The organism is Roseovarius albus (genome assembly GCF_900172335.1).
Classification (GTDB): Bacteria; Pseudomonadota; Alphaproteobacteria; order Rhodobacterales; family Rhodobacteraceae; genus Roseovarius; species Roseovarius albus.
Genome location: NZ_FWFX01000002.1, coordinates 1 through 54,605 on the forward strand (window position 1 = coordinate 1; position 54,605 = coordinate 54,605).

Below are 54,605 nucleotides of genomic sequence, written 5' to 3' on the forward strand. Positions count from 1 at the left end.
AAACAACGCGAAAGGATCAAACTGAAGACGCTCGAAGCGCGGCGCTTGCATCACCGCAAACACGCCGCATAATCAAACCAACAAGATGAGCCAAACTCTCACTTAGTTTAGGCCCACATTGGTTCCAAAAACTCTGGTGACGGACACCCATCCTTGGAAGAGATCTTTCAGAACGGTGAATTCCACAGCGCCAAAATCTTCGAGTTTCCTGAGTTCGGTTTTAAGTCCTTCTTCCATATCCGCCTCATACGATGTCATTTGTGAATGGTAGGAGGCGTCGGACTCGAACCGACTCGTGCACTCTAATCTGGAGCTACAGGGTTATAAGTCCCGCCCGCATACCCATGCTGCCTCCCGTGATCGGGGGTTATCGGTTGGTCACCGATATTCGTTGGCAGAAGGGGGCGGGTAGGATGGGCATTGGACCGATTTGTTGGAAGTTTGCGCTGTAGAGTTATGCTCGAAGATCTGATTTCAATGTGAGTGAACGCTGTCAGGTTAAATCGGTTTGTTGCATTCGCGTGAAGATCTGAGGATCCTCTGAATTCGGGCTTGAATGCGCAGTTGATCGTGATGTGTCAGTTCCAAACCATTTGTGAGGTCTTGCTCAAACTTAGCAAAGTCTTCACCGACGATATCGTCAGAAAGGTCGTCGTTACCTTGCAGAGTGAGCGCTAAGTTGCGCTTTCGAGTCTTTAGCAAAAAGTCAGAAAAGCGGTCGTAGAGTTTGGCATATTTGCTGTCTCCATAGGTATTGGTCGGGTTGGCTGCGTTGGTCATTTTGAAATTATCCTAAAGAGTTCGGAATTCAAACACGTGCGCTGAGCGACGAGCTAGGCACTGTTAATCTTCAGCAATAAGCTGCTGCAGATATGTGAGGTATGAGCTGTCTCGAATCCATGTCCTTAGGATGACTAATTAGCGCGAGCAGTCAACAGGCCGCCTGAAGGCTGGAATTTCCGCGAGCAGGTCTCAGCTGTAAAACAAAGGAGTGATTTTACTTTAAAATCAATGCTTAAGAGCGGTCTTTAAGGCTGAATGTCAATCGGAGGCAGTTTTGGGAGGATTTGGCTCGAAAATGTCATTTTCAGCGCCTTCCCTAAGCTGTTTGAAATCAACAGCTTAGGGGGTTATGGGCGTTAATGACCCGGATTATGGGCGTAGAAATCGCCGTTATGGGCTAGTTATGCCCGTTGATACAAGCACAATCTCAGCGGGAATTTAGCCGCATTTGCTGTGGCCACAGCTCGCACAGGTCATGCAGCCTTCGACCATACGCATGTCGTATTGGCCGCAGGCGGGGCAGGCTGGGCCGCGGTTGTTGCCGAGGTTGACGACCTGCGCTTGTGGGTCGGATTTGAGGCCCAGACCTTCGCCCTCAAGGAACCCGGTGCGGATCAGATGCTGCTCCAGAATGCCACCGATGGCGGCCAGAATGGAGGGTACGTATTTGCCGCCCATCCAAGCGCCGCCGCGCGGGTCGAACACGGCCTTGAGCTCTTCAACAACAAAGCTGACATCGCCACCCCGGCGGAACACGGCCGAGATCATCCGCGTCAGGGCCACGGTCCAGGCGTAATGCTCCATGTTTTTGGAGTTAATGAACACCTCGAACGGGCGGCGTCGGCCATTGAGCAGGATATCGTTCACGGTCACATAGATCGCGTGGTTGCTGTCGGGCCACTTCAGTTTGTAAGTCGCACCGTCCAGCTCTTCAGGACGGCCCAGCGGGTCAGCCATATAGACAACATCACCGCCCTCTGATGGCATTGCGCCTTCGATCTGTGCGGGTTTTTCGCCCGGCGCAGATTCGGTGTTTTCTGAAACGCTCAGGACGGAACCTGTCACATCGTTGGGGCGGTAGGTCGTGCAGCCTTTGCAGCCGGAATCCCAGGCCTGCATGTAGACATCTTTGAAGGCTTCAAAGCTGATATCTTCAGGGCAGTTGATGGTTTTCGAAATCGAGCTGTCGACCCATTTCTGCGCGGCCGCCTGCATTTTGACATGCGCGCCGGGGGCCAAAGTCTGTGCGTTGACAAAATAGCTGGGCAGCTCCTTATCACCAAACTTTTCACGCCACAGTTTCACGGCGTAATCAACAACCTCTTCCTCGGTGCGGCTGCCGTCTTTTTGCAGAACCTTACGGGTGTAGGAATAGGCAAAGACCGGTTCGATACCGGAACTGACGTTGCCCGCATAGAGGCTGATCGTGCCGGTGGGTGCGATCGAGGTCAGCAAAGCGTTGCGAATGCCGTGTTTCTTGACCGCCGCGCGCACATCGTCGTCCATGCCCTGCATTGTGCCGCTGGCCAGATAGGCGTCTGCGTCAAACAACGGAAAGGCACCCTTTTCTTTGGCCAGTTCGGTCGAGGCCAGATAGGAGGCCCGTGCAATTGCTTTCAGCCACGCCTCACATTGGGCGGCGGCCTCGTCGGTGCCGTACTCCAGCCCGACCATCAACAACGCGTCAGCCAAGCCGGTGACGCCGAGGCCGATCCGGCGCTTGGCCTCGGCCTCGCGCGCTTGTGTCTCCAGCGGGAAGCGGCTGGCGTCGACCACGTTGTCCATCATCCGGATCGAAGTGGCGACCAACTCGGTCAGCTCTGCCTCATCCAGATGGGCGTCGGCCTCAAAAGGGTCTTTCACGAGCCGCGCCAGATTGATGCTGCCCAGCAGGCAAGCACCATAGGGGGGCAGGGGCTGTTCGCCGCAGGGGTTGGTTGCGGCAATGGTTTCGCAATAGGCCAGATTGTTTGCAGTATTGATGCGGTCGATGAAAATCACGCCGGGTTCGGCAAAATCATAGGTCGCCTGCATGATCTTATTCCACAGATCGCGGGCCTGCAGGGTGTGATAGACCTTGCCGTCAAATACCAGCTCCCACGATCCGTCTGCCTTGACCGCCTCCATAAAGGCATCGGTCACCAGCACCGACAGATTGAACATGCGCAGACGTGCGGCGTCAGATTTCGCCGAGATGAATTGCTCAATATCCGGGTGGTCGCAACGCATGGTTGCCATCATCGCGCCCCGGCGGCTGCCCGCCGACATGATGGTGCGGCACATCGCATCCCAGACGTCCATAAAACTGAGCGGTCCGCTGGCGTCCGCCGCCACGCCTTTGACTTCGGCCCCTTTGGGCCGGATGGTCGAGAAATCATAACCGATTCCCCCGCCTTGCTGCATCGTCAGCGCCGCCTCGCGCAGCCCGTCAAAAATGCCGCTCATGTTGTCGGGAATGGTGCCCATGACAAAGCAGTTGAACAGCGTAACTGCACGCTCCGTGCCAGCGCCCGCCGTGATCCGGCCAGCTGGCAGGAACTTGAAATCCTCCAAGGCACTGTAAAACTTGTCTTCCCAGACTTCAGGCTCTTTTTCCACCACGGACAGCGCGCGTGCGATCCGGCGCCAGCTGTCCTCAACGGTGCGATCCTCCGGCGTGCCATCTGCCGCCTTCAGGCGGTATTTCATGTCCCAAATGGACTCGGCAATCGGGGCGGAGAATCGGCTCATATCAGGCTCTCATTTAATATTTGTGGTAGTGCGACAGGCTCAAGACACTACCCCTTGCGGTGGAACCGGTCAAGGAAATGTGAGCGCTTTCTGGCGATTAATCTGACGTAAATCCAGACCGCACCGCCGCCAGATAAGCCTCGCGCAATTTCAGGGTCACAGGCCCCGCCGACCCATCTCCGATTTGCCGATCATCCACATGGCTCACGGGTTGCACATAAGAGGACGCCCCGGTGACAAAGGCCTCATCTGCTTCAAAAACCGACTCCAGCTGATAGCGGTCTTCCCTGATCTCCAGCCCCAATTCGTCGGCCACGCGCAACATGCTGGCGCGCGTCACGCCGGGTAAAAGTTCCCCCAGCAACGGGCGAGCGTAAAGCACCCCATCCTTGACCATAAAGAACGATACGGCTCCGCCTTCAGTGACATAGCCTTCAGGGTCGATCATCAGCGCTTCATCCGCCCCGGCATCGCGTGCCGCTACCTTGGCCAGCACTTGACCCAATAGGTTGGTGGTCTTGATGTCCCGCCGGGCCCAGCGGATGTCTGGCGCGGTGCCCAGCTTCAATGCCTCGGGCGCTTCATCTGCGCCACCGCCATGTTGCGGCTGGGTAAAGGCGAACATGTTGGGCTTCAGCCCTTCGGGATAGAGATAATCCCGGTCATGCACCCCACGTGTGATGTGCAGATAGATGAAGCCTTCTTGCACATCATTACGCGCAATCAGCTCGGCTAGCATCGTCTTCCACTCGGCCTCATCCATCGGCTCGTCCATCTTCAGCTCGGACAAAGACCGCTTCAGCCGCGCCATGTGATAAGCGAAGTCGACAACCTGCCCATCCAGCACGCCCAGCCCTTCGTAAACCGCATCGGCAAAAAGCAATCCGCGATCAAAGATCGGCACCTGCGCCTGATCTTCCGCCATGAACGCGCCATTCATCCAAATCGTTCTGCTCATCTCATGCCCTCTATGTCAGGAACGCGCCCGCGCGCGTCGTTGTCTGTTGTCCATCGGTCAGGGCCAGCGCTCCGTTTACCATCACATGGTTGATGCCGCGGCTTGGGCGCGTTGGATGATCAAAATCCGCCAGATCCGCCACCTGCTCGGGGTCAAACACAACCAGATCGGCGACATAGCCCTCGCGCACCACACCCCGGTCGTTCAGGCCAAACTGCGCCGCCGACAGGCCGGTCATCTTATGAATCGCCTGCGTCAGTTCCAGCAGTTTCAATTCCCGCACATAGCGTCCCAGAACACGCGGGAATGTCCCCCAAAGTCGTGGGTGTGGCTTGTCCACGCCCGGCAATCCGTCTGATCCGATCATCGCCGCCGGGTGCTGCATGATCCGCTGCAGGTCGCCCTCATCCATATCGAAATAGATCGCGCCTGCGGGCTGCAGCATCGAAGTCGCTTTTTCCCGGCTCACACCCCAATCGGCGGCAATATCATTCAGCATCCGCCCATCCTGTTCGGGGTGCGGGGTGGACCAGATCACCTTGATATCATCGGCCGAGGGCAGGAAGCGTTCGATCAATGACGTTGACGAAGCTACATAAGGATACACATCCAGTGCCACCTCATGATCCCGACGCGCCGCATCGATCAGCTTCAGCGTCTCAACGCTTTTGCCAAAGTTGGCCTTGCCCGCGCATTTGTGGTGCGAGATCACCACCCGCGCGCCGGACCTCTGGCCGGTTTCCAGCGTTTCACGCACGGATGCGATCACCGTGTCGCTCTCATCGCGCATATGGCTGGTGTAAACAGCGCGCTCATGCCCCTTCAGAACCCCCGCCAGCTGGACCATCTCTTCCATCGGCGCCGACAGCGCTGCGGGGTAATCCAACCCGCTCGACAGGCCAGCCGCCCCCTGTCGTAAGGCCAGTTCCAGCGCATCACGCATCGCTTCAATCTCAGACCCAGAGGCGGAACGCTCCAGATCCCCACCCATCACGCTGGCCCTGAGAGACGAATGCCCGGCCAACAGGCGCACATTCACTGCCGGGCGCGTATAAGTTACGGCCTTGGCATACCCCGCGACTGTATCAAACCGCCCTTCGGAAATCCCCGGAATCACATCAAAGGGTGCAGGTAAATCACCCTTAGCCGAAAATGGCGCGGCACTGATCCCGCAATTGCCAGCCACCACGCTCGTCACCCCTTGCGTCACCTTGAACGCCATGTCGGGCGTCGCCAACAGGGCCCAATCATCATGCGTGTGCACGTCAATGAAGCCTGGAGCCACCACCTGGCCCGTCACATCAATTACGGCGTCGGCTTTGATCGCGCTGCAGTCCCCGATATGCAAAATGCGCCCACTTTCGATCGCCACATCGGCGCGCCGGGTCGCTGCGCCGGTGCCATCAATCACCGTGCCACCCGTGAGTAAGACATCACATCGCTGCATGGCCTCTCCTCGCCTTCGGTCCAAATCACCCTAGCAACGAAATTTGCAATGTCATCATTGAACTTTCCCCCCCATGGAATAGTGTTAAGCAAAGTTAACAGAGAGCAGCCGTGTCCAACTCTAAACTCCATCTGATCAAACTCAGCGTCGGCTCGGAAAGCGTCGACAGCCTGATCGCTTGGCAGGCCGAAAAGCGCAAAGACTGGCCCGAGGGCTTACCGCGTCATGTCACGCGCATGTGGCCCCGGCGCGAGGAAGAGCTGCTGCAAGGCGGATCGATCTTTTGGGTGGTGCAGGGGCTGGTGCAATGCCGCCAGCGCATCTTGCGACTGGATGAGGTTATCGGCGATGACGGCATCCGCCGCTGCGCCATTGTGCTGGAGCCCGAAGTTATACGCACTACGACAGCCCCGAAACGCCCATTCCAGGGCTGGCGGTATCTTAAACCCGAGGATGCTCCGGTAGACCTGCCGAAGACACGGCAATCCGAAGACACCCTGCCGCCAGATCTTTCCGCAGCTCTGGCTGATATTGGCATCTTATAGTCTTCTGTTCGGGGTAGCGTGCAGACGCTCCATTTCAAGAGGTCACGGTTCACACTGCGGTGAAAACATAGCGTAAATCCTCAAATTCAGCGGAAATTAGCGCAGCGCAATTGCGCCAATAGGCCCGTTTTGGCCGACAAGGGTTTTGCGATCAAATCCACCCTCACGCGCACTTGATGCACCGCGATCAGCGTCCCACTTGTCTAGCACGAAAGGCAGGACGATATGCCCTGTTACCAACCCGGGCCAATGCAAAGGCCCGCTCCACATCCCTCCCTTGGTAACACGGGCATATCAGACTGATCGAAGCAGACGAAAAGGAAAACGAAATGCTTAAATCTCTTTCAATCGTAGCCGCCACCACGTTGGCCGCAGCACCAGCCTTTGCTGGATCAACTGACCAGGCGCCTGTGGACGCAAGCGTCACACAAGCGGCCCCCGTAAACTCATTCTCATCCCCGGACTGGACAGGCTTCTACGGCGGTCTGCAGTTGGGTTACGCCAATGTTGATGGCTCCGGCATCGGTGATGATGACGGCTTCATCGGTGGTCTGACCGCTGGTTACGACTATGACCTTGGCGATTGGGTCATCGGTGCTGGCATCGACTATGATTTCACCGACACAAGTGTAGGCAATACCTCCACAACACTGGAAGAGGTCTTCCGCCTCAAAGCACGCGGCGGGTATAAGATCGATCGCGGTCTGCTTTACGCCACAGCCGGTTACGCCAATGCCGACACCAACAACCTAGGCAGTGACGATGGTTACTTCCTTGGCGGTGGTTACGAATATTTGGTCTCCGAACAGTTCAGTGTCGGCGGCGAGCTTCTGTACCATGACTTCGACAACTACAACTCGTCAGGTGTCGACGTCGAAGCCACCACTCTGCAAGTGCGCGGCACCTTCCGTTTCTAAACCTGTAACATATGACAAAGACGGCATCGGGGTTTCTCGGTGCCGTTTTGCATTTTGAGGACGGTTCCACCCTATCCGAACGTTAGGGGGAGAGCGGTGTTAACTGTGTTTCTGGCGTTAGCATATGCCATACCGGGACAGTGAAGCTTTCAGAGTAGTCCAGATCCTCGGGGGTCTCATTGCCTGTCTGAAACTCATAGATTTCAAGCTGAGCTTCGGCCTCGCTATAATTGCGAAAGTCATGGTCGACTTTGACCAGACATCCGTTTTCCCAGAATTTGGCGGAGGAATAATAATCACCTACCTTCGCGGCAAATGCATCCGGCTCAGGTATTTCTTTCGGATTTCGAGTACCATAAACACCTTGTCGAACTTCCTTAAAATACTGCGCTGCGGACGTGTAATCCGGGCGTGCGGCCTGTTTGTTGGCCGCCCAGAAATTGTCGCACAGCGCCGTCAGGTTCTCTAGCGCGGGCGTTTCTGGCAGTTCAGCCCCCACCACCTCAATGTTCGCCATTACAGCGTCGCCAATGGTTGATATGTAATACATCGACTCTGGTCTGGTGGTCAGGATACGCTGATACAGAAAATTGTTCATCGCAATGACGCCGTGCTCTTCGTGCAGATTGATGGCAAAGATCTGTTCGGCCGATGTCAGGGCTGTCTCAAACGCATTGTTCACCAGCGCCGCTGGATAAGAGCCACCACTTTGCAGGTTCAACGATGGCGCATGAAATCCAAGGCGTGCTCCGGGTTCTATGGCACGCTGTTGAAATCGGATGTTTGCCGTTCCCGTATTGATCGATCCTCCCAGAAAAGCCAGCGCACAGGCGCTTTCGCAACGCTCCTCCGCCAGAACCCTCGTCTTGATGTTGCCGTCCCAGATCACATCAAAGATTTTTCTGCCTTCAATCAAAGACCCGCCGGGGCTGTTGAGGCAGAGCACGACCCCGTCATATGTGCTGCTCAGTGGCGCGACTTGGGTCGCATCGCCATCTTCAATCGGCCCTTCCAACCGGTAATCACAGACCGGATGGTCAACTGCAAAGACATTGGCGGAAAGCAGAGGGGTGGCTAGAAAAGTGAAGCAAAGGGCAAAGAGATATTTCAACGTGGGGCTCCAGAACGAACGTATGTCCCAAGCCTAGCGCACGAAAACTGATGTGCACAGGCCGTTCCTGCGGCTCTAGAGTTGACTACCCGCTGAAATTGCACCCCTATAGGTCGTGTTGGGAAGCAGCGCGAAAGTGGACAATGCGAAGAATTACGAGTTGCGTGCAAAGCCGGGGTGCCGCGCTTTTCGGCCTGTTTTTGATTTGCTTGAGCTTGCATCATACAGATAGTGCCACAGCCCAGACCCGATACAAATACGAACACCTTGTCCGGATTACTGCTGCGTTGGAGTTTGATGGCGAGTTGATTGAGATCGACAGCCTCTTTGATTGTCGTAGTAAATATGAAGGTCCGGCCTCGCGAGCGGTTCAACTGGGGTTTAATTTGACACCTTCATTGGTGGCCTATGAGACACGCGAGGGCGGCATGATCCTGTTGCGAATCCCGCCTACAATTTGCGGTCAGGATTCAGCCACTTGGGCTGGGTATGAGAAGTCCCCGAAGTTTCCAGAAGCTTGGACCCCGATCATAGATTGGTACGACAGCCGTGATCTGGATCAGGTCACGAAAGGCGAGACCTATTGGAGCGAAACAGCGCTGAAAAATCCGAATGGGCGCCTGAAGATTGTTGAAAGATTTAGTTTGACGATCCCGGAAACAACCGACGAATCGCTGAAAGAACACGAAGCACAATTGCTCAAGCACGGGCTCTGGCGTCATGATCCACCAATATTGCAGGTCGATGGTCCTCGAGCTCGAAGCTTGCCTTGGTATATACGAATACCTCGCTCGGAATGGTCACAGCCGCCTGCATACCTGCGAGCGCCAGACAGGCCGCCCGACCCAGAAGGATTGCGAGATTTTCTTGACGCTTTGCCTATGGATGAAGGCCTGATGTTTCTTGGTGAATTTTACGTAGACGGTACCTTTAGCGAAGCTGTGAGCTTTTCAATTGGCGGCCTATTAACAGGCCGCTCAGGCAGTGCCGACGATCTCTATTATCATGGAATTCCGCAAAAGAACGAATTTCGCTGGGGAATGTATGTAAATGAACGCTCGTGGAATGAAGCGCAAATAAAGAGAGAACGCTTACCATATTATGATGATTGGATTCCTCTGGATTTGGAGGAAGGGGTATATGTTTTGCGACCTGATACACCAGGAATGAAATACCGAAATAATCGTAAACCTGAGGACTTTGGGCTCCAAGAGCGCAAGCTGAATTTACTTGGAAAATCCTTTGTGAATGGCCCCTACAATTGGAAAAAGGCAAATTTGATTTTTGATCTTCAAACTCGCGATCTTTGGGTCAGGAGGTAACCTCTGACTGACTGGCAACAGCCACCAACCCATCAAACAACCGCTGCTGGCTCGGTTCTGTCTCTGCCGACATCTCAGGGTGCCATTGCACGCCGATCAGATAGGGATGGTCAGTGACTTCCAGCGCCTCGACAATCCCGTCGGCGGCCGTGGCCGCAACAGTCAATCCCTCGGCCACATCTTTGATGCCTTGGTGATGGCCGGAGTAGGGGGCAGGGGTCTGCGCCTGCATCACCCGGTAAAGGTTTGAGCTCTCATCCACCTGCACCTCTTGTTGTGTCCACAAACCATCCGTGCCCCGGTGAATATCCTGCCCAATCGCGCCTTTGATGTCCTCGTGCAATGTGCCGCCCAAAGCGACATTCATCATCTGCATGCCCCGACACACAAACAGGGCCGGCTTGCGACGTTGTTCAATCAACGCGCGTGTCAGATCTAACTCAGCCTGATCGCGCTTAGGCGAGGGTGGAAACAGGGAAGGGTGGTCAGGATCGCCATCATAGAGCGTCGGCGCAATATCGGTTCCCCCCGAGATGACAAACCCCTCTGCCAGGTCCAACCACTCCGTCACATCCGCTGCATCCGGCGGCAAAAGCACCGGCACACCCCCGGCGCGCCGTACCGCATCCACATAGAGCGCGGGCGAGGTGTAGTGCCGATCATAAAGCGCATCCTGTACGATCTGATCGTTTGGGGCGTGGGTGGTGATACCAATAATAGGGCGCATCGATGGTCTCTTGTTCAGCCTGGGCAGAGACAGACGAGGATCTTCGCGCAATGTCAAGATGGCCATGATTTGTGCGGGTTTCCATAAACGTGATCTTAATGTGATCTGATCACGCTCGGGTTGTTCTTGCTGGAATCACAATTCTGCAGTACGCTGAAGAGAGTGAGGATTCTCATATGGTTAAGCCGATTACGATACTATCAGTTGTGGCATCATTCTTCGCCACGCCGGCGCTCTCTCAGGATTGGACTGGATTCTATGCAGGCGGGGAGCTTGGCTTCGCTGATCTAGACGCAAGCCCCGGCCCCTCAGACAGCGGTTTTATCGGCGGATTTTTGACCGGATATGATTATGATCTGGGGGATTGGGTCGTGGGAGCCGGTCTGGATTATGATTTCTCCGACATCAGCCTTGGTACAACCGATGTGGACTCGATTTATCGGGTCAAGGCCCGAGGCGGCTACAAGGCGGGTGACGGCCTGATTTATGCAACGACTGGCTATGCGCACATTGATACCGACAATGCGGGCGATGATGGCGGGTATTTCATCGGGGGCGGGTATGAGCGTCTGCTCAGTGACCAATTCAGTGTGGGCGGTGAACTGCTGTATCACATGATTGAAAACTTCAACTCCGGAGCCGTCGATATCGATGGAACTTCGGTGCAGTTTCGCGGCTCATTCAGATTTTAAAGCAAAAATAGTATTCAATGCTAAAAAGACTCAACTGAGATCTTCTCAGGTTAATTTTTTCATACTTTTTCATACATTGCTTATTCGGATCAATGGGATAGCCATGATGAAAAGTATCTCGTTCTACCAAAGGTTACAGCTGCTTGGCTGTATCAAAGTTATCCACACCCGGCATCGGAAAGATAGCAACTGAAAACCCTAAAAATAGCATCAATAGCAAGGACAGCATGTTGCATTGTGGCGCAAATAATACTCGAGATTTCTAAGTTTTCTCAAATTTTCAGGAATCTTGTTAACTTCTTAAAGAGGGTATATCAAAGAGTTAACGCTTCTTAGGCTTGTAGTTTCAGCGCGAAACAGTGCTCTAGCTTGAATCGAACGCGTGATACGGACAATTTTTTTGGATATTGATTGGATACTAAAATGACCAGATTACTTTCTTTCTCCGCATTGGTTGCCGCATCCCTGACCGCCGCCCCAGCTGTCGCTGGCGATTGGACCGGCGGTTATGTTGGTGGACAATTCGGTTTCGGGACATTCGATAGCAATATCTCGTCTGATGATACCAGTTTCATCGGCGGCATCATCGCCGGGTATGATTATGACTTCGGTGAGTGGGTTGTCGGTGCCGGGATAGATTTAGATTTCACAGATGCAACTCTGCCCGATTCCGCAGGTGGTTCTCTGGAAACAAAAAGCCTTCTACGGCTCAAGGTTCGGGGTGGATATGATTTTGGCGATGGATTGCTTTACGCAACCGGCGGCTATGCTCACCTGTATGGCGATGTGAATTCGACGATTGGCAATAGTGGGTCAGCTGATGACGGCGGCTATTTCATAGGTGCAGGCTATGAGCATCTAGTTTCGGGGCAAGTCAGCGTTGCCGGGGAAATTCTTTACCACAGTTTTGATGACTATACGCGGAACGGAGTCGACGTCGATGCGACCACCTATCAGCTCCGCGTGGCATACCGCTTCTGATCTGCAAGGATCTTATTTGACAGGGGCCGTCTCGGTTGAGGCGGTCTCTTCATTTTTAAGCAGCATTAACAAGGCAACTACAGTCAAAACCACCCCGACCAGCACCAGCCCCCGTGGTGCGCCATGCCCCAACGCGATCTGCCAGCAGATCACCCAGCTTGGTGTCAGATAAGTATATGCCATCACCTTTGCACTGGGCAGGCGGAGCGAGGCATATTGCAACAACACAAAGGTCATCGCCGTGGCCGCAATGGCGGTGTAAATGATCGTGATCCAGACAATCACGGGCAGGTCGCCCCAATCGGTTGCGCGGATGTCTCCCCAGCCAGCCACCAGCAGCACAATCACCACGGCTGCGGTTGTGCCAAAGGAAAACACCACTGGGCGCTCCCCGCGGTTCAGCTTGCGCACCAGCGGGGTATAGAAAGCATGTGCCATGCAACCCCAGAAATAGATCATCTCACCACGCCCGATCTCAAAGTCGCGAAAGGCGCTCCAGTCGGCCCGAAAAATGACCCACAAGGCCCCGATTGCGCCCACAAACAGGCCCAATGCCATTCGTGACGTTGTGATCTGGCGCATCAACAGATAGCCAAATACCCCGGACATAATTGGCGTCAGGGTAAACACGGCCGAGGCGGACACTGGCGGCGCGGTTTTCAACCCCTCGAACATCAGCACAAAATACAACCCCATCGCCGCCCCCAAAAAGAGATAGCGCCATGGCGCATGAAAGGCGGTTCGCGGGATGCCCCCGGTGACCATGGCTGCCACGCCCACCAGCACGGCTGCGATGACAAACCGCACCGCATTCAGGGCTGTGGGGGATATCTCTCCGGCGGCCATCGACCCAAGGGCAAAGGAGCCGGCAACCAGCCCGGAAAACCCGAGCATCGCCAGATGCCCGCGCAGCGCAGGGGTCATGGTGTTTGCCAGGTTTTCGCCTGATCTTTGAGGAACGACAGGAATGCCTGCACTTTGGTTGTCCGGTGCAGATCCATATGGGTGACCAGCCACAGGGGCGATTCCCACTCGGGCCGTGGTGGACATACTTGAATCAGCCCTTCGGTTTCCTCGGCATGTTGGATCGGCGCAAATCCGATCCCTGCGCCATCTTTGATTGCCCGACGCTGGGCGTGAATGTCGTCGCTTCTAAAGACGATACAATGGCTTGGTACTGTTTCATGCAACCACTTCAAAAATGGGGCTCGCGTGTTTCTGTCATCCATGCTGATAAACCGGTGGTTGGCGTAATCCTCTTCGCTGTCCGGCATCCCATGGCGTTCAACATACATCTTGCTCGCATACATCGCGAACTGATGCGTCATGAAGGGCTGCACTACATTGTCAGGCTGATCGGGGATGTTGCCCGCCCGGATCGCCACATGTGCTTCACCGTATTCCAGCCGAAACAGACGGTTGCCTGTCAGATAGCGGACGATAATCTCGGGATGTAGCCGCTGGAACTCAGCCAAAACCGGCACAAACAGGTGTCCCTGACCATCTAATGATGTGACAATCAGCTCGCCGCTCACATCATTACCGCGACCTTTGATGCGCCCTGACAACTGGCTGAACTGATCATCCGTGGCCTGCGCAACCCGCAACAGGTCTTCGCCAGCTTCGGTGGGTGAATAGCCCCGTGCATGGCGTTGGAACAGCTTCACGCCCAGCCGTTCCTCCAGCGCATCAATGTGCCGAATAACCGTCGCATGATGCACGCCCAGAATTTCAGCCGCGCCGCTAACGGTGCCGATCCGCGCCACATTATACGCCGTGCGAATTTCGTCCCAATTGTCCACGCGTCACCTGTGCAGAAATTAACATACCTAATTACTGCTTCCCGATTGCGTTCAGAAATGCAAGATATTTCCCAACCCCCTGAACAGGGAAGAGGGATGGAATGAAAATCAAACATGATACTCCGGATCTTCTGATCGCCGGGGAAACCCCGTGGTTTATTGCCATCATGTTGTTGTTTTTTACACTGATTTTTGTCGGCATCGGTATGTTGGTGGTGTCCGAAGGAATCTGGGCTGGGTTGATCTTTGTCATTGTCGGCGGCGGCCTCGGTATTGGGGCCATGGGCGTCTTTGTCGAGCGGCTTCAGGTCATTCTGGACGCGCAGGCCAAAACCCTCACCATGCGCAGCCGCACGCTGTTTCAATACAAAGAAGATGTCATCCCGCTTGAGAACGTGATCCGCGCCGCAACCGAAAGCAGCCTCAGCGGTAGCCACTCAGATGATTTTGATAAACCACGTCAACGGGTCTCACGTCTGGTCTTTGTCCTGCACGATGGGGCAGGTACTGGTAGCACGGTGATCCAACCCATGACCTCGGTGATGTCCAGCGGCGGGGCGGCGGGCAATGTCACGCGTGAGATCAACGAATGGCTTAAAGCACATCGCGGTGTCGATGCACTGCTAGATCCCGAGCCCAGCTGAGGAGACAGCCCTGAAGATCGAACATAACACCCCGGATCTGCTGATCGTCGGCGAAAAGCCGTGGTTTGTTTGCATCGCCACCTTCATCTTCACCATGGCCTGGGCCGTGCCCGGTGTCCTGCTTTTGACCATGGGTGATTGGATCGGCGTCGTGATTGCGCTTCTGGGTGTAGGGATGGGCGTCGCGGCGATGGGAATCTTTGGTGAACGTCTTCAAATCATACTGGATGAACAAGCGGGAACGGCCACAATTCGGAACCGCACGATTTTCCGTCATAAAGAGGAGTTATTTCCCCTCAAAGATCTGCAAAAGGCCGATCGCGAAACCACACTGACCAGCAGCGCCTCAGATCCGACCGAACTGCGGTATGTGGTGGGTCGTCCAGCGTTGATTTTAGACGACGGATCAGGGCAGGGCGCAGGACAAGGGACGGTGCGCCACCTGATTACTGGTAACTATTCAAACAGTGGGAGTGCCGAGATTCTGGTCAAGGCGATCAATAATTGGCTGGAATTGAGAGAAAAACGTTAAACTTTCATTTCCCTGAACGCCTTGATCTCTATAAACATCTCGCATGTTCATTGCCACCGCCATTGTTTTGATCGCCGCCTGTGCCTTTGGCTTTCACCTCTGGTCAAAAAAACAGGCGCGGCGGCAACTACTAGATTCCGCCCTGACGGAACACGAGCGAACTATCATTCGCCAGCAGGTCCCCCTGATTCAACGCCTCCCGGCCAAGCACCAAGGCAAACTCGAAGGTAAGATCTGTCTCTTTCTCGATCAGGTCGAATTCTTTGGTTGCAACGGGCTTGAAGTCACCGAAGAAATGCAGCTCTCGATCGCGGCACAGGCCTGTTTGCTCGTGGTTAACAGCAGTACTTGGTACGACAATCTCAGTTCAATCCTGATTTATCCAAGCGCTTTTAAATCCAAGCAAAAAGCACGCAACGGTTTTGTTGTATCCGAGAAGGACATCGTTCGCACTGGCGAAAGCTGGTCGCGCGGTCCGGTGGTGCTGTCGTGGGCGCATAGTCAGCAGGGTGCATTGAACGATCACGACGGCCACAACGTGGTGCTGCACGAATTCGCCCACCAGATTGATGATCTTTCGGGCCGTACCAACGGCGTCCCCATCCTCAGCGAGGGGCAGACCTTCGCCGAATGGGAACGTGTTTTTCTCACGGCTTATGAAGCGCACTTACAGGCCGTCGAACGCGGTCAGAACACTGTCATCGACCCCTACGGTGCGGAGGGCCACGAAGAGTTCTTTGCCGTCTCAGTCGAAGTCTTCTTCGAAAGACCTGCGGTCCTTAAGGAAGATGCTCCCGAGGTTTACGAACAACTCGCGAAGTTGTTCAAGCTTGAGCCGATTACTTGGCACTAATTTCTGAAGATGGTTGTAGATTCTGGCGTGCAATCCCCTCACAATTAATCTAGCAGATTCCCTGTCGTGAATACTTTGGGCAGGTCCTTCTAAATGATGAAGCATAATAGAACGGCGATCGTAACGGGCGGTCTGTCGGGGATGGGCCTCGCCATTGCGCGTCGACTGTCGAAAGAGGGTACAAATGTGGTGATCGGTGCTCGCAGCGCGAGCGATCAGGCCCACGTCCGCGAAGTTCTTGGTGAGAAAAATGAGGGGCTGGCTGCAGCGACTCTGGATGTTTGTTCAAGCGAAAGCGTAAATGCTTTTGTCGCTGATGTGGTCGAGGCCCACGGCAGTGTTGATATCTTGATCAATGCAGCAGGTGTTTATGCAGAAGCCGCGATGATAGATCATCCCGATCAGGTTTGGGATGATCAGATCGATACAAATCTGAGCGGTACATTTCGCATGATCCGCGCTGTGATGCCTCATATGAAACGCAAAGCATGGGGGCGAATTGTCAATATCGCCTCGGTTGCGGCGCACAATGGGATGGCGAACAACGCCGCTTATTGCGCGTCCAAGGCAGGGCTTCTGGGGCTCGGGAAATGTGTCAGCCTGGAGGGCGCAGCATTTGGCATTACCTGCGTTTCAATTAGCCCAACTTGGGTAGAGACCGAGATGCTCAAGAGATTCATCAAGGCCGATATGGCGGCTTCGGGACAATCATTCGAAGACGTGCGCGCTGAGTATTCGAAGTCAAATCCGCAAAACCAGCTTGTTCAACCCACAGAAGTCGCAGAACTGGCCGCCTTTCTGGTGAGCGATGCTGCCCGCGCTTTGACGATGGAAGACTTCCAGGTCAACGCAGGGTCTCTTTGGTAAACAGTCGGCCCAAGCGAGTCTTTGCCGTGCCAACTTCTTGTGAAAAATTCACGAAATTCCGCCTATTTGATGGGGATGCCAGCGCGGCAATTGGCCGATTTTTCTTCGGGTGGAGATGTTGGGTTTTTTGGGCGAATTAGCGCTGGCGTATTACCGTTAAAATGGCAAGAGATCGCAGATTTAACGTGAGCAATAGGGGATGTGCTGACATCAGGAAACTGCACGTACATGTTGCGCCTCGAAGTCATCAACCGATGGCTTTTGAGCCTAAACAATGACCACAGGAGACCTGATATGAAAAAGGTTCTGATCACAACGACCGCTATTTTTGCACTGTCCGCGCCTGCATTTGCAGCGCTTTCAGATATCGACACAGATGGCGATGGAGTTGTGTCCTTTACAGAGCTTCAGGCGGTGTACCCAACGCTCACCGAAGAAAGCTTCAGTGCCATCGATGCAAATGAAGACGGAGTCATCGATGAGGCGGAAATGACCGCCGCGCAAGAGGCTGGCGTTATCCCTAAGGGCTGATTTTCTGCCAATAGGCCCGCGATAGATTAACCAATCTTTTTGGGCCGCAAGGCCGGAGCAAGCTTTCCTTGCTCTGGCCTTTGATGGCTTACAGTCAAAAGCTGCGCCGACAAAATCTTAGACAGGAACGTCAAAACTCCAACCACTTTACTTCAGCGCCCCACCTTTCCAAAGCTGCCAGCAAGTCATCTGGCGTTATTGCCACGGTCCGATCATTCACCAAAGGATGGACGTGGATTCGCATTGCATCGCGCAAGGCTGGATCCAGATAGATCTGCACGCCTGTTTGCGCACCCGTCACCATGGTTAGCGGGCTCACGGCTCCGGGTCGAACACCCAAATGCTCTAACAACCGGTCGGCTGACCCGAACGACACCTTGCCCGCGCCAATCGCTGCGCCAAGTTCTTTTAAATCAATTGCCCGATCCTGTTCTAGCACGATCAGATAATTGCGCTTCTTTTTGTCGCGTAGATACAGGTTCTTGATATCCACCCGACCTTCGCCAGCGGGAATCACAGCGCCCTGAACCGTTTTGGCATCCTCAACCGTGCGCAGCGGGATGTGCTCATAATACTCAAATGCGATGCCCCAATCGCGCAGCGTCTCCAGTAAAGCATCTGAACTGACGGGCAGAGTGTCCTGAAAGGTTGAAGAGGCATCCATGGCGTGATCCTTTAATATTTACGCTGCACATGCCTTGTTCCGTAGGCCCCTGCAAGTCCTCACGCTTGACTCTCACCCTTCGCGCGCGTAAACGCCCCACATATTCCGGAAGTCCGTCAAGCTTCCGGTCCCATGGCATATGCCGGGATCGCCCTCCGTCAGCGCGTTGCGCCCACGGGGGCAATCGTCTTTGGGCATGGTATTGGGTGGTCTTTGACCTTGGCAATTGGGCCGGTCCGATCCTATCTTCGGGCCAGATGGAAACGGTGATAAAGGAGCCGCCGAGATGTTTGAAAACTTATCCGAACGCCTCTCAGGTGTCTTTGACCGGCTGACCAAACAGGGTGCCCTGTCCGAGGACGATGTCAAAACCGCCCTGCGCGAGGTGCGCGTGGCCCTGCTTGAAGCCGACGTATCCCTGCCGGTTGCGCGTGAATTCATCAAGAAGGTGCAAGATCAGGCGACAGGCCAGGCCGTTACCAAATCCATCACCCCCGGCCAGCAAGTTGTCAAAATCGTGCACGACGCGCTGGTTGATACGCTGACAGGCGATGTTGATCCGGGTGAATTGAAAATTGACAATCCACCTGCGCCGATCCTGATGGTTGGTCTGCAGGGCTCGGGTAAAACCACCACCACCGCCAAGCTGGCCAAACGTCTGAAAGAGCGTGAGAACAAGCGCGTGCTGATGGCGTCCCTCGACGTCAACCGTCCCGCCGCGATGGAGCAGTTGGAAATTCTGGGCCGCCAGATTGGTGTCGATACTTTGCCGATTGTCAAAGGCGAAGATCCGGTTGCCATCGCCAAACGTGCCAAAACACAGGCGGCGCTGGGCGGTTATGATGTTTACATGCTCGACACTGCCGGTCGTCTGCACATCGATCAGGAACTGATCCAGCAGGCCGCCGATGTCCGCGATGTTGCCAACCCACGCGAAACCTTGCTGGTGGTCGATGGCCTGACCGGTCAGGACGCGGTGAATGTCGCGACCGAATTTGACGACAAGATCGGTGTTTCCGGTGTGGTCCTGACCCGGATGGACGGTGACGGTCGCGGTGGTGCAGCCCTGTCGATGCGCGCTGTCACTGGCAAGCCGATCCGCTTTGTCGGGCTTGGCGAAAAGATGGACGCAATCGAGACCTTCGAACCTGATCGGATCGCCGGCCGTATTTTGGGTATGGGTGACATCGTCAGCCTTGTAGAAAAAGCTCAGGAAACTATCGAGGCCGAACAGGCCGAAAAGATGATGAAACGCTTCCAGAAGGGTCAGTTCAATATGAACGACCTGAAGATGCAGCTTGAGCAGATGCAAAAGATGGGCGGCATGGAAGGCATGATGGGCATGATGCCCGGCATGGGTAAAATGGCCAAACAGGTGCAGGACGCCGGTTTCGACGACAAAATTATCGTTCGCCAGATCGCCTTGATTCAGTCGATGACTAAAAAAGAACGCGCCAATCCCAAACTGCTGCAGGCCAGTCGCAAGAAGCGGATTGCCAAAGGTTCAGGTCAAGAAGTTAGCGATCTGAACAAACTGCTCAAGATGCACCGCCAAATGGGCGACATGATGAAAAAGATGGGCAAGATGGGCAAAGGCGGCATGCTGAAACAGGCCATGAAGGGCATGTTCGGCAAAGGTGGACCTTCACCAGAAGAGATGGCCGCAGGCATGGACCCCAAAGCGCTGGAACAAGCGGCTAAGGCCATGGGTGGCAAAATGCCGGGCGGTCTACCGGGTGGTCTGCCCGGTCTGGGCGGCGGCGGATTGCCCCCCGGTTTGTCAGGATTCGGCAAAAAGAAATGACAACCGCAGCGCCACATAATCGGTGCCTCACACCCAATGCGCCTCGGCTTGAGACCGAGCGTCTGATCTTGCGCGGTCCAGAGCCAAAAGATGCGGAAAAGGTCATTGCCTTTTATGCCGACAAGGACCGGTCTTGGGGTTTTGGCGGGCCTATTTCCCGCGCCGATGCATGGCGTTGGTTTGCGCTTTCCGTGGGCCACTGGTCAATGCGCGGATATGGTTTTCTGACCATGGAACTTAAGGAAACCGGCGAAGCCTGTGGCATGACCGGCATCTGGGACCCGGATGGCTGGCCTGAACCAGAAATCGGTTGGCTCATGTTTGATGGTTTCGAAGGCAAAGGTCTCGCGATGGAGGGAGCCTTGCGGGCTCGCCAATGGGCCTTTGAGGATCTTGGATTTACCACGCTGACGTCAAACATTTTGCCCGGGAATGACCGCTCGGTCGCATTGGCCGAGCGAATGGGCGCGTGGTTCGAGAAAGCCTATGACAACCCACACATGGGTCATGATCATATGTACCGCCATCCGGGACCGGAGGCTGCGACATGATCATGCAGCACGCCCAAATCCGATTTACGTACACAACCCGCGTACAACCTGTACCAGTTGTACAAAGTTTTACCTGTGCAGGAGGCGCCAATGTCTGATGCAAGCACCCGTGCGGCGGAGCTGTTGAAAGAGCACCGCAAATCGATTGACCGGCTGGATGCCGTGCTGGTTTATACGCTGGCCGAGCGCTTCAAGCACACGAAGGCGGTGGGCCAGCTTAAGGCCGCGCATACCCTGCCACCCTCTGATCCGTTGCGCGAAAGCCAGCAGGTTGAGCGCCTTCAGCGCATGGCGCTGGATGCTGAACTTGACCCCGAATTTGCCAAGAAGTTCCTGAACTTCATCATTGGCGAAGTGATCCAACACCACAAGAAACATCAGGAATGAAGGGTGCGTAAGCCCCTCAAATAGCTAGGAAATAGGAGAAACATCATGGCTATGAAAATTCGTCTCGCCCGTGGCGGTTCCAAAAAACGCCCTTTCTATCGCATCGTTGCGGCTGACAGCCGTATGCCTCGCGATGGTCGCTTCATCGAGAAGCTGGGCACATACAATCCGCTGCTGCCAAAAGACAGCGAAGAGCGCGTGAAAATGAACATGGAGCGCGTTCAATACTGGTTGGGCCAAGGCGCACAGCCTACCGACCGTATCAGCCGCATGCTGGAAGCTGCGGGCGTTGCCGAGAAAAAAGAGCGCAACAACCCTAAAAAAGGTACCCCTGGCAAGAAAGCTCAGGAACGCGCAGAAGAGAAAGCCGCCAAAGCTGCAGAAGCAGCCGAAGCCGCTTCCGCGCCTGCTGAAGAAGCTGCTGCAGCAGAAGAATAAGACGGGTAACGGACTGGAATGTCATCATTTTCTTCAGACTTCCAGAACGACCTGCTCGATCTGATGCGGTGGCGGCGCGACGTGCGCCACTTCCGCAGTGATCCGGTGGACGAGGCAGTGCTGCAAGCCTGCCTCGACACCTTTTTATTGGCACCTTCCGTTGGCCTGTCCGAGCCTTGGCGGATTGTGCGTGTGTCCAGTGAAGCCGCCAGATTGGCTGCGCTGACCAATTTTGAAGCCGCAAATGCCGAGGCCCTGAATGGGTACCACGGTGATAAAGCCAAACTTTACAGTAATTTAAAACTGTCCGGCATGCGGGATGCACCGGTGCAGCTGGCAATTTTCTGTGACGAAGCCACCGACAAAGGTGCGGGTCTGGGCGCGGCCACCATGCCTGAAATGCGACGCTATTCCGTGGTTGGTGCGATTACCCAGTTCTGGTTGGCAGCACGGGCGCAGGGGATTGGTGTCGGCTGGGTGTCTATATTGGACCCTGGACAATTATCGCGTGACTTGAAAGCACCTGATGACTGGTCGTTGGTGGCTTATCTTTGCGTGGGCTGGCCAGAGGACGAAAGCCTTACGCCCGAGTTGGAAGCAGCAGGCTGGGAAGAACGTCGCAATGGCCTGCCAATAGAGGAGCGTTAAGCCATGTTTCGCCTGATCAGGTTGGTTTTCTTGTGCTTTTTCGCATTCATCGCCGGCGTATTCTTCGAACGAAATGGCCAGAAAGAACAATGCGCATCGACCGGTGGGGACTGGAGCGATGGCTATTGCGTCGCGGGGGCGAGCTGATGGATGATCTGATCTGTGTCGGGGCCTTTGCCGGATCCTATGGTGTTCATGGCGATGTGCGGCTCAAGAGCTTCACAGCTGAGCCAGAAGATATTGCGACCTACGGCGCCCTCAGCACCGAAGATGGCGCACAACAGTTTGAAATCGAACTGACTCGACAGTTGAAAAACGCTTTTGCCGCAAAGGTTTCTGGGGTTTTGACCAAAGAACAAGCGGATGCTCTGCGGGGGACCAAGCTCTATGTTTCCCGTGATCGGCTGCCCTCCTTGCCGGATGATGAGTTTTATCACGCCGATCTTGTTGGGCTTGAGGTTTTTGACACCGGCGGCACGCTTTTAGGGCGGGTCAAGTCGGTAATGAACCACGGCGCCTCAGACCTGCTTGAGGTCCACGGGCCCGGCCTGAAGTCCACGGTTTTATTGCCGTTCACGCAAGAGGCGGTACCGACGGTCGACCTGAACTCTGGCCGGATTATCGCTGATCCACCCGAAGGGCTGTTTTCATGACGGACCGCCCCGCCAAGTCCCATGGTCGCAAGACCATTCGTCCGACTTTGAAACCGCGTGAGCTGATCAATCCGGTAGAAGAATTGCACGGGGCCTGGCAGGCGCGGATCATAACTTTGTTTCCGCAGGCATTTCCGGGCGTTCTGGGTGAGAGTCTGACTGGCAAAGCACTAAAGGACGGGTTGTGGAGCCTTTACCCGCTTGACTTGCGCCCTTTTGGCGAGGGCAAGCACCGCAACGTCGATGACACGCCGGCAGGCGGTGGTGCGGGCATGGTCTTGCGCCCCGATGTGATGGGCCGCGCGATTGATCAGGCGATGATCGGTACACCTTCAGATTGGCCGATCATTTACCTCAGCCCACGCGGCAAACGGTTTGATCAGGCCATGGCGCAGAATCTGGCGCAAAAACCGGGACTGACCATGATCTGCGGCCGGTTCGAGGGTATGGATGAACGGGTGATCGAACACTATGGTATCCAAGAGGTCAGCCTAGGTGATTTTGTACTGACCGGAGGAGAGATTGCAGCGCAGGCGATGATCGACGCCATCGTGCGTTTGCGTCCGGGTGTGCTCGGCAATCAGGAATCGATTGAAGAGGAAAGCTTTTCCTCAGGCTTGCTGGAGCACCCGCAATACACCCGCCCCGCTGAATGGAACGGGCGCGCAATCCCTGAGGTCTTGATGTCAGGCCATCACGGCAAGGTGGCGGATTGGCGCCGCGCCATGAGCGAAAAGATTACCCAAGATCGTCGTCCAGACCTTTGGGCTGCTCATCAGGCAAAAAACGGCAACAAAGATAGCTAAAAATCGCAGCCATTGCGGACCAACCGCAGTCATGCTTAAGTTCCGGCATAATTTTGTAACCAACAGGAGTATGGGCTGTGGCCGGAAAGTTTGAACTTTATACTGATAATGCTGGCGAATTCCGCTTCCGACTAAAAGCGGGTAATGGCGAAAACATTCTGGCCAGTGAAGGCTACAAACAAAAGGCCAGCGCGGAGAACGGTATTGAATCTGTGCGCAAGAATTCCGGTGAAGACGCGCGATACGAGCGCAAGGAAACTGCGGCGGGCAAACACATGTTCAATCTTAAAGCCACGAATGGTCAGGTCATCGGCACATCGCAAAGCTACGCCAGCGCCTCGGGCCGTGATAACGGAATTGATTCAGTCATGAGAAATGCGCCAGATGCGTCGCTGGATGATCAGACTTAAAACCATTTGCTGATTGTGAGCGCAAAAAAGGGCCCGAATTCTGGGCCCTTTATCATTGCGAAAGTTGATCAGCACTTGAACCTTGCGCGGTCAAATTTGAACGCTTCAGGTGCCTGGCATTTGCTCAGCACATAAGGCACTGACCCAGACGACAAATCAAACGGATCTCCTGCCAAGCTGGCGACATTGCTCTTTTGCGACAAAACAAGTGGTGAGCAGCTGTAAGACCCGCCGTGTTGTTTTGTGACAGGGTTGTAGCTGTTGCTAGGATGAGCAAAGCACACAGCGCGCGTTCCGCGGATGGTCTCCGTTTTCCAAAGCTCGTCAACCCCGCCCCGATTGCCCGGATACCAGAGCCATGCTTTGCCATTCGCACCGATATAGTTCACCTGAAAGCCATGCGCGTGATCAAACGACAGATACGTCGTGTTGGCACGCGGATAGCTCGGGAACTTGTTTTCGCGTGCATTGACTTCTGCCAGCGCATCGGATGGGCTGACGCTTGGGGAATGACTGGTCGAAGGATTGCAGGCTGCTAAAAAAAGCATGAGACCTGCAATCGAAAAATGTCGTGCAGTACACATCAACTGCAATCAGCGCCCATTGGCCAAACAGGAGGCGAAGTACCTTCGACCTCTTTCACTACGCTCAGGTTTGAATCGTCATTGAATCCGAGCGCCTGCAAAGCGCCAAGGCCCAGATTTCCCTTGCAGCCGGTTCCCTTTTTAACGACCGCGCGCAGATCATGCATTGTATAAACGAAGTTATTGTTTGAAGGGCCGACGTAGGCTTTTGATTTATCTTCACTCAACGCCACCCCATATGTATTACCCTTGTATTCGACCGACTGGCGATTTTCCCATGCATCCCGGAGTTCCGGGGAAACTGAAGACGAAGAACCACCACACGCCGCGAGCAGGGAGACGCTCGCAAGAGCCGTTAACATTGTTGTTTTCATTGTTTACCTCTGGATTGTATTGGGTGGGGAATAAAAATATTTGAGTTGAGCTGCAATGCAGGAAATGCCGTTGCCTGTGATTGATCTTGCCAGACGCAATTTTTCCTCATATACACCGCTCGTTCGCTACTCATCTGAGTCGTTGGACCTGTTTTCTATGGCGATGTGCCGTTCTTCCGGCGCGGAGTGCCCGAGGAAACAGACACTAAAGAAACATACGGCTGTACCTCCTGCGGGCGCTTTGGCGGACCCGATCGAAGACCGGAGCTCTGAGACGTGCACACCTTTGCGGACCAACCGCAAGCAAATGTAGGAGATGATCAGATGGACCTGATCGCACAGCTAGAGGCGGAGCAAATTGCCGCCCTCGGGAAAGACATTCCCGATTTCAAAGCCGGCGACACTGTTCGCGTAGGCTTTAAAGTGACCGAAGGTAGTCGGTCACGTGTTCAGAATTTCGAAGGCGTTTGCATCAGCCGTAAAGGCGGATCGGGTATTGCCGGCGCATTCACCGTTCGTAAGATTTCGTTCGGCGAAGGCGTAGAGCGTATGTTCCCGCTGCATTCGACCAACATCGATAGCATCACTGTCATTCGCCGCGGCCGTGTGCGTCGTGCGAAACTGTATTATCTGCGTGCACGTCGCGGTAAATCCGCACGTATCGCCGAAGATACAACATACAAACCCAAAACAGATAAATCTGCGTAAGGAGTGGCACGATGAAAAAAGACATCCACCCCGACTATCACATCATCGATGTCAAAATGACCGATGGTACGATCATTCAGATGCGTTCGACTTACGGTAACGAAGGCGACACACTTGCGCTGGACATCGACCCAACCGTACACCCAGCCTGGACTGGTGGTGGCACCCGTTTGATGGATGCTGGCGGTCGCGTTTCCAAGTTCAAAAACAAATACGCTGGTCTGGGCTTCTAAGCTTTTCGCCAAGCGAGTTTTTAGCGCCATCCCAATCGGGGTGGCGTTTTTCGTTGAATGGGAAGCACCTAAATTTCCACGGAATTGCCCAGTTCAATGGCTTTCCAAACACGTAGACACAAGATATTGTGCCGCGAAACTCACGAACCATAACGTGGAACAAAGGAACGGGTCATGGCGCATATCATCGTCGTCGGGAATGAAAAGGGCGGTGCGGGCAAGTCCACGGTGTCGATGCATGTGGCCACGGCATTGGCGCGGATGGGGCATAAGGTCAGCGCGCTCGATCTGGACCTGCGCCAGAAAACCTTTGGTCGCTATGCCAGCAACCGACAAAAGTTCCTTGAAAAGTCAGGCCTCGATCTGCCCAGCCCGCGATATCATGATCTGCCCGAGGTCGATCAGGCTGGATTGGAGCCTGGCGAAAACATTTTTGACCGCCGCCTGTCGGCAGCGATTGCTGCTTTGGAACCGGAGTCCGACTTTATCATTATTGACTGCCCGGGGTCGCACACACGGCTGAGCCAAGTTGCGCATTCTCTGTCCGATACGCTGGTCACGCCGTTGAACGACAGTTTCATCGACTTCGATCTGTTGGCACATATCGACACCGATGGCGTCAAGATCCTTGGCCCCTCAGTCTATTCCGAAATGGTGTGGAACGCGCGTCAATTGCGGGCGCAGGCAGGGCTGAAGCCAATCGACTGGATCGTAGTGCGCAACCGTTTAGGGGCGCAGCAAATGGTCAACAAAAAGAAGATGGGCGATGCGTTGGATAATCTGGCCAAGCGGATTGGGTTTCGTACGGCACCGGGGTTTAATGAGCGCGTCATCTTTCGTGAATTGTTCCCACGCGGCCTCACATTGTTGGACCTCAAAGACATCGGCGTTCAGGGATTGAACATCTCGAACGTCGCCGCGCGCCAGGAGTTACGCGATCTGACCCGCGCGCTTGACCTTCCGGGGGTCGAGGTCAGTTTTTAACCCGCTTTGTACTGCGTGGCCGGAGCATCACCACAAGATTGGAAACGATCAAGGCGCCAATCACGACTGTGCCGCCAGCAAGAGCCCATGTTCCGGGGTTTTCATTGAGGACCGCCCAGACCAATAGCGGGGCCAGCACAGATTCAAGCAAGATGAGCAGGGACACTTCAGCCGTGCTGATATAGCGCGGTCCAAGGGTTAAGAAACACGTGGCAATCGCGATAAAGGTTCCATGGGCCAAGATCAGCCCCCACTGCGTTTGTGCTGCTTCCATTGGAGATGTGAAAAACGCCAATATGAATGCCGCGCCAATGTAAGCAATTGGGATCGCCGGGATCATCGATATATCCTTCAGGCTTCGGACCGCAGTCAGTGCAGCGGCGTAGGCGGCGGACACGGACAGGGCCCACAGATCGCCTTTCCAAGATGCAATTTCTGATTCTGTCGAACCATAGGCGATGATGCCCATACCAAAGATGACGAAGATCATCGTAATCGTCATGCGCAGGCTGACGGATTGCTTCAAAAACACGCGTTCAAATATGGCTGCGAATATCGGCATGGTCGCGAAGATGAACACTACATTGGCCACGCTGGTGTTTTCGATTGCCAATACAAAACCCGCCGTGGTGAAACCAATCAAGGCAATATAGATAACTGCGGGCCAGCCCGCACGCAGAACTGGGCCAAACCCTTTGCCTTTTTGAAACAATAGCAAACCGATTAAAATGAGACCGCCGGAACTGAGGCCACGCCAGAAAGCCGTGACCATAGGCTCGGCTTGAATCAGGCGTACGAACAATGAATCCGGTACTACAAACAAAACGCCCAGCGTGGTGATGATCAGACCTTTGAGATGCTCATTCATGCCTCAAGCTGTTGCGTGATGTTTCGTTAAAGTAAAGACATTTTATCGAGGGGAAGGCGAATTTTCCCACCGGCGACTGATGCTTTCAATCCAAGAAGCCGGCTGCCGAGAGCGCGCGTTGCAATCTATCAAAGTCGATCGGTTCTTCCAGCGTTCCAGACGGAGGAGCCTCGTAGGTAAGTGGGTCAATCGGGATGACGTCTGCGTCACTGAACGATCTGATCTGGTTCAGGATGGCGTTGTAAACCTCTGGGCGATTGCGGCGTTGGATCAGGCCGACATGACAACCTGGTTGAAAGCAGAACGCACCCAGATGAAAGGCCGAGCCGTCCCCGCCAACAACCTGTTTCGCTGCAAGATAATGTTCGCATTGCTCTGAGACCGAATGCTGTTGTGGATGAAAGACAGAATATCCGGCTGCTTCCATCAACTGTACAATGCGCTCTTCCTGGTCCACTCTGGGTAAGCGCTTGCTCAGTTGGGAGCGCGAAACGTACAGTTTGTCGGGGCCACGTGGTGTGAATTGGGATTGGCATTTGCCTCTGACATAATTTCGAAACGTTGCCGTTCCCGTGGACCATTCGTTGTGCCCGAAACCTTGCGAAGGAACATAAAGCGTTTCCACCTCTGTCGTCTGAGTTACCAAATGAAAGGGTTTGCTCTGCCCAATCGCCGAGTAGAGCGCAGCATAAGTTCTCTTGAACGCTGGGCGCAGATTGTGCTTTGGATGATGCAAGAAAATTATACCGTCGATGTCGTCTTGGATGTCATCGAGCGCCCAAAGGCGCGGCAGTGATTCGAGTAGGAAATGGCCAAAATGCAGCCGCGCCAATCCCCCAAACAGGTAGCGGCCCTTCATCTTTTGGGACACGCAGTCCGGATAATCGGCAACACCCGAGAAGCGGCCTCCACCAAGGCGAGTTGAAGCGATTTGGCAGTGTGATTCGTCTACCTGAAATACCCCGTATCGGAGTGGTTCATCAGGCATGACAGGTGCAATGATTGCATTCGGGATCGTTTCAACGAGAGCGGTTGGCAACTCCGTTTGAGAGAGCACGTCGTGTTTAAGTGTCATTCGGGAATTCAGCTTCAAGAAACTTTTCGAAAGCATCGAGGTTGATGGCTTCGAACTGTCCGAATCCTTGCATCCAGATACTGGCGTCGCGCAGGGCGTCAGGCTCAAGTTTGCACCATTTTACTCGTCCTCGTTGCTCCTGGCTGACCAGACCAGCACGGGTCAGGATGCCGAGGTGTTTGGAGATCGCAGCCAATGACATCTCAAACGGATCAGCCACATCACTGACGGCCATATCGTCCTCTAACAGCATCGCAAGGATCGCCCGACGAGTCGGATCGGTTAAGGCTGCGAAAACTGTATCAAGGCGGTCTGACATGAGTGTCTGGTTATCGGCTGCAGGGATGGCTCGTCAACTGCGCATCTGTAAGTGCCGAAAAAGATCAACCGATTGGTTGAATATGAGATTTGGCGAAGAATAGACGGAAAGTGCCGATGTGGGCGGCGTGCATGGTTGTATTTAATTTATTATTTTGTAATAAATTCAATTGTTTAACCACATTTCGTTGTGCCTGTCTTGCGGCTTGACTCATTGCCTCCATCACCTTAGCACAGGGGCAGAATTTTTGAGGGGGCCGGTGTGACAGATCCTGAGCAGAGCGAGCGCATGTCGCAGCTTGAAAAACGGATCGAAGAGCTTAAAGCCAAAGACGCACCAAAGGCCCATCAGGAAGAACACTATAGTCAGGCGCAACATGCCTGGCGCATGGTGATCGAACTTGTTGCCGGTCTGTTGATCGGTTTTGGTATGGGGTACGGTCTGGATGTCCTGTTTGGGACGATGCCGATCTTCCTTGTGCTGTTTACATTCCTGGGCCTCGCGGCTGGCGTCAAAGTGATGATCGCCAGCGCCGCTGAGATCCAAAAGGGCAAAGAAGAATAAGCGACCGTAGCGTCGTGAGAGAGAAAAGCCGAGGCGATGCCTCGCGAAGGAGAGACGGAAGCGATGGGCAAGATTTTCTTTTGGATCATGGTCGCACTGGCAGTTGTATCAGGGTTCCTGTTCGCACCTGAGCACGCTGGTCTCGTTATTCATCCGATGGACCAGTTCGAAGTGAAGCCTTTGTTCGGCAAAGGTGAGATCGGAACCTTCACCATCACCAACGTGACCATGTGGATGGCCCTTTCGGTCGTTGCCACGATTGCCTTGCTGGTTCTGAGCACATCGAAACGTGCAACCATTCCATCACGCGCGCAGTCGATTGCCGAATTGGCTTATGGTTTTGTCTACAAAATGGTTGAAGACGTCGCCGGCAAAGATGCGATCAAATTCTTCCCATATATCATGACACTGTTCATGTTCATTGTGACTGCGAACTTCTTGGGTCTGATCCCGGCCAGCTTCACCACCACGTCACACATCGCTGTGACAGCAGTTCTGGCGATGTTGGTCTTCCTGACCGTGACGATCGTTGGTTTTGTCAAGAACGGCGCCGGTTTCCTAGGCCTGTTCTGGGTGTCCTCAGCCCCCTTGCCACTGCGCCCTATTCTGGCGATCATCGAGTTGATTTCCTACTTCGTGCGCCCTGTCAGCCACTCTATCCGTCTTGCGGGTAACGTCATGGCCGGCCACGCAGTTCTGAAAGTGTTCGCTGGCTTTGCTGCCGCGTCCGCTATCATCGCACCAGTTTCGATCTTCGCAATCACTGCAGTCTATGCACTCGAATTGCTCGTGGCCTTCATTCAGGCCTATGTTTTCACCATTCTGACCTGCGTCTATCTCAAAGACGCATTGCATCCGTCACACTAAGTACAGATCGGTCTGAACCCTCATCTGCAAATTCCATCGTAAGGAGAAATCAAATGGAAGGCGATATCGCACAAATGGGTCAATTCATCGGCGCAGGCCTGGCCGCAATCGGTTCCGGCGCAGCTGCTATCGGTGTGGGCCACGTTGCTGGCAACTTCCTGTCAGGCGCTCTGCGTAACCCATCCGCTGCTGGTGGCCAAACTGCCACTCTGTTCATCGGTATCGCGTTTGCCGAAGCTCTGGGGATCTTCTCGTTCCTCGTTGCGCTTCTGCTGATGTTCGCCGTTTAATCCTGACAGAACATCCTTACGCGCGGGTGGCCTGACCACAGGTCACCCGTAGTAATTGAGGTTCCTGGAGGACGATATGGCAAACACAACGCATTCTGCCGAAGAAGTCACCCGTAAAGCTGACGAAGCGCATGGGGCAGCCGAAGCTGCTGGTATGCCACAGCTGGACTTTGGGACCTTCGGTAACCAAATCTTCTGGCTTGCGGTCACTCTGATCGTCATCTTCTTTATTCTGAAGAAGATCGCCCTGCCGCGTATCGCTGCCATTCTGGCACAGCGCCAAGGCACGATCACAAATGATCTGGCAGCTGCAGAAGATCTGAAGGCTCAGGCGCAGGACGCCGAGGAAGCCTACAAAAAAGCACTGGCTGATGCCCGTGCTGAAGCTCAGGAAATTGTCGCCGCCACCAAGGCAGAGATCAAAGCCGAGCTAGATGAAGCCACTGCCAAGGCGGACGCTGAAATTTCAGCCAAAGCGGCAGAGGGTGAAAAAGCCATTGCCGAAATTCGTGCAAACGCGGTTGAAAGCATCAACGCGGTTGCCAAGGACACGGCCAAAGCTCTGGTTGGATCCATGGGGATCGACGCCGATGCGCGCACGATTACCGCGGCTGTAACTGCACGGACGAAAGGGTAAAGAGATGCTACGTATGACCGCGACTTTTCTTGCTCTGACTGCCGCCAGCCCGGCTCTGGCCGCTTCTGGTCCGTTCTTCTCGCTGGGAAACACCAACTTTGTTGTTCTCCTGGCGTTCCTGCTGTTCATCGCCGTTCTGCTGAAATTCAATGTGCCTTCATTGATTGGCTCTTTGCTGGACAAACGTGCCGAAGGTATCAAGTCCGAGCTGGATGAGGCCCGCGCCTTGCATGACGAGGCCAAAAGCCTGCTGGCCAGCTATGAGCGCAAGCAAAAAGAAGTACAGGACCAGGCCGACCGGATCGTTGCCCAAGCCCGTTCTGAGGCTGCTGAAGCGGCAGAACAAGCCAAAGAGGATCTGAAAGCATCGATCGCCCGCCGCCTTCAGGCCGCGGAAGATCAAATTGCTTCGGCTGAAGCCAACGCTGTGAAAGAGGTGCGTGACCGCGCCATCTCGATCGCTGTGTCTGCCACCAAAGATGTGGTTGCGAAAAAGCTGACGGCCGCAGACGGTAACAAGCTGATCGACGCCGCCATTGGTGAAGTTGACGCTAAGCTACACTAAGATCAGATCTGATTTTGATTCATAAAACCCGGGCCAAGTGTCCGGGTTTTATGTGTTCATTGGCATCAGCACGTTTCTATAACCTAGGATCAGTTCGATTTGGCATACGCATCGGCATAAGGTACGAACTTAGGTAATTTGCGGAAGAACTGATCAGTATCAGCTAGAGCGTAAAATGCGTCATCCAACTCGCCAAAGTCTATTCGGTCATCCGGAGGGCCAACGATTGATTCTCGTGCTCGCTTGTCAAACGGGAATGGTTCACCCAATTCAGCCATGGCACTTTCGACAATACTGGCAACCTCCCTCATTCCGATTGCCAAGAAACCATCTCTAGCTTCAGACGCTGAAACACCAGTGGAATTATAGAAGTATTGCCAGAACCCACCATTGTAAACTTCGAGATGGAGCCAATGAATGCAGAACAGATGAACCGCTTTTTGCGGGATACCTGAAATACTCTTCAACCAAACATCGCGCCCATCGTAAAAGTTAAATTGATCATAATACGGCAGGTAAACGGAGGGGTATTCGCGGGGCGCGTTAAATATATGCAGCATAAATTTACTCTCGTGAAACTTTAAATGAGCAGTAACAAGCGAATGAGACGATTGTTTGTTAGATCAGCGCTGATTGAAGTTTAAGGCTACGTCAATTTGATATTGTCTATTTTATACCTCAACTGCGCCCAACCCAGTCGCTCCCATCTGAGCTTCGATCTGATTGATCAAAGTGTCCCGTGTTGCCTGCGCAATCTCCTCGGGCAGCCCGCCTAATTCCTTGGTTCTTGCTACCACAGTGATTTTCCGCGACAGGCCCGCGACGGGCAGGGGGCGGATGTTCATCGGCATTTGCTCGACAAAGCCATCAATCAAAAGGGTCGGCGTCAGAAAGGTGAAACCCAGCCCCTTCGCCACGCAGGCCGTGACCATGCTTGACCGATCCGCCTGAATCAGCCGTGGGACCGGTAGCTTCAACCGTCGCAAGTGCTGCTCAATCTGTCTGCCTACGCTGGTGGTATCCGCAAAACGAACCAGTGGAAGGCGAGTTAAAATCTCCTCCAGGCTATCCGTTGGCCCGTCATAAGAGGCTGGCAGGACCAGCAGAAAGGACTCGCTCAGCACTGGATGCCGTTCCAACCCATCCATATCGTAAAACGGGTTCGAACTGATCACGATGTCGGCTTTCTTGGACCGCAGTAGCCCCTCGTGATCACCACTTTGCCCTGCGCGCAGCGAGATATCCTGCACGCCAAATTGATCCTTCGCCAAACTCACCAGTGGCACCGTGATCGTCGTCGCAATCGATGCCAACATCCCGATCCGCAACACGCTGATCGGATGCGGCCCCTGATGCCGCAGGTCGGTGGCTAAATCGGCAACCGAGTTCAGGATACGCGTGGCATGGCGATACATCAGCGCCCCGGCCTGCGTGGTCTTGATCGGGCGGGTGGAGCGGTCAATCAACTGTGTATCATAGGCCCGTTCCAGATTGGCGAGATGCTGCGAGGCGGCCGGTTGTGTCATCCCCAGCAGGCGCGCAGCGGCAGTCATTTGCCCGGTTTCGACAACGGCGACAAAGACCTCCATCGCCTTGATCAGATTGGTGTCAGTCGAGATGCGCGTGGACATGGCGTAGCCCCTTCAAAATTCGACAGTATTAGAAATCCTTATGATGTGCGAAGTCAATTGATCGAAGCTCCCGTCTTCCGCAATATGACCGCCGGGAGGAGCCTCAGGTCATGGCGGAGACAACAGCGAGAAAACGGCGACGTGGTGCGCGGGCACCGGTGCAACAATCTGCGCCACCCTTTGTGACCCGCAACATCGGCCCGCTGAATATCCTTAGCGAGGAGGGCCTGTGCCTGATCGAAGAAAACGCCGACCGGATCCTGCAGGATACCGGCATGGAGTTTCATGACGATCCCGAGATCCTTCAGATCTTCCGCGACGCGGGCTGCGACGTGCAGGACACCCGCGTGCGGTTCGAGTCGGGCTTTTGCCGCAAGACCATTCAGGCCACCGCGCCAAAGGAATTCATGCAGCACGCGCGCAATCCGGAAAAATCGGTCAAGATGGGGGGCAATGCCACCGTGCTGTGCCCGTCCTGGGGGCCGCCTTTCGTGCATGATCTGGATAAGGGACGACGCTACGCCACCTACGACGATTTCGAGACGCTGGTGAAGCTGCACCAAACTATCCCTTGGCTGCACCATTCCGGCGGTGTGGTGTGCGAACCTGTCGATTTGCCCGCGAACAAACGCCATCTGGATATGCTCTATGCACACATCCGCTATTCCGACCGCCCTTTCATGGGTGCCTTCATCGGGGCTGAACGGGCAGGGCACGCCATCGACATGGCCCGGATCGTGTTTGGGGAAGAGTACGTCGCCAACAACCCGGTGCTCTATTGCGTCTCAAACACCAATGCGCCGCTGGTGATGGACAGCCACATGTCGGGTGCGTTGAAAACTTATGCCCGCGCAGGCCAACCTGTGGCCACCGCCCCTTGGGTATTGGCCGGTGCGATGAGCCCCTGCACCGTGGCGGGCACCATGGCGCAAGTATTGGCCGAGGCTTTGGCCTGTTTGACGTTGGCGCAACTGGTGAACCCCGGCGCACCGGTGCTGATGGGCAGTTTTGCCTCGACCATGTCAATGCAATCTGGCGCGCCAACCTTTGGTACTCCCGAGGCTGGGCAGATGGTGCTGGCCGCCGGGCAACTGGCGCGTCGCCTGGGTGTGCCGCTTCATACGGTGGGCACACTGTCTGCCTCCAAGATCCCCGATGCGCAAAGCCAGCAAGAGGCCACCTGGGGCTTGATGATGTCGATGTTTGCCGGGGCCAACTTGATCAACCACGCCACTGGCTGGCTGGAGGGCGGGCTGGTCACTGGCTTCGAGAAAACCATGATCGATGCCGACCTCTGTGGCAAACTTGGACGGTTCTTTGAAGGCATCGACCTGAGCGAAAACGCACAGGCGATGGATGCGATCGCCCAGACCGGTCCGGGTCAGCACTTTCTGGGTTCAGACCACACACAGGCGAATTTCATGACCGCCTTGTTTCGCCCGGAAACCCCCGACAACAATTCGTTCGAGCAATGGCAGGCCGCAGGCTCGCTCGATACTGCGCAGCGCGCCAATGCCCTGTGGAAGTCTCATCTTGAGGCTTACGAGGACCCGGGCCTTGATCCGGCCATCGATAAGGCGCTGCAAGATTATATCACCCGCCGCAAGGCCGAGGCACCGGATCAGGAGTATTTTTGATGGGGCGTACAGTGATCATCGGCGGTGGCGCCATCGGACTGAGCCTTGCCTACCATCTGGCCAGACGCGGGGCCAATGATGTGGTGTTGCTGGAACGCAATCAGCTGACCAGTGGAACCAGCTGGCATGCAGCGGGGATTGTCGGACCCCTGCGCGCCACGCCGAACATGACCCAACTGGCGATGTACGCAGTGGAGCTTTTCCCCAAGCTGGAAGCCGAGACCGGCATGAGCACCGGCTACAAACGTACGGGTGGTTGCTGGCTTGCCCGTCGCCCCGAACGGATGGATGAACTCAAGCGCATCGCCTCTCTGGGGCGCCACTTTGGCCTCAATCCTGAAATCGTTGCGCCAGAAGTGGTCGCTGAAGCCGTACCCGGCTTAAATATATCTGAACACGCGGGCGCCATGGCTATCGCCGAGGATGCCAATGTGAACCCGGTCGATCTGTGTATGGCCTATGCCCGCGCGGCCAAGAATGGCGGTGTCGAGATCCGAGAAAACGTGGCTGTCGAGCGGATCCTGACAGAGGGCAACCGTGTCACTGGCGTCGCTCTGGCCGATGGCAGTGTGATTGAGGCCGACCAGGTGGCGATCTGCGCGGGGGCCTGGTCCAAACCCTTTGCAGAGACAGCGGGTTTGGCGTTGCCCTTGCAGGCGGTTGAGCACATGTATGTAGTGACCGAACCGATGCCGGATCTGCCTGATCCGTTCCCGGTGCTGCGGGACATGGACACGGGAATTTACATCAAGGGCGATGCTGGCAAAATAGTCATCGGTGGGTTTGAGCCCGACGCCAAATGCTGGGATGCCTTCGGCCCCGAAGGCAACCGTCCGTTTCTAGAAATGCCCGAGGATTGGGATCAGTTCATGCCGTTCATGGAGGCGGCTCTGGATCTCATGCCAGCGCTGGCCGAGGTCGGCATTCAGCATTTCATGAACGGTCCCGAAAGCTTTACTAACGACACCCGCCCCCTGGTGGGTGAGGCCCCGTCGGTGGACGGCTTGTTTGTCGCCGCCGGGATGAATTCGGTTGGCATCATGTCCTCAGCCGGGATTGGCCGCGCCTTGGCCGATTGGATGGTTGACGGCTCCCCGCCGATGGATTTGTGGGAGGTCGATATCGCCCGCGCTGATCCCGCTGCGGCGGAGCAGGGCCATATGGAAGCACGGATGGAAGAGGCCGTGTCCGACCTGATGGGAATGCACTGGCCCTACAAACAACCTAACGCGGGGCGGGGCCTGCGGAAATCCGCGTTGCACGATCAATGGGCGGCGAAGGGTGCCGTGTTTGGCCTGACCGGCGGGTGGGAACGCGGGCTTTGGTATGCGCTGAATGAAGAAGAAAAGGCGCTGCCCTATTCCGTCGGCGACCAAACCTGGTGGCCCATAGTGGCGCGCGAGGCGGCGGTGATGGAAACCGGAGTGGCGTTGCTGGATTTGTCACCCTTTGGCAAATTTGACGTCACTGGTCCTGACGCGCTGACCTTTCTGGAGCAACTTTGCACCGCCAAGATTGACCGGCCGAACGGGCGGGCCATCTATACGTTGGCCCTGAATGTGACCGGCGGCATTGAGCTCGACGCCACCGTCACACGGTTCTGCACGCAATCCTTCCGTATCACCTCCGGCGCGGCAACCCGCTGGCGCGACATGGCTTTATTGCGGCGGCGGTCCAAATATTTTGATGTGGCAATTGCGGATGTCACCGAAAAGGAGGCGGTGATAGGCGTCATGGGTGCAGGATCGCGCGCGTTGCTGAACGGTCTGTCATCTGACGACTGGAAGGCGTTTCCCTTCTCAACTTGCCGCGAAGTCGAGGTTGCCTCCGTCAAGTGTCGTGCCACCCGGATGAGCTTTGTCGGGGAATTGGGCTGGGAGCTGTCAGTTCCAGTGGCAAAGGCGGTCGCGGTGTTTGACGCGCTCACTAACGCAGGCGCAAAGCCATTGGGTCATTACGCGCTAGATGGCTGCCGGCTGGAGAAGGGGTTCAAACACTGGGGTCATGACTTGGGTCCCGAGGTTACGCCGCTCGAGGCTGGGCTGGGCTTTGCCATCAACTGGGATAAAGATTTTACCGGCAAACCAGCCCTGCAAGGGGAACGCGACGGAGGCATTGCGCGTCGCTTGTGCTTGTTCGATGTTTCAGGCGACCCGCTTATGCTGCACGATGAACTGATCATTGAGGAGGGCCAAGTCGTTGGCCTCACCACCTCTGGCGGGCGAGGTGCGCGCACCGGCAAAACGCTTGCTTTTGGTCTGATCGGCGTCGGAGCAAATGAATCACTGGCCGACACATGTGCGCGCAATTTTGAGATAGAAGTGGCCGGAAAACGCTATCCGGCGCAGGCGCTGTTGCAGCCGCCATTTGATCCGAAATCAGAAAGGATGCGTGGATGATCACGGCGCAGGTTGTCATCATTGGGGGTGGGGCGATGGGCACCTCGCTGCTCTACCATCTGGTCAAGGCGGGATGGACTGATGTGGTGCTGGTCGAGAAAAACGATCTGACCCACGGCTCTACCTGGCACGCGGCGGGGCTCTGCACACATTTCGCCCATAACCCGACAATTCAGGAACTGCGCGCCACGTCAGTGCGGCTCTATCGTGACATTCTGCCCGAAGAAACCGGCCATAGCTGTGGTTTCCACCGCTCGGGCGCGATGCGGATCACTCGCAACCCAGACCGTATGGATGAGTTCGCCCATGTCGCTGGCCTTTCGGAGTTCACCGGCTACCCGCTGGAGGTGCTGACTCCGGAGCGCATTGCCGAACTGCACCCTCTGACCGAACTCGACGGTCTGCTCGGTGGGATCTATGAGCCGGATGACGGTCATGTCGATCCGACGTTGGCAACAAACGCCATGGCACAGGTTGCCGTAAGGGGCGGCGGGACGATCAAACGTTACAATCCGGTCAATGCGATCCGCCGTGAAGGGAATGATTGGATCGTCGAAACCGCTAAAGAAACCTATTGCACCACCCACATTGTGAACGCCGCAGGCACATGGGGTTGGGAAATTGGTCATATGATGGGCCTCAATATCCCTTCGGTCCCAGTGTTGCACCAATATCTGGTCACCGACACCGTGCCCGAGGTAGCAGATCGCATCGCAGCGGGTCAGCCTGAACTGCCGATGATCCGCGACCCTGAAGAAAGCTGGTATATCCGGCAGGAACGCGACGGGTTGATCCTTGGTCCCTATGAGAAAGACGCACAGGTTTGGTCCGTCGATGGCGTGCCGCCTGAGTTTGGGGCGGACCTGATGCCACCGGATCTGGACCGGGTTGAGCACATCGTCGAGGCCGCGATGAACCGCGTGCCTGCGGTTGGCAATGGCGGCGTGAAGTCGGTAATCAACGGACCCATTACCTTTACCCCCGATGCTAACCCGCTGATCGGCCCGGCGCACGGACTGGAGAATGCCTGGCTCTTGACCGGCTCCTCAATGGGCGTGATGGAGGGTGGCGGTTCTGGCTGGTTCCTCGCACATTGGATGACCCATGGTGCGCCACCGATGGACGCGCTTGCCGTCGATAGCCGCCGGTTTGGGAAATGGGCGGATCGTGATTACCGGGTTGAAAAGGCAATCGAATGTTTTGGCCTGCAATTTGGCGTGCACTACCCACACGAAGAACGCCCGGCTGGGCGTGGTCTGCGCTTATCGCCCTTGCACGACCTGATGATCGAGCGTGGCGCTGTGATGGGCGCGGCCTACGGCTGGGAGCGGCCCAATTGGTTTGCGGACACGCCCGATGCGGTCGCTGATGAAACCTTCCGGCGCGCCAATTGGTTTGCGCCGGTTGCCCGCGAATGCAAGGTGGTGACAGAGACGGCTGCGTTGGCTGACCTTTCCGTGTTTGCGAAATTCGAAGTCACCGGCCCGGATGCCCGCGCCTTTGTTGAGAGCCTTGGGGCCAATCGCGCCCCAAAGATCGGCCGTGTTGGCTTAACCCACGTTCTAACACCTGCGGGCGGGGTGAGTTCCGAGTTTACCGTGGCGATGCTGTCGGATGAACATGCCTATTTGACGTCGGCGGCTGCAGCCGAAGAACGCGATTGGGATTTGCTGCAGGCTCACGCCGCTGGCTATGATGTCCAGCTACATAATACTTGCGAAGAGCTTGCAGTGATTGGCCTGATGGGGCCGAAGTCACGCGAGATACTGCAATCCCTTTGTGATGACGCCCTTGGCCTGTGGTTGAGCGCGCAACAGATCACCGTCGCGGGCATTCCTGTCCGCGCATTGCGGGTGTCCTATGTGGGCGAATTGGGGTGGGAGCTGCATGTCGCCCGTGAGCATGCCGCCGAGCTGTTCCTCGCCCTCGAAGCGACCGGAAAACCCCGTGGCGCGGGGCTCTATGGGGCCTATGCTGCCAACGCGATGCGGCTGGAAAAGGGTTATCGCGGTTGGGGAAGTGACCTGACAACGGAGCGCACGCCCGATGAAAGCGGCGTGGGCTTCCTTGTTCGACCTGAAGGGCGCAGCTTCACCGGTTGCGACGCGCTGCTGGCCCGTCCCAACCCAGAGGCATGGGATATGGTTCTGCTCGATGTAGAGCCGGGCGAGGTTGATCCTTTCTATGCCCATCCGGTGTATCAAGGCGACTGCGTGGTCGGCGTGGTTACTTCGGGGGCCTATGGCCACCGTACAGGCAAAGTGCTGGCACTGGCCTATCTGCGCGACGCAACGGCGCGTGACAATTTAAACATTGAAATTCTGGGCAAACGGCGGGCGGCAGAGATCCTGTCCGCGCCACCGTTTGATCCGCAAAATGAACGACTGAAATCCTGACGTGAGGGACAAGACATGACACTGATGACTGATTGGTCAATTGACGCAACCGCCAAGCGGCGGGATACCTACTATGCTGCAAGTCAACGCAAGTTCGTCCCCTTTGCCGAGCCGATGGTCTTCAAGCGTGGCTCGATGCAATACCTGTGGGACGCCGAAGATCGCAAATATATCGACCTGCTGGGCATGAACGTCTGCATCTCGGTTGGGCACTCGCATCCCAAGGTGGTTGCCGCCGCGATGGAGCAGGCCCAGACCCTGACCCACTGCACCACGATGTTCTACCACCCCACACCTGCGCATCTGGCCGAGGAACTGGCCGCTACCATGCCAGCAGGCCCGGAGTGGGTGGTGCACTTCACCAACTCGGGATCCGAGGCGGTGGATCTGGCGATGACCATGGCCCGCACCTATACCGGCAATCCCGATCTGTTGGCCTTGCGCACGGCTTACCATGGCCCCACTGCGGCGGCACAATCGGCGACGGGCATCAGCGGCTGGCGCCATCCCGGCATGCCGGGCAATGTGGCCTTTGTGGCCGAGCCAAACCAGTATCGCGGTATCTTTGGCGGAAACGCCGGGGCGGAACCGTATCTGGACGAGATTGAGCGCACCATCGCCAGCGCCACCACCGGCCAGATTGCGGGTATGCTGATCGAATCCGTTCAAGGCTACGGCGGTATCATCGAAATGCCCAAGGGCTATATGTCCGGTGCGGCCGAACGTGTGCGCGCAGCGGGGGGGCTGTACATTGCTGACGAAGTCCAATCCGGCTTTGGTCGCACAGGGGATCATATGTGGGGCTTTGAGGCGGATGGCGTCATCCCAGACATCGTGGTTATGGCCAAGGGCATCGGCAACGGCTTCCCGCTGGGCGCGGTGGTTGCGCGCAAAGAGGTGGCTGCCCCGATGGCCGAAAAGTTCATGTTCCACACCTATGGCGCCAACCCAACCAGCTGTGCTGCTGGCCGTGCCGTTTTGCAGGTCATTCGCGATGACAAAGTCCGCGAAAACGCGCAAGCGGTAGGTGGGGCGTTGCTGGAACGCCTCAAGGGCCTCAAGGAAAAGCACGGCGTCATCGGCGATGTGCGCGGCCGTGGCCTGATGCTAGCAATTGAGATGGTCAAAGACCGCAAAACCAAAGAGCCTGACCGCGAGACAACCTCTGCTGTTTTCGAACAATGTCGCACGCAGGGGTTGATTTTATCGAAATCAGGCCCATATCAATCATGCCTGCGAATGGTTCCGCCGATGTGTTTGTCGATGGAAGACGTTGATCAGGTAGCGGATGGGCTGGACAGGGCCTTTTCAGATCTTTGACGCCACAAAGCGCAGCATAGATTTATTCCGTTTTTCCAAAATCTGACACAAGCATGACTTGTACATGACATCTTTGGATGGGTATGGAGCATGTGTGAATGTTTAATGGTTGTGCCCGGCATATCCTGCATGGTTGTGCCGGGGCCAAGGGGGATATGTATGGATCTATTGTTGGAACCGGGGTTGAAACCTTTCGTGTTTTTCGGCGTTCTGGTGATCGGTTTTCTATTGCTCGAAGTACTGTTGATGTCCATCGGCGTCGATACACAGATTAGCGGTGATTCGGATGCAGATTTCGATCTGGACGTGGACTTTGACGCGGATCTGGATGCCGATTTTGATGTCGACACAGATACAGAGTTGGGAACCGACATCGACTTCAATATCGATCCAGACATTGATGCCGAAGCGGGCGTCAAACCCCGGCTTGAAACAAGCGGTGGCTTCTTTGATCTGATCGGGTTGCGCAAGCTACCCCTGACCGTCTGGTTGGCGCTGTTCTCCGCTTTCTTCGCAGGCATCGGCCTGTCTGGCCAAACTCTGATGTCGGTCCTGACGGGCACGGTCCTGCCAGCCATACTGGCGGCATTGATTGTATTGCCTGTGGCGCTGTTCTTTACCCGATACTGTGCCGAGGCCGTGGCCAACTGGGTGCCGCGCGTTGAAACGACCGCGATTTCCGAGCGCAGCTATGGTCGCCGCAAAGGTGTGATCACCGTTGGCTCCGCCCGTCGTGACCAACCCGCGCAGGTCCGGTTCACCGATGCGCATGGCAACCTGCACTATGTCATGGCAGAACCCCTGTCAGATGACGACACTTTGCCCGAAGGGACAGAGGTGCTGATCCTGCGCCGCCGTCAAGGCGATCTGAAACTTGTCCGCATTTCATAACAAATATTGAAAGGAAAAACTGAATGGAAGCTTTGATAACTGGCATATTGTTCCCCGTCATTTTGGTGTTGATCGCCTTCTTGATCCTCGGGTTCGTGATGACCCGGATGTACCGCCGCTCAACCCGCGAGGTCAGCCTCGTCCGCACTGGAGCCGGGGGCCGCAAGGTGATCATGGACGGCGGCGTGTTCGTCGTGCCTGTGCTGCATGAGATTACCTTTATCAACATGAAAACCACCCGGCTCGAAGTTCGTCGCGATGGCGTGTCCGCCCTGATCACCAAAGATCGGATGCGTGTTGATGTGGGTGTCGAGTTTTATGTGACAGTTCAGGGCTCCTCTGAGGGGATCGCCCGTGCCGCGCAAACTCTGGGGGACCGCACTTTTAACACCGACGCCCTGCGCGAAATGGTCGAAGGTAAGCTGGTCGACGCTTTGCGCTCCGTTGCGGCACAGATGTCGCTGGATGAGTTGCATGAAAACCGCTCTGACTTTGTTCAACAGGTGCAACAGACCGTTGCCGAAGATCTGACCAAAAACGGTCTGGAGCTTGAATCCGTTTCGCTGACCGCTTTGGATCAGACACCTATGGATACCTTGGATGAAGACAACGTCTTTAACGCGACAGGGATGAAGAACCAGGTCGAGCGGATTGCCGAAAGCAAAAAACGCCGTGCCGAGATTGATGCCGAGACCAAGGTTGCGGTTCTGCGTTCCGTGCAGGAAGGTGAAATCAAAGCCTATGAGATCGAGCGCCAGCAGGAAGAAGCGCGTGTTGCGCAGGCGATTGAACTGGAAACCCTGAGATCACGTGAAGCCATCGACCGCGCCAAGAAAACCCAAGAGGCGGAGCGCGAGGCAGAACAAGCCCGGATCGCGCGCGAAAAAGCAGTAGAAGCGGCACAAATTGAGCGCACCAAAGAGTTGGAGATCGCCGAGCAAAACCGCCAGATTGCGATTCAGCAAAAATCTGAGGAAGAAAGCCGAGCTAAAGCTGCTGCAGATACTGCGCGGGCTGAGGCGGTGAAGGCTGAAGAGCAGGTCAAGACCGAACGCGACGTGGCCGAAGCCGAGCGTCAGAAGCGCGTGATCATTTTGGCCGCCGAGCAGGAAGCCGAGGAAAAAGCCACTGGCATTCGCGTGACCGCCGCGGCGGAGAAAGAAGCCGCCGTGGACCGCGCGGAAGCCTTGCGCGAGATGGCACAGGCGGAAGCGGACGAGAAGGCGATCGCCATTCGAGTCGCTGCGGCTGCGTCCAAGGAAGAAGCGGTTGATCGGGCGTTTGCGTTGCGTGAAATGGCGCAGGCACAAGCCGAGGAGATTACCATTCGGGCGGAGGCGTTGAAGAAAGAGAAACTGGCCGACGCTGAGGGTAAACGTGAGCAGATCGCGGCAGAGAACACGCTGTCGGAGCAGGTCATTCAGTACCGTCTGGATACCGAGAAATACGCTGTCCTGCCTGAGATCGTGCGCGAAATGGTCAAGCCGGCTGAAAAGATCAACGGTATTACCATTCACAAGGTCGATGGTCTGGGTGCAGGCGGCGGATCAAACGGCGGAAGCGGTAGCAATGGTGAAACAGGTCTGGTCAATCAAGCGTTTGATGAACTGCGCGCCATGGCCTTTCAAATGCCCGCACTGAAATCCATCGGAGAATCTGTTGGTGTCAATTTAGACAATGGAATCGACGGCGTATTGGGTGATCACTTTGCACCTTCGAATAAGGCCAAGAGTGCCGATATCAAGCCTAACGGCAAGCCTGCTGAATAAAGCTATCTAAAAAAGAAAGGGGGCCGTTGATCGGCCCCTCATTCGTTCCTGCCACGGTGTCCGCGTCAGAAAGTCAGATGGCATTTCCTATTCTAACTAAGGAATTTAGCGCATCTACCCTCACTCCGCCCTGAATGGAATTCAGATTTCAGCGCGGAAAATTCTCTGTCTTTAGGTATAAGCGAATCATCACGAATCGGTCAATAGTAAGCGATTCGAATTGTCTTTTATGTTCTAAGTTTTGGATCAAGGCAGGGTGGTTTGTGAATGATGCGTCATTTAGTGAACTTTACCTGTGTGCACTTTTGAAATGGAGGACGCGCTCCTTCGACATTCGAACTTAACATTTTCAATACCCAAAAGGCGATGCCTCCGACTATCCTTCAGAAGGTACACTACATTTTCTGAAATTACTCATCCCGGAGAATTTGCAGATTTTTTTCAAGGCATTACTCGTATTCTTTAGCGCTGCAAGAGTCATATAGTCGATCGTGGATCACGCCAGGTTGTTAGGATTGTGTTGGTATACATCGTTTGAATCAGTGGGTGCCTTGCAATACTGTTTCTGACTTTTTCGATATCTTCGACGGCTTTGGCTTCAACAAGTACCAACATATCGGTCTCCGATGATGAAACGCTCCAAGCACCCAGTATATTTTCGTGCTTTTGGATATCAGCAAACAATTGTTTGCAGTTGGGCGTGACTAAACGAATATTGAACACCGCGCAGAATGGCTGAGGGGTAAACTCCGTCTCTTCTGATAATTCGACCGTAAATCGTTTTATGATTTTTCGATCAACGAGGCGATCAATGGTCTCTTTGACCTTCTTTCGAGAGCTGCCGAGTTCTTGTGCGAGATCGGAGATAGAAGCTCTGCTATTTTCGCGTAGAAGGTGAGTTAATTTAGTCTGAAAGCTGTCCATTGTTCGCATACTTTCGGTGAATGGAATTAGATTCAAGCTCAAATTGCAACCTATTGTAGCAAAAGTCACCTATCCGGGTTCATTTTGGTAGTTCATATCTCAGGCGAGTGCCGAACCACTCAAGGTTAATCATCGAAAACTCGTCGAAAGTTGAGACATGAAAGGCAAGTTATGATTACGAAACTCATCTATAATCAGGCTGAGATACGTCAAATTTTTGAAGCAAATAGCTGGCAAAGAAAGGTTTTTAACGAACAAGCGACAAGTTTTAGATCTCGATCCCGTCTTTTCCCCTGTACCTTTGGTGTCGCAGGTTTCGAGTCGGATCAATTGAGGTATGCATTCTCTGAAAGCATGAATCCGGAAGAGGTTGCTAATGCACTTTTACAGTATCTGAAAGACGCTAAATCGTTTGGCAAGAATACCTCATTGCTCGTCTTCTCCCGACCAGGTCCAGTTCAAAGTATTGAACATTACAGATCAAGGTTTTGGTCAACCTTGGATGGTATTCACAAGTGTGACAAAACTGATTGGCCGCAAGATATACCTCATGAGATTAATACGCCAGAATGGGAGTGGTGTTTCGGTGGGGAGCAGATTTTCGTGGTCTGCAACACCCCCGCACATGTAAACTGGCAATCCCGACGCTCTTCAAGCTTTATGCTTACTTTTCAGCCGCGCTGGGTGTTCAACGGAATATTGGACACAAAGGAATCCGCCAAAAAAGCGACATCAAAAATTCGCAATCGAATCCTGAACTATGACCTGATCACACCTTCTAAAGATCTGGGCTTATATGGCGATCCCGATAATCGTGAATTCGCTCAGTATTTTCTGGATGACCATAACGGAGAAGCGGTCTGCCCATTTCATAGTTTCTTGAAAAATAACCAAAAAGAGGAGGAAGTGGCGTGATGCCCTCGACAGGAAATTCAGTTGTTATTCATTCAGCATTAGCAAATGTGGCAGATTTTAAGGCTCTTGTAGAGCGTTGCATGCCCGACCAAGGATGCGTCGAAGTTCAGAATGATCAATCAGGCAAGGAACACTCATGGCATCAGCACGATAGCGACGAGACTATTGTCGTTTTGGATGGGCAACTGCTGTTTTATTGGGAAGGTGGAGAAGTTGTGTGTGGATCAGGCGACGTGATCGAGCTTCCTAGGGGAGTTCGACACGGATCAAAGGCGAGCTTTGGAGATGTTCGGTATTTGATTTCTTTTGCAAAAGTGGACTTAACAAGATGACGGCTCTGAAAAAAACGCTTGGCCCTCTGCAGGGGGCAGGATTGATGCTCAACATCGTGATTGGCGCCGGTTTGCTGAGTTTACCAGGATTGGCGTATCAACAGGTTGGCCAAAATGCGATCTGGGTTTGGGCAATGTGCGCGCTGGTCTCACTTCCATTGTTGTCTGTGTTTATCATTATGGGGGCCCGGTTTCCTGATGCAGGGGGTGTTTCTTCGTTCGCGCAGCGTGCCTTCGGTAAATACGCCTATATTGCAAGTTCGTTTATCTTTTTAGGGGCGGTATCATTTGGCTTGCCAGCCATCGCTTTAACTGGTGGTCATTACTTATCGGTGATCATACCTTTTGATCCGGCGGTATTGGCTATTGCACTGCTCCTGGTCGCGACTGGGACACAACTCGCATCACCTGAAACGGCATCTAAGATCTCGGCCTTAGTTGCTTCGGCGATTCTTTTTTCATTGCTATTGATTATTTGTGTGGGTCTCTGGGGCATTTCACCAGAAATGCGAGAGGTGCGTACATTGAATGCCCCTACCATTGGGTTTGCACAGCTGAGCGTCCCTTTCATGATGATATTCTTTGCATTCACTGGATGGGAGGTGGCAGCAGGCACCTCTGAAGAGTTCAGAAAACCAAAGAGGGATTTTCCGCTTGCAATGGGGTTGTCGTTCATCGCAGCGCTGGTCCTATATTTCTGCATGGCGATGATTGTCCACTTTACGCCGATTGAAGATAATTACGAGGCAGCGTTTTCCTACATTATGGAAGCTCATCTTGGAGCGTGGGGTGGTATCCTAATGTCTTCTCTCGCGGTGGGGATTATAATTGCAAATTTGATGGGTGCTATCTGGGCTGTTTCGCGGATGATTCTATCGCTTTCGCGGGAACGTGTTGTTCCGTTGGATTTTTCAGCGGACGAGAATGGCCGTCCGCTGAAGGCTGTGTTTCTTGTACTTGCTGTGTTGCTATCCGTCTTATCGTTGGATTTGTTGAATATCTTGTCCATCGAGAAGATGCTGTCATTGGCTGGCCAGAATTTCATCATCCTGTTTGCAGTGGCTGCGGCTAGTCTAATAACGCTGACATCCAGCCTTCTTGAAAAGATTATCGGAGTCGTGGCCGTTTGTACGATTGCAATGCTACTTATTCAGCAGGATACGGACCTTCTTTACCCTGCGTTGCTGTCATTGGTCGCTGGGTTCGTTTGGATCACTCAAGGCAAACAGAGAAAGCCTGTCTAGCGAGAATCCACGTTCAAAAAACGGATCGAAACAGGCGATATTCTTCCTGACGTGGTCATCCTCACCACGTACTAAACTCGGCGGAAACGCCGGGTCTTTTTGACAATTCCGGTTTTTGGCACCTAGTACTAGTTGTACGTTTTTTGGCTCAAAACGTACAAAACTCAAAGACCGTGTCAAATCAGCCAGATGTCACAAAGCGGCGTTCCATTGCTCTGTATCAACGAACCAGCGTTCTTCAAACACTTTGTCACCATCAAACTTGAACAAGACGGACAGTTGGCTGCCGTCTGGAACCTTTTCGGATTTCCATTCGACGATTGAAACGACCTCAGCACCGTCCCCGATCTGACGAATTGAACTGATCTCAAATCCGGCAGGAAAGGCGGCCCCCAGATTGTCTAATGCTGAGCGAAAGGCGGGCTTGCCATTCAAGACATCATTCTGCCCCGGCATGATGAAGACCATGTCCTCAACATAATCGGCCAGCAACGCGTCCCAGTCGCCACGTCCGACTGCTTCCCAACCCCGTGCCACGATGTCAGCTGTGCTGACTGTCTCTACGATGGTCATTATCATATCCCCCTATGTTCAGTCGCGACTATAGCATAAAAACAGAAACCGTTCTGGGATGCTTGGTTTAGGTTAAAGTGAACCTACACTTGACTTACTCCTCCATCCCCCCGATATGGGGCTGAGCGCAGCGTGCCCATGGATGATCAGGGGGCATGGCGACATTTTTCCACACTAACATTGCGCAGTGGTACTGATCTGGATGCGTCCCTTGCGATGTTTTCTGCCAGAGCGCCCCGACGATACGGTCTGAGGATCCCTCGGGGCCGTGCAATGCAATTCCGGCGCGCAGCTGGTGAACAGGAACCTGTTGAATGAACTTTGAAGAACTGGGGTTGAAGCCCCGCCTTGTGGCGCAATTGGCTGAACAAGGCATCACTGAACCGACCCCGATCCAATATAAGGCAATTCCTTATGCGCTGGATGGACGTGACATCATGGGGTTGGCGCAGACCGGCACCGGCAAGACGGCGGCCTTTGCCCTGCCGTTGATTGACGCGATTACCAAGATGGGCACCAAGCCTGCGCCGAAATCGTCACACGGGTTGATTTTGGCGCCGACGCGCGAGCTGGCCAAGCAGATTCAGGACAATATTTTCCTGATGACCAAGGGCACCCATATCAAGACCAAGCTGATTGTTGGCGGCGTGTCGTTGAACCGTCAGGTCGAGGTGATGCGCAAAGGTGCTGATCTGGTTGTGGCCACGCCGGGGCGTTTGATTGACCTGATTGACCGCAAGGCGGTGGATCTGAGCCAGACGCGCTATCTGGTATTGGATGAGGCAGATCAAATGCTGGATCTGGGCTTTATCCATGCCCTGCGCCGGATCGCGCCACTGCTGCGCAAAGAGCGCCAGACCATGCTGTTTTCTGCAACTATGCCCAAGCAGATGGCAGAGCTGTCGAGCAGCTATCTCACCAGCCCTGTCAGGGTTGAGGTGGCGCGGCCGGGTCTGCCTGCTGATAAAATCCGCCAGTCGGTGCATTTTGTGGCGCAAAAAGAAAAGTATGGCCTGCTGCGTGAATTGCTGGCGGACAAAGTCGGCGAACGCGCCATCATCTTCTCGCGCACCAAACATGGTGCTGAGCGGATGATGAAGAACCTTGTGCGCGATGGGTTCAAGGCCGGTTCGATCCACGGCAACAAAAGCCAGGGTCAGCGGGACCGCGCGATCAAAGCCTTCAAAGAGGGCGAGATTACCATCTTGGTCGCTACGGATGTGGCTGCACGGGGCCTTGACATCAACGATGTAAAATACGTCTTCAACTACGATCTTCCGAATGTTTCAGAAAGCTATGTGCACCGGATTGGCCGGACGGCCCGCGCCGGGGCCGAAGGGGAGGCGATTGCCTTTTGCGCGCCCGAGGAAGTGTCGGAACTTAAAGGTATTCAGAAGATCCTGAAGAAAGATATTCCGGTGGCCAGTGGCACGGTTTGGGCCGAGCTGAAAGAGGCAGGTAAGAAACCGGGCGGTGGCCGCGGTGGCCCCGGTCGCAATCGCCGCCGTGGCGGCGGAGGCGGAAATGGTGGTGGCCGTGGAAACGGTGGTGGCCATGGTGGCGGCGGTGGAAATAGTGGTGGACGGCGCAGGCGCGCCGCCTGATCCCTGCGAACGCTAGTTGATAATATGATGAAGGCGGGTGTCTAAGGCATCCGCTTTCTTTTGTTGTTTTTTACTCGGTATCTTTCCATGATGTTCCTGTGAAACTTGCGCCCCACGTGGTTTTTGGGTGCGGGTGTTTCGTGTGAGGGGTATTTAGAGATGCAATTGCTCAGGCGGGTGACCGCCTTTTCGATTATTCTATTTTCCCGGCTGGTGACGGCTGTGCGGGGGTTCTGGCCCGAAGGGGAGCCCCGCAAGGGGCAGGCGATCTATTTTGCCAACCACACAAGCAATGGTGATTTTGTCCTGCTCTGGACGGTGCTGCCAACAAAAATGCGTCAGAAAACGCGCCCAGTGGCGGGGTCCGATTACTGGCTCACCAGCAAGCTTAAGCAGTTCATCGGCCAAGACGTGTTTAATGCGGTGTTGATTGATCGGAATCCTGAGACGCGCACGCAGGACCCAGTGGCACAGATGGCGGAGGCGGTGGAGGAGGGATCGAGCCTGATCCTGTTTCCCGAAGGAACGCGCAATGTCACCGAAGAACGTTTGCTGCCGTTCAAGCCTGGATTGTTTCACTTGGCCAAGCAGTGCCCAGATGTGCCTATGGTGCCGGTCTGGATACAGAACCTCAATCGGGTGCTGCCCAAGGGGGAGCTGGTGCCGGTACCATTTATCTGCACAGTTCATTTTGGCGAGGGTCTGACCTTGCGGCCAGAGGAAGACAAAGAGGCTTTTTTGATACGTGCGCGGCAGGCGGTGCTGGATCTTGATCCTGAGCAGGAGGGCGCAGCATGAACGATCATCATACGTCATTGATGGCCCTGTTTTGGGGGGCACTTGCGGTTTTGCTGCTGGCCTCTGGTATTGCCTTTTTTCTGACGCGCAAGGCCGGGCCTGAAGGGCCTTCGGACAGCATTCAGAACCTCAATGCCCGAATACAGGCCTGGTGGGTGATGGTCTTGCTGTTGGCCTTTGCCTTTTGGTGGGGGCGCGGTGGTGTGGTTTGGCTGTTTGGCATCTGTTCCTTTGCAGCACTTCGTGAATTTGTCACCCTGACCAATGCGCGGCGGGCCGATAGCTGGACCTTGGCGGTGCTGTTTTATCTGGTCTTGCCGCTGCAGTATTATCTGGTTTGGCTGGATTGGGTCGGGCTTTATGCTGTGTTTATCCCAGTCTATATGTTCCTGCTGTTGCCGGTGCTGTCAGCCCTGCGTGGCGATACGGATAATTTCTTGATCCGGGTGGCTGAGGTGCAGTGGGCGGCGATGATTGCGATTTACTGCGTGTCTTACATTCCGGCCCTGCTGAGCTTGAACATTCCGGGCTTTGAGGGGCAGAACATCCTGTTGGTGGCCTTTTTGCTGATCGTTGTGCAGGCCAGTGATGTGCTGCAATACACATGGGGCAAACTGATTGGCAAAACCAAGATTGCGCCGCGTTTGTCCCCATCAAAAACGGTCGAGGGCTTTGTGGGCGGGGCGGCGAGTGCTTCGCTTTTGGGGGCGCTGCTGTTTTGGGCCACACCGTTTTCGTTTTTGCAAGCCGGGGGCATGGCGGTGATCATCACCATTATGGGCTTCTTTGGTGGGCTGGTTTTGTCTGCGGTGAAACGCGACCGTGGCGTGAAGGACTGGGGGCATACGATTGCCGGGCATGGCGGATTTATGGACCGGTTGGACTCACTGATCTTTGCGGCACCAGTGTTTTTCCATCTGACCCGGTATTGGTGGTCTGTGTGATTGGCAGATTGACCGGGGCGGCATGGGTGCATGTGCTGGTGGGGTTTGTGTTGATGGGCAGCTGGGCTTTTTACGCCAATGCTGCGCATCCAATGCCCAAACCGTTGATTGCGGCGGTGCTGCAGGGGAGCCTATCTGGCACCATTACCTTTGGCCTAAAAACAGCGCTGGATTATCTGCGGGAACGGCTGAGCGCTGGGTTTGCAGCTTGGGTTCCGCCGTTGATCACCTGTAGCGTGTCCCTGTGTGTTTTGGTCGGGGTGCATACTATTGCGGGTACGCCGGAGGTCGTGAAAACCATTGCTGTGCCGTTCAGCGTGGCCAGTATCTATGCGGTGACGTATAATCTGATCATGTACAAGAAAGGCCAAAGCGATGACTGACCGCCGACCTATTGCCAGCCGGGGCAGCGGCTGGGCACGTGCGCTAACAAAATGGCTGGCGGCGCGTGATATCAGCTCGAACCAGATTTCCATCGCCAGCATGGGCGCGGCAGGGCTGGCCGGCTTGTGCTTTTACTTTGGAGCGTCGGCAGGCGGGTTTGGTGGAGCGCTGTTGTTGGTGGCGGCGGCGCTGTTTTGCCAGTTGCGCCTGATCTGCAATCTTATGGATGGGCTTGTCGCCGTTGAGGCGCAGAAAGGCACGCCGGACGGTGCGTTTTGGAACGAAGCGCCGGACCGGGTGTCAGACGTCTTGATCTTTATTGGGCTGGGATACGGCTTGGGACTGGTTGGCCTTGGCTGGGCTGCGGCCGTTATGACGGTTTCCACGGCCTATGTGCGGGAGCTTGGTCACAACATTACTGGCGAGAATGATTTCTGCGGGCCGATGGCTAAGCCGCACCGGATGGCACTGGTGACGGGGACGGCTGTGCTGGCCGCTGTTTTGCCAAACTGGGGCTTATTGCAACTGGCGCTTTGGGTGGTGGTGATTGGCGCTGCGGTAACGGTGGTGCGGCGCAGTTTGCGGATCTTGCAGCGATTGGGACAACGCTGAAGCGGTGCCCCAGTATTCTTAGGTATTCTTCTCAGCCGTTTTCGCGCAGGATGGCCCCGGCCAGATAGAGCGAGCCGCAAATCAGGATCCGCGCTTGCGGGTCTTCTTTGACAATCTGCGTAACAGCGTCTAGCGCCGTATCCGCCGTATCTGCCGTCATGCCGACGGCTTTTGCCGCAGCTGCGGTTTCATCTGCCGGAAGGGTGTTGGCCTCACCGGGGATGGAAATGGCCGTCAGCCTTTTCGCACGTGCGGCCAATGGGCTCAGGTAACCTGAGATATCCTTGGTATTCAGCATGCCGCAGACCAGATAGGTCGTACGTTGGGGCAGGGTGCCCAGATGCTGGCCTAGCGCCTGGCCTGCGGCGGCATTGTGACCGCCATCCAGCCAAAGCTCGGCCTCGGGGGCCGTGTCGATCAGCGGGCCGGTGGCCAGTTTTTGCATACGGGCAAGCCATTGCGCCTGAGAAACGGCAGCTTCATAGGCTTTGTCGCCCATCTCAAGATACCGCAGGGCAGCAAGCGCGGCCCCGGCGTTCTGGATCTGGTGCGCGCCGGGCAAATTGGGCAAGGGCAGGTCGCGTAGGCCGGTTTCGTCCTGATAAATCAGGCGCCCGCGTTCCTCATAGACATGCCACTGCTGACCGTGGGCAATGAGTGGTGCGCCAAGGCGGGCAGAGGTGGCTTCGATCACCTCCATCGCCTCATCTGGCTGCGGACCGACGATGCAGGGCACGCCGCGTTTAATGATCCCTGCTTTTTCGGTGGCGATCTTGGTCAGCGTGTCACCAAGGAATTGTTCGTGGTCGATGGAAATTGGGGTAATCACTGACAGCGCAGGCTGATCAATCACATTGGTCGCATCCAGACGGCCACCAAGGCCAACCTCGAGCAGGGTGTAATCTGCGGGTGTGCGCGCCATGGCCAGCAAAGCCGCACAGGTGGTGATCTCGAAATAAGTGATGTTGCCACCGTCATTGGCAGCATAACATTCATCAAGAACGGCGGTCAGGTCAGCCTCTGAAATCAGCTCACCGGCCAGACGGATGCGTTCATGAAAGCGCGCCAGATGTGGCGAGGTATAGGCGTGAACCTTCTTGCCTGCCGCTTCGAGCCCGGCGCGGATCATCGCCTGGGTCGAGCCTTTACCGTTGGTGCCCGCCAGGTGGATTACTGGCGGCAAATCGTCTTGCGGGTTTCCAAGCGCCTCAAGCAGGCGCCAGACGCGATCCAGTGTCAGATCAATGATCTTGGGGTGCAGCGCCATCATCCGATCAAGGATGACGTCCGATGTCTGTGCGGTCATTTTTCAGCGGTCTCTTCGCTGGGGGTCTCTTCGGCAGGGGCTTCAAGTGCAGCTTCGTCTTGTGGCGCAGGCAGATCACCGGCAACCGCCGGAGGCAGGCCCATCAGCATGCGGGTGATGGTGATCAGTTCGTTACGCATTTCTGTCCGCGAAGTGACGCGGTCCAGCATGCCATGATCCAGCAGGTATTCGGCACGCTGGAACCCTTCGGGCAGTTTTTCACGAATGGTTTGCTCAATCACGCGGGGGCCTGCAAAGCAGATTAGCGCATTGGGTTCGGCGATGTGCACATCGCCCAGCATGGCGTAGCTGGCGGTGACTCCCCCGGTGGTGGGGTGGGTCAGCACGACGATATAGGGCAGGTTGGCCTCTTTCAGCATCTGCAGGGCCACGGTGGTGCGTGGCATTTGCATCAGGGACAGGATGCCTTCCTGCATCCGGGCGCCACCGGCGGCGGAAAACAAGATCAGCGGGCGGTTCAGCTCAACCGCTTTTTCGGCGGCGGCAATGATGGCGTTGCCGACATACATGCCCATGGATCCACCCATGAATGAAAAGTCCTGTGCAGCGGCCACAATGGGTGTACGGCCAATGTCGCCGGTGGCGACAAGCATGGCTTCTTTTTCGCCAGTTTTCTTTTGCGCGGCTTTCATCCGATCCGGATATTTCTTCTGATCGCGGAATTGCAGGGGGTCCACTTTTGGGGCGGGCACGTCAATCTCGGCGAAGGTGCCACCATCGAAGAGGCCAGTGAAACGATCTCGCGGAGTGATGTTCATGTGGTGGCCGCAGTTGGTGCAGACGTTCAGATTGTCCTTGAGTTCGCGGTGGAACAGCATGGTGCCGCAGTCGTCACATTTAGTCCAGAGATTCTCGGGTACTTCGCGCCGGGAAAAGATCGAGTTGATCCGTGGGCGAACGTAGTTTGTGATCCAGTTCATGGGCTGCTGTCCCTAGGTAATGTTATCGGACTGAGATAATCGTCAATGATACGAATTGCAATCAACGTTGCAACGTGAGGCGTATGGCAAGCCATGCGCAGAAAATCCAGAGAA

The 54,605-nt window shown here is 55.1% G+C and carries 63 protein-coding genes (1 of these 63 running past the window's edge); 40 read left to right on the forward strand and 23 right to left on the reverse strand.

The window, feature by feature from the left end; genetic code table 11:
- Window positions 1-102 precede the first annotated feature (102 nt).
- From ROA7450_RS20915 to ROA7450_RS02690, 5 genes are all read right to left on the reverse strand, one after another.
- Window positions 103-258: a hypothetical protein gene (locus ROA7450_RS20915; RefSeq protein WP_159453982.1), complete on the reverse strand. Its 156-nt coding sequence runs from the start codon at window positions 256-258 to the stop codon at window positions 103-105.
- Between the two features lie 240 nt (window positions 259-498).
- Window positions 499-780: a hypothetical protein gene (locus tag ROA7450_RS02675; RefSeq protein WP_085804142.1), complete on the reverse strand. Its 282-nt coding sequence runs from the start codon at window positions 778-780 to the stop codon at window positions 499-501.
- Window positions 781-1,221: 441 nt separating this feature from the next.
- On the reverse strand, window positions 1,222-3,513 hold the full coding sequence (locus tag ROA7450_RS02680) for an adenosylcobalamin-dependent ribonucleoside-diphosphate reductase (protein ID WP_085804143.1): 2,292 nt from the start codon (window positions 3,511-3,513) through the stop codon (window positions 1,222-1,224).
- A 97-nt stretch (window positions 3,514-3,610) separates the two neighbouring features.
- Window positions 3,611-4,471 (reverse strand): D-amino acid aminotransferase, encoded by an 861-nt coding sequence (locus ROA7450_RS02685; protein WP_085804144.1) that lies wholly within the window; start codon window positions 4,469-4,471, stop codon window positions 3,611-3,613.
- A 10-nt stretch (window positions 4,472-4,481) separates the two neighbouring features.
- Entirely contained in the window at window positions 4,482-5,918 is a 1,437-nt protein-coding gene (locus ROA7450_RS02690) for an N-acyl-D-amino-acid deacylase family protein (protein ID WP_085804145.1), read from the reverse strand.
- Between the two features lie 110 nt (window positions 5,919-6,028).
- On the opposite strand from ROA7450_RS02690, the gene ROA7450_RS02695 reads away from it, so the two are divergent.
- A complete protein-coding gene (locus tag ROA7450_RS02695; protein WP_234999399.1) occupies window positions 6,029-6,463 on the forward strand; it encodes a DUF1489 family protein in 435 nt (144 codons plus the stop codon).
- Window positions 6,464-6,792: 329 nt separating this feature from the next.
- The gene (locus ROA7450_RS02700) at window positions 6,793-7,380 is read left to right on the forward strand and encodes an outer membrane protein (RefSeq protein ID WP_085804146.1); all 588 of its coding nucleotides are present in this window, start codon (window positions 6,793-6,795) and stop codon (window positions 7,378-7,380) included.
- Between the two features lie 82 nt (window positions 7,381-7,462).
- Here ROA7450_RS02700 and ROA7450_RS02705 read toward each other — a convergent pair whose 3' ends face one another.
- Entirely contained in the window at window positions 7,463-8,491 is a 1,029-nt protein-coding gene (locus ROA7450_RS02705) for a COG3904 family protein (protein ID WP_085804147.1), read from the reverse strand.
- Window positions 8,492-8,796: 305 nt separating this feature from the next.
- On the opposite strand from ROA7450_RS02705, the gene ROA7450_RS02710 reads away from it, so the two are divergent.
- Complete coding sequence (locus tag ROA7450_RS02710; protein ID WP_143534335.1) at window positions 8,797-9,813, forward strand: hypothetical protein; 1,017 nt, start codon at window positions 8,797-8,799, stop codon at window positions 9,811-9,813.
- Here the strand turns inward: ROA7450_RS02710 and ROA7450_RS02715 are convergent.
- The gene (locus ROA7450_RS02715; protein WP_085804149.1) at window positions 9,803-10,606 is read right to left on the reverse strand and encodes a gamma-glutamyl-gamma-aminobutyrate hydrolase family protein; all 804 of its coding nucleotides are present in this window, start codon (window positions 10,604-10,606) and stop codon (window positions 9,803-9,805) included. The two genes, ROA7450_RS02710 and ROA7450_RS02715, sit on opposite strands and share 11 nt — an antisense overlap.
- Before the next feature lie 110 nt (window positions 10,607-10,716).
- On the opposite strand from ROA7450_RS02715, the gene ROA7450_RS02720 reads away from it, so the two are divergent.
- Together ROA7450_RS02720 and ROA7450_RS02725 are read left to right on the forward strand one after the other, a co-directional pair.
- Complete coding sequence (locus ROA7450_RS02720; RefSeq protein WP_085804150.1) at window positions 10,717-11,232, forward strand: outer membrane protein; 516 nt, start codon at window positions 10,717-10,719, stop codon at window positions 11,230-11,232.
- Window positions 11,233-11,655: 423 nt separating this feature from the next.
- Complete coding sequence (locus tag ROA7450_RS02725) at window positions 11,656-12,213, forward strand: porin family protein (protein ID WP_085804151.1); 558 nt, start codon at window positions 11,656-11,658, stop codon at window positions 12,211-12,213.
- Between the two features lie 12 nt (window positions 12,214-12,225).
- Here the strand turns inward: ROA7450_RS02725 and ROA7450_RS02730 are convergent, their stop codons facing one another.
- Together ROA7450_RS02730 and ROA7450_RS02735 are read right to left on the reverse strand one after the other, a co-directional pair.
- Complete coding sequence (locus tag ROA7450_RS02730; protein WP_085804152.1) at window positions 12,226-13,137, reverse strand: DMT family transporter; 912 nt, start codon at window positions 13,135-13,137, stop codon at window positions 12,226-12,228.
- Window positions 13,134-14,015: a LysR family transcriptional regulator gene (locus tag ROA7450_RS02735; RefSeq protein WP_085804153.1), complete on the reverse strand. Its 882-nt coding sequence runs from the start codon at window positions 14,013-14,015 to the stop codon at window positions 13,134-13,136. The genes ROA7450_RS02730 and ROA7450_RS02735 overlap by 4 nt, the downstream gene beginning before the upstream one ends.
- A 101-nt stretch (window positions 14,016-14,116) precedes the next feature.
- On the opposite strand from ROA7450_RS02735, the gene ROA7450_RS02740 reads away from it, so the two are divergent.
- From ROA7450_RS02740 to ROA7450_RS02760, 5 genes are all read left to right on the forward strand, one after another.
- Complete coding sequence (locus tag ROA7450_RS02740; protein WP_085804154.1) at window positions 14,117-14,659, forward strand: hypothetical protein; 543 nt, start codon at window positions 14,117-14,119, stop codon at window positions 14,657-14,659.
- A 130-nt stretch (window positions 14,660-14,789) separates the two neighbouring features.
- Window positions 14,790-15,191 (forward strand): hypothetical protein, encoded by a 402-nt coding sequence (locus tag ROA7450_RS02745; protein ID WP_234999401.1) that lies wholly within the window; start codon window positions 14,790-14,792, stop codon window positions 15,189-15,191.
- 43 nt (window positions 15,192-15,234) lie between these two features.
- Window positions 15,235-16,044, forward strand: a complete 810-nt coding sequence (locus ROA7450_RS02750) for a M90 family metallopeptidase (protein WP_085804156.1) — start codon at window positions 15,235-15,237, stop codon at window positions 16,042-16,044.
- Between the two features lie 93 nt (window positions 16,045-16,137).
- The gene (locus tag ROA7450_RS02755) at window positions 16,138-16,911 is read left to right on the forward strand and encodes an SDR family NAD(P)-dependent oxidoreductase (RefSeq protein ID WP_143534336.1); all 774 of its coding nucleotides are present in this window, start codon (window positions 16,138-16,140) and stop codon (window positions 16,909-16,911) included.
- 294 nt (window positions 16,912-17,205) lie between these two features.
- Window positions 17,206-17,442: an EF-hand domain-containing protein gene (locus tag ROA7450_RS02760; RefSeq protein WP_085804157.1), complete on the forward strand. Its 237-nt coding sequence runs from the start codon at window positions 17,206-17,208 to the stop codon at window positions 17,440-17,442.
- A gap of 130 nt (window positions 17,443-17,572) precedes the next feature.
- Here ROA7450_RS02760 and ROA7450_RS02765 read toward each other — a convergent pair whose 3' ends face one another.
- Window positions 17,573-18,106: a prolyl-tRNA synthetase associated domain-containing protein gene (locus ROA7450_RS02765; RefSeq protein ID WP_085804158.1), complete on the reverse strand. Its 534-nt coding sequence runs from the start codon at window positions 18,104-18,106 to the stop codon at window positions 17,573-17,575.
- A 286-nt stretch (window positions 18,107-18,392) separates the two neighbouring features.
- Here ROA7450_RS02765 and ffh point away from each other — a divergent pair, with 286 nt between their 5' ends.
- The 8 genes from ffh (at window position 18,393) to ROA7450_RS02805 (ending at window position 23,803) form a co-directional block, all read left to right on the forward strand.
- Complete coding sequence (gene ffh, locus ROA7450_RS02770; protein WP_085804159.1) at window positions 18,393-19,910, forward strand: signal recognition particle protein; 1,518 nt, start codon at window positions 18,393-18,395, stop codon at window positions 19,908-19,910.
- A complete protein-coding gene (locus ROA7450_RS02775; RefSeq protein ID WP_085804160.1) occupies window positions 19,907-20,461 on the forward strand; it encodes a GNAT family N-acetyltransferase in 555 nt (184 codons plus the stop codon). Before ffh ends, ROA7450_RS02775 begins: the two co-directional genes overlap by 4 nt.
- Before the next feature lie 90 nt (window positions 20,462-20,551).
- Entirely contained in the window at window positions 20,552-20,848 is a 297-nt protein-coding gene (locus ROA7450_RS02780) for a chorismate mutase (RefSeq protein ID WP_085804161.1), read from the forward strand.
- A 45-nt stretch (window positions 20,849-20,893) separates the two neighbouring features.
- Window positions 20,894-21,286, forward strand: coding sequence for a 30S ribosomal protein S16 (gene rpsP / locus ROA7450_RS02785; protein WP_085804162.1), 393 nt, complete (start codon window positions 20,894-20,896; stop codon window positions 21,284-21,286).
- An 18-nt stretch (window positions 21,287-21,304) separates the two neighbouring features.
- The gene (gene bluB / locus ROA7450_RS02790) at window positions 21,305-21,934 is read left to right on the forward strand and encodes a 5,6-dimethylbenzimidazole synthase (protein WP_085804163.1); all 630 of its coding nucleotides are present in this window, start codon (window positions 21,305-21,307) and stop codon (window positions 21,932-21,934) included.
- Between the two features lie 146 nt (window positions 21,935-22,080).
- Window positions 22,081-22,587 carry a ribosome maturation factor RimM gene (rimM, locus tag ROA7450_RS02795; protein WP_085804164.1) on the forward strand — a complete coding sequence of 169 codons (507 nt, stop codon included), beginning with the start codon at window positions 22,081-22,083 and terminating at the stop codon, window positions 22,585-22,587.
- Window positions 22,584-23,393, forward strand: a complete 810-nt coding sequence (gene trmD / locus ROA7450_RS02800) for a tRNA (guanosine(37)-N1)-methyltransferase TrmD (RefSeq protein ID WP_085804165.1) — start codon at window positions 22,584-22,586, stop codon at window positions 23,391-23,393. The genes rimM and trmD overlap by 4 nt, the downstream gene beginning before the upstream one ends.
- A 77-nt stretch (window positions 23,394-23,470) precedes the next feature.
- On the forward strand, window positions 23,471-23,803 hold the full coding sequence (locus ROA7450_RS02805; RefSeq protein WP_085804166.1) for a YegP family protein: 333 nt from the start codon (window positions 23,471-23,473) through the stop codon (window positions 23,801-23,803).
- A 68-nt stretch (window positions 23,804-23,871) separates the two neighbouring features.
- Here ROA7450_RS02805 and ROA7450_RS02810 read toward each other — a convergent pair whose 3' ends face one another.
- Complete coding sequence (locus ROA7450_RS02810) at window positions 23,872-24,351, reverse strand: hypothetical protein (protein ID WP_234999402.1); 480 nt, start codon at window positions 24,349-24,351, stop codon at window positions 23,872-23,874.
- 35 nt (window positions 24,352-24,386) lie between these two features.
- Complete coding sequence (locus ROA7450_RS02815) at window positions 24,387-24,761, reverse strand: hypothetical protein (protein ID WP_143534337.1); 375 nt, start codon at window positions 24,759-24,761, stop codon at window positions 24,387-24,389.
- Window positions 24,762-25,085: 324 nt separating this feature from the next.
- Between ROA7450_RS02815 and rplS the strand changes: the two genes are divergently transcribed.
- The 3 genes from rplS (at window position 25,086) to ROA7450_RS02830 (ending at window position 26,686) form a co-directional block, all read left to right on the forward strand.
- Window positions 25,086-25,469, forward strand: a complete 384-nt coding sequence (gene rplS, locus ROA7450_RS02820) for a 50S ribosomal protein L19 (RefSeq protein ID WP_085804169.1) — start codon at window positions 25,086-25,088, stop codon at window positions 25,467-25,469.
- Window positions 25,470-25,480: 11 nt separating this feature from the next.
- Window positions 25,481-25,702 carry a 50S ribosomal protein L31 gene (rpmE, locus tag ROA7450_RS02825; RefSeq protein WP_085804170.1) on the forward strand — a complete coding sequence of 74 codons (222 nt, stop codon included), beginning with the start codon at window positions 25,481-25,483 and terminating at the stop codon, window positions 25,700-25,702.
- 174 nt (window positions 25,703-25,876) lie between these two features.
- Window positions 25,877-26,686: a division plane positioning ATPase MipZ gene (locus tag ROA7450_RS02830; RefSeq protein WP_085804171.1), complete on the forward strand. Its 810-nt coding sequence runs from the start codon at window positions 25,877-25,879 to the stop codon at window positions 26,684-26,686.
- On the opposite strand, the gene ROA7450_RS02835 is transcribed toward ROA7450_RS02830, so the two are convergent.
- The 4 genes from ROA7450_RS02835 to ROA7450_RS20920 form a co-directional block, all read right to left on the reverse strand.
- A complete protein-coding gene (locus ROA7450_RS02835) occupies window positions 26,676-27,554 on the reverse strand; it encodes a DMT family transporter (protein WP_085804172.1) in 879 nt (292 codons plus the stop codon). The two genes, ROA7450_RS02830 and ROA7450_RS02835, sit on opposite strands and share 11 nt — an antisense overlap.
- An 85-nt stretch (window positions 27,555-27,639) precedes the next feature.
- Complete coding sequence (locus ROA7450_RS02840) at window positions 27,640-28,629, reverse strand: glycosyltransferase family 61 protein (RefSeq protein ID WP_159453983.1); 990 nt, start codon at window positions 28,627-28,629, stop codon at window positions 27,640-27,642.
- On the reverse strand, window positions 28,619-28,948 hold the full coding sequence (locus ROA7450_RS02845) for an ArsR/SmtB family transcription factor (RefSeq protein WP_085804174.1): 330 nt from the start codon (window positions 28,946-28,948) through the stop codon (window positions 28,619-28,621). The genes ROA7450_RS02840 and ROA7450_RS02845 overlap by 11 nt, the downstream gene beginning before the upstream one ends.
- Before the next feature lie 64 nt (window positions 28,949-29,012).
- On the reverse strand, window positions 29,013-29,162 hold the full coding sequence (locus ROA7450_RS20920) for a hypothetical protein (RefSeq protein WP_159453984.1): 150 nt from the start codon (window positions 29,160-29,162) through the stop codon (window positions 29,013-29,015).
- A 47-nt stretch (window positions 29,163-29,209) separates the two neighbouring features.
- Here ROA7450_RS20920 and ROA7450_RS02850 point away from each other — a divergent pair, with 47 nt between their 5' ends.
- From ROA7450_RS02850 to ROA7450_RS02870, 5 genes are all read left to right on the forward strand, one after another.
- Complete coding sequence (locus ROA7450_RS02850) at window positions 29,210-29,512, forward strand: AtpZ/AtpI family protein (RefSeq protein WP_085804175.1); 303 nt, start codon at window positions 29,210-29,212, stop codon at window positions 29,510-29,512.
- 63 nt (window positions 29,513-29,575) lie between these two features.
- Window positions 29,576-30,379: a F0F1 ATP synthase subunit A gene (locus ROA7450_RS02855; RefSeq protein WP_085804616.1), complete on the forward strand. Its 804-nt coding sequence runs from the start codon at window positions 29,576-29,578 to the stop codon at window positions 30,377-30,379.
- 53 nt (window positions 30,380-30,432) lie between these two features.
- Complete coding sequence (locus tag ROA7450_RS02860) at window positions 30,433-30,669, forward strand: F0F1 ATP synthase subunit C (protein WP_085804176.1); 237 nt, start codon at window positions 30,433-30,435, stop codon at window positions 30,667-30,669.
- Between the two features lie 76 nt (window positions 30,670-30,745).
- On the forward strand, window positions 30,746-31,306 hold the full coding sequence (locus ROA7450_RS02865) for a F0F1 ATP synthase subunit B' (protein ID WP_085804177.1): 561 nt from the start codon (window positions 30,746-30,748) through the stop codon (window positions 31,304-31,306).
- A gap of 4 nt (window positions 31,307-31,310) precedes the next feature.
- Window positions 31,311-31,871, forward strand: a complete 561-nt coding sequence (locus ROA7450_RS02870; RefSeq protein WP_085804178.1) for a F0F1 ATP synthase subunit B — start codon at window positions 31,311-31,313, stop codon at window positions 31,869-31,871.
- Window positions 31,872-31,960: 89 nt separating this feature from the next.
- On the opposite strand, the gene ROA7450_RS02875 is transcribed toward ROA7450_RS02870, so the two are convergent.
- Together ROA7450_RS02875 and ROA7450_RS02880 are read right to left on the reverse strand one after the other, a co-directional pair.
- Window positions 31,961-32,431: a DMP19 family protein gene (locus ROA7450_RS02875; RefSeq protein WP_085804179.1), complete on the reverse strand. Its 471-nt coding sequence runs from the start codon at window positions 32,429-32,431 to the stop codon at window positions 31,961-31,963.
- Window positions 32,432-32,542: 111 nt separating this feature from the next.
- The gene (locus ROA7450_RS02880) at window positions 32,543-33,502 is read right to left on the reverse strand and encodes a LysR family transcriptional regulator (protein WP_085804180.1); all 960 of its coding nucleotides are present in this window, start codon (window positions 33,500-33,502) and stop codon (window positions 32,543-32,545) included.
- 110 nt (window positions 33,503-33,612) lie between these two features.
- Here ROA7450_RS02880 and ROA7450_RS02885 point away from each other — a divergent pair, with 110 nt between their 5' ends.
- The 6 genes from ROA7450_RS02885 (at window position 33,613) to ROA7450_RS02910 (ending at window position 43,914) form a co-directional block, all read left to right on the forward strand.
- The gene (locus tag ROA7450_RS02885; protein WP_085804181.1) at window positions 33,613-35,139 is read left to right on the forward strand and encodes a trimethylamine methyltransferase family protein; all 1,527 of its coding nucleotides are present in this window, start codon (window positions 33,613-33,615) and stop codon (window positions 35,137-35,139) included.
- A complete protein-coding gene (locus ROA7450_RS02890) occupies window positions 35,139-37,538 on the forward strand; it encodes a GcvT family protein (protein WP_085804182.1) in 2,400 nt (799 codons plus the stop codon). Before ROA7450_RS02885 ends, ROA7450_RS02890 begins: the two co-directional genes overlap by 1 nt.
- Entirely contained in the window at window positions 37,535-39,934 is a 2,400-nt protein-coding gene (locus ROA7450_RS02895; protein ID WP_085804183.1) for a GcvT family protein, read from the forward strand. The genes ROA7450_RS02890 and ROA7450_RS02895 overlap by 4 nt, the downstream gene beginning before the upstream one ends.
- Window positions 39,935-39,949: 15 nt before the next feature.
- Window positions 39,950-41,254 carry an aspartate aminotransferase family protein gene (locus ROA7450_RS02900; protein ID WP_085804184.1) on the forward strand — a complete coding sequence of 435 codons (1,305 nt, stop codon included), beginning with the start codon at window positions 39,950-39,952 and terminating at the stop codon, window positions 41,252-41,254.
- Window positions 41,255-41,413: 159 nt separating this feature from the next.
- Complete coding sequence (locus ROA7450_RS02905; RefSeq protein WP_159453985.1) at window positions 41,414-42,145, forward strand: OB-fold-containig protein; 732 nt, start codon at window positions 41,414-41,416, stop codon at window positions 42,143-42,145.
- Window positions 42,146-42,168: 23 nt separating this feature from the next.
- Window positions 42,169-43,914, forward strand: a complete 1,746-nt coding sequence (locus tag ROA7450_RS02910) for a flotillin family protein (protein WP_085804186.1) — start codon at window positions 42,169-42,171, stop codon at window positions 43,912-43,914.
- Window positions 43,915-44,391: 477 nt separating this feature from the next.
- Here the strand turns inward: ROA7450_RS02910 and ROA7450_RS02915 are convergent, their stop codons facing one another.
- The gene (locus ROA7450_RS02915) at window positions 44,392-44,838 is read right to left on the reverse strand and encodes an Lrp/AsnC family transcriptional regulator (RefSeq protein WP_159453986.1); all 447 of its coding nucleotides are present in this window, start codon (window positions 44,836-44,838) and stop codon (window positions 44,392-44,394) included.
- Window positions 44,839-45,009: 171 nt separating this feature from the next.
- On the opposite strand from ROA7450_RS02915, the gene ROA7450_RS02920 reads away from it, so the two are divergent.
- Genes ROA7450_RS02920 through ROA7450_RS02930 form a run of 3 tightly spaced genes read left to right on the forward strand, consistent with a single transcriptional unit; the run spans window position 45,010 to window position 47,329 of the window.
- A complete protein-coding gene (locus ROA7450_RS02920; RefSeq protein ID WP_085804188.1) occupies window positions 45,010-45,753 on the forward strand; it encodes a YqcI/YcgG family protein in 744 nt (247 codons plus the stop codon).
- Window positions 45,753-46,085 carry a cupin domain-containing protein gene (locus ROA7450_RS02925; RefSeq protein ID WP_234999404.1) on the forward strand — a complete coding sequence of 111 codons (333 nt, stop codon included), beginning with the start codon at window positions 45,753-45,755 and terminating at the stop codon, window positions 46,083-46,085. Before ROA7450_RS02920 ends, ROA7450_RS02925 begins: the two co-directional genes overlap by 1 nt.
- Window positions 46,082-47,329, forward strand: a complete 1,248-nt coding sequence (locus ROA7450_RS02930; RefSeq protein WP_085804190.1) for an APC family permease — start codon at window positions 46,082-46,084, stop codon at window positions 47,327-47,329. Before ROA7450_RS02925 ends, ROA7450_RS02930 begins: the two co-directional genes overlap by 4 nt.
- A gap of 192 nt (window positions 47,330-47,521) precedes the next feature.
- Here ROA7450_RS02930 and ROA7450_RS02935 read toward each other — a convergent pair whose 3' ends face one another.
- Window positions 47,522-47,902 (reverse strand): nuclear transport factor 2 family protein, encoded by a 381-nt coding sequence (locus ROA7450_RS02935; RefSeq protein WP_085804191.1) that lies wholly within the window; start codon window positions 47,900-47,902, stop codon window positions 47,522-47,524.
- 314 nt (window positions 47,903-48,216) lie between these two features.
- Here ROA7450_RS02935 and ROA7450_RS02940 point away from each other — a divergent pair, with 314 nt between their 5' ends.
- The 5 genes from ROA7450_RS02940 (at window position 48,217) to ROA7450_RS02960 (ending at window position 52,244) form a co-directional block, all read left to right on the forward strand.
- Window positions 48,217-49,506, forward strand: a complete 1,290-nt coding sequence (locus ROA7450_RS02940; RefSeq protein WP_085804192.1) for a DEAD/DEAH box helicase — start codon at window positions 48,217-48,219, stop codon at window positions 49,504-49,506.
- Between the two features lie 159 nt (window positions 49,507-49,665).
- Window positions 49,666-50,304 (forward strand): lysophospholipid acyltransferase family protein, encoded by a 639-nt coding sequence (locus tag ROA7450_RS02945; RefSeq protein WP_085804193.1) that lies wholly within the window; start codon window positions 49,666-49,668, stop codon window positions 50,302-50,304.
- Window positions 50,301-51,248 carry a phosphatidate cytidylyltransferase gene (locus ROA7450_RS02950; protein WP_085804194.1) on the forward strand — a complete coding sequence of 316 codons (948 nt, stop codon included), beginning with the start codon at window positions 50,301-50,303 and terminating at the stop codon, window positions 51,246-51,248. The genes ROA7450_RS02945 and ROA7450_RS02950 overlap by 4 nt, the downstream gene beginning before the upstream one ends.
- Entirely contained in the window at window positions 51,245-51,631 is a 387-nt protein-coding gene (locus ROA7450_RS02955) for a hypothetical protein (protein ID WP_085804617.1), read from the forward strand. Before ROA7450_RS02950 ends, ROA7450_RS02955 begins: the two co-directional genes overlap by 4 nt.
- Window positions 51,624-52,244: a CDP-alcohol phosphatidyltransferase family protein gene (locus ROA7450_RS02960; protein WP_085804195.1), complete on the forward strand. Its 621-nt coding sequence runs from the start codon at window positions 51,624-51,626 to the stop codon at window positions 52,242-52,244. The genes ROA7450_RS02955 and ROA7450_RS02960 overlap by 8 nt, the downstream gene beginning before the upstream one ends.
- A 31-nt stretch (window positions 52,245-52,275) precedes the next feature.
- Here ROA7450_RS02960 and ROA7450_RS02965 read toward each other — a convergent pair whose 3' ends face one another.
- The 3 genes from ROA7450_RS02965 to ROA7450_RS02975 form a co-directional block, all read right to left on the reverse strand.
- Window positions 52,276-53,550: a bifunctional folylpolyglutamate synthase/dihydrofolate synthase gene (locus tag ROA7450_RS02965; protein ID WP_085804196.1), complete on the reverse strand. Its 1,275-nt coding sequence runs from the start codon at window positions 53,548-53,550 to the stop codon at window positions 52,276-52,278.
- Entirely contained in the window at window positions 53,547-54,491 is a 945-nt protein-coding gene (accD, locus tag ROA7450_RS02970) for an acetyl-CoA carboxylase, carboxyltransferase subunit beta (RefSeq protein WP_085804197.1), read from the reverse strand. Before accD ends, ROA7450_RS02965 begins: the two co-directional genes overlap by 4 nt.
- 61 nt (window positions 54,492-54,552) lie before the next feature.
- Window positions 54,553-54,605 carry the end of a CPBP family intramembrane glutamic endopeptidase gene (locus tag ROA7450_RS02975; RefSeq protein WP_085804198.1) on the reverse strand. 829 nt of this gene lie beyond the right edge of the window, so only the last 53 of its 882 coding nucleotides appear in the window; its start codon lies off the right edge, out of view — the gene reads right to left on this strand; its stop codon occupies window positions 54,553-54,555.

Bases quoted from the DNA above. Each gene is read 5' to 3' on its own strand.
- ROA7450_RS20915 (WP_159453982.1), bottom strand. From the start codon at position 258: ATGACATCGTATGAGGCGGATATGGAAGAAGGACTTAAAACCGAACTC.
- ROA7450_RS02675 (WP_085804142.1), bottom strand. From the start codon at position 780: ATGACCAACGCAGCCAACCCGACCAATACCTATGGAGACAGCAAATAT.
- ROA7450_RS02680 (WP_085804143.1), bottom strand. From the start codon at position 3,513: ATGAGCCGATTCTCCGCCCCGATTGCCGAGTCCATTTGGGACATGAAA.
- ROA7450_RS02685 (WP_085804144.1), bottom strand. From the start codon at position 4,471: ATGAGCAGAACGATTTGGATGAATGGCGCGTTCATGGCGGAAGATCAG.
- ROA7450_RS02690 (WP_085804145.1), bottom strand. From the start codon at position 5,918: ATGCAGCGATGTGATGTCTTACTCACGGGTGGCACGGTGATTGATGGC.
- ROA7450_RS02700 (WP_085804146.1), top strand. From the start codon at position 6,793: ATGCTTAAATCTCTTTCAATCGTAGCCGCCACCACGTTGGCCGCAGCA.
- ROA7450_RS02715 (WP_085804149.1), bottom strand. From the start codon at position 10,606: ATGGCCATCTTGACATTGCGCGAAGATCCTCGTCTGTCTCTGCCCAGG.
- ROA7450_RS02720 (WP_085804150.1), top strand. From the start codon at position 10,717: ATGGTTAAGCCGATTACGATACTATCAGTTGTGGCATCATTCTTCGCC.
- ROA7450_RS02725 (WP_085804151.1), top strand. From the start codon at position 11,656: ATGACCAGATTACTTTCTTTCTCCGCATTGGTTGCCGCATCCCTGACC.
- ROA7450_RS02730 (WP_085804152.1), bottom strand. From the start codon at position 13,137: ATGACCCCTGCGCTGCGCGGGCATCTGGCGATGCTCGGGTTTTCCGGG.
- ROA7450_RS02740 (WP_085804154.1), top strand. From the start codon at position 14,117: ATGAAAATCAAACATGATACTCCGGATCTTCTGATCGCCGGGGAAACC.
- ROA7450_RS02745 (WP_234999401.1), top strand. From the start codon at position 14,790: ATGGGTGATTGGATCGGCGTCGTGATTGCGCTTCTGGGTGTAGGGATG.
- ROA7450_RS02750 (WP_085804156.1), top strand. From the start codon at position 15,235: ATGTTCATTGCCACCGCCATTGTTTTGATCGCCGCCTGTGCCTTTGGC.
- ROA7450_RS02755 (WP_143534336.1), top strand. From the start codon at position 16,138: ATGATGAAGCATAATAGAACGGCGATCGTAACGGGCGGTCTGTCGGGG.
- ROA7450_RS02760 (WP_085804157.1), top strand. From the start codon at position 17,206: ATGAAAAAGGTTCTGATCACAACGACCGCTATTTTTGCACTGTCCGCG.
- ROA7450_RS02765 (WP_085804158.1), bottom strand. From the start codon at position 18,106: ATGGATGCCTCTTCAACCTTTCAGGACACTCTGCCCGTCAGTTCAGAT.
- ffh (WP_085804159.1), top strand. From the start codon at position 18,393: ATGTTTGAAAACTTATCCGAACGCCTCTCAGGTGTCTTTGACCGGCTG.
- ROA7450_RS02775 (WP_085804160.1), top strand. From the start codon at position 19,907: ATGACAACCGCAGCGCCACATAATCGGTGCCTCACACCCAATGCGCCT.
- ROA7450_RS02780 (WP_085804161.1), top strand. From the start codon at position 20,552: ATGTCTGATGCAAGCACCCGTGCGGCGGAGCTGTTGAAAGAGCACCGC.
- rpsP (WP_085804162.1), top strand. From the start codon at position 20,894: ATGGCTATGAAAATTCGTCTCGCCCGTGGCGGTTCCAAAAAACGCCCT.
- bluB (WP_085804163.1), top strand. From the start codon at position 21,305: ATGTCATCATTTTCTTCAGACTTCCAGAACGACCTGCTCGATCTGATG.
- rimM (WP_085804164.1), top strand. From the start codon at position 22,081: ATGGATGATCTGATCTGTGTCGGGGCCTTTGCCGGATCCTATGGTGTT.
- trmD (WP_085804165.1), top strand. From the start codon at position 22,584: ATGACGGACCGCCCCGCCAAGTCCCATGGTCGCAAGACCATTCGTCCG.
- ROA7450_RS02810 (WP_234999402.1), bottom strand. From the start codon at position 24,351: ATGCTTTTTTTAGCAGCCTGCAATCCTTCGACCAGTCATTCCCCAAGC.
- ROA7450_RS02815 (WP_143534337.1), bottom strand. From the start codon at position 24,761: ATGAAAACAACAATGTTAACGGCTCTTGCGAGCGTCTCCCTGCTCGCG.
- rplS (WP_085804169.1), top strand. From the start codon at position 25,086: ATGGACCTGATCGCACAGCTAGAGGCGGAGCAAATTGCCGCCCTCGGG.
- rpmE (WP_085804170.1), top strand. From the start codon at position 25,481: ATGAAAAAAGACATCCACCCCGACTATCACATCATCGATGTCAAAATG.
- ROA7450_RS02830 (WP_085804171.1), top strand. From the start codon at position 25,877: ATGGCGCATATCATCGTCGTCGGGAATGAAAAGGGCGGTGCGGGCAAG.
- ROA7450_RS02835 (WP_085804172.1), bottom strand. From the start codon at position 27,554: ATGAATGAGCATCTCAAAGGTCTGATCATCACCACGCTGGGCGTTTTG.
- ROA7450_RS02840 (WP_159453983.1), bottom strand. From the start codon at position 28,629: ATGACACTTAAACACGACGTGCTCTCTCAAACGGAGTTGCCAACCGCT.
- ROA7450_RS02845 (WP_085804174.1), bottom strand. From the start codon at position 28,948: ATGTCAGACCGCCTTGATACAGTTTTCGCAGCCTTAACCGATCCGACT.
- ROA7450_RS20920 (WP_159453984.1), bottom strand. From the start codon at position 29,162: ATGAGTCAAGCCGCAAGACAGGCACAACGAAATGTGGTTAAACAATTG.
- ROA7450_RS02855 (WP_085804616.1), top strand. From the start codon at position 29,576: ATGGGCAAGATTTTCTTTTGGATCATGGTCGCACTGGCAGTTGTATCA.
- ROA7450_RS02860 (WP_085804176.1), top strand. From the start codon at position 30,433: ATGGAAGGCGATATCGCACAAATGGGTCAATTCATCGGCGCAGGCCTG.
- ROA7450_RS02865 (WP_085804177.1), top strand. From the start codon at position 30,746: ATGGCAAACACAACGCATTCTGCCGAAGAAGTCACCCGTAAAGCTGAC.
- ROA7450_RS02870 (WP_085804178.1), top strand. From the start codon at position 31,311: ATGCTACGTATGACCGCGACTTTTCTTGCTCTGACTGCCGCCAGCCCG.
- ROA7450_RS02875 (WP_085804179.1), bottom strand. From the start codon at position 32,431: ATGCTGCATATATTTAACGCGCCCCGCGAATACCCCTCCGTTTACCTG.
- ROA7450_RS02880 (WP_085804180.1), bottom strand. From the start codon at position 33,502: ATGTCCACGCGCATCTCGACTGACACCAATCTGATCAAGGCGATGGAG.
- ROA7450_RS02885 (WP_085804181.1), top strand. From the start codon at position 33,613: ATGGCGGAGACAACAGCGAGAAAACGGCGACGTGGTGCGCGGGCACCG.
- ROA7450_RS02890 (WP_085804182.1), top strand. From the start codon at position 35,139: ATGGGGCGTACAGTGATCATCGGCGGTGGCGCCATCGGACTGAGCCTT.
- ROA7450_RS02895 (WP_085804183.1), top strand. From the start codon at position 37,535: ATGATCACGGCGCAGGTTGTCATCATTGGGGGTGGGGCGATGGGCACC.
- ROA7450_RS02900 (WP_085804184.1), top strand. From the start codon at position 39,950: ATGACACTGATGACTGATTGGTCAATTGACGCAACCGCCAAGCGGCGG.
- ROA7450_RS02905 (WP_159453985.1), top strand. From the start codon at position 41,414: ATGGATCTATTGTTGGAACCGGGGTTGAAACCTTTCGTGTTTTTCGGC.
- ROA7450_RS02910 (WP_085804186.1), top strand. From the start codon at position 42,169: ATGGAAGCTTTGATAACTGGCATATTGTTCCCCGTCATTTTGGTGTTG.
- ROA7450_RS02915 (WP_159453986.1), bottom strand. From the start codon at position 44,838: ATGGACAGCTTTCAGACTAAATTAACTCACCTTCTACGCGAAAATAGC.
- ROA7450_RS02920 (WP_085804188.1), top strand. From the start codon at position 45,010: ATGATTACGAAACTCATCTATAATCAGGCTGAGATACGTCAAATTTTT.
- ROA7450_RS02925 (WP_234999404.1), top strand. From the start codon at position 45,753: ATGCCCTCGACAGGAAATTCAGTTGTTATTCATTCAGCATTAGCAAAT.
- ROA7450_RS02930 (WP_085804190.1), top strand. From the start codon at position 46,082: ATGACGGCTCTGAAAAAAACGCTTGGCCCTCTGCAGGGGGCAGGATTG.
- ROA7450_RS02935 (WP_085804191.1), bottom strand. From the start codon at position 47,902: ATGACCATCGTAGAGACAGTCAGCACAGCTGACATCGTGGCACGGGGT.
- ROA7450_RS02940 (WP_085804192.1), top strand. From the start codon at position 48,217: ATGAACTTTGAAGAACTGGGGTTGAAGCCCCGCCTTGTGGCGCAATTG.
- ROA7450_RS02945 (WP_085804193.1), top strand. From the start codon at position 49,666: ATGCAATTGCTCAGGCGGGTGACCGCCTTTTCGATTATTCTATTTTCC.
- ROA7450_RS02950 (WP_085804194.1), top strand. From the start codon at position 50,301: ATGAACGATCATCATACGTCATTGATGGCCCTGTTTTGGGGGGCACTT.
- ROA7450_RS02960 (WP_085804195.1), top strand. From the start codon at position 51,624: ATGACTGACCGCCGACCTATTGCCAGCCGGGGCAGCGGCTGGGCACGT.
- ROA7450_RS02965 (WP_085804196.1), bottom strand. From the start codon at position 53,550: ATGACCGCACAGACATCGGACGTCATCCTTGATCGGATGATGGCGCTG.
- accD (WP_085804197.1), bottom strand. From the start codon at position 54,491: ATGAACTGGATCACAAACTACGTTCGCCCACGGATCAACTCGATCTTT.